The sequence below is a fragment of the Oscillospiraceae bacterium genome (assembly GCA_035353335.1).
Lineage (GTDB): Bacteria > Bacillota > Clostridia > Oscillospirales > JAKOTC01 > DAOPZJ01.
In genome coordinates, this window is the sequence record DAOPZJ010000003.1 from 1 (window position 1) to 57,671 (window position 57,671).

A 57,671-nucleotide genomic window follows, 5' to 3' on the forward strand; every position below is an offset into this window, starting at 1 on the left:
CCGAGAGTTTTTCCCGCGCGTTTACGCGGTTCCACGGGATTACCCCCACCGACGCAAGACACGGCGGAAACGTCAAATCTTTTTCGCGGCTTTCCGTAAAATTGATTTTATCGGGAGGCAACACCATGGATTACAGAATCGAAGAAAAACCGGCATTTACAATCATCTGTAAAAAGAAACAAGTCAACAAACCGCAGGGCGATACCGCCACAGTCGATATTTCGGCATTTTGGGGCGAATGCACTCAGAACGGCACCATCGACGCGCTTTGCAAGTATGCAAAATTCGATACTATGAAGGGTATCCTCGGCATCTGTTTTTCCGGAGAAATGGCGGATTCCGGCTTTCCCTATGGCATCGGCGCGGAATATAACCGCGTTCCCGTAAAAGACGCAGGTTTTGATATCATCGAAATCCCGGCATATACCTATGCGGTATTTCAGTGCAAAGGCAAAATGCCCGACGCTTTCAAAGACACCTATCAAAAAATCTGCACCGAGTTCTTCCCGCAGAGCAATTATGAATACGGCAACGGTTTGGAATTAGAGGTCTATCCGTCAGCCGATGTGCAAAGCCCGGATTTCTCCTGTGAAATCTGGATCGCAGTGAACAAAAAGAAATAGACCAGCGAAAATCATTAAAGGCATCTTTCAGAAATGGCAGATGCTTTTTTATCCCCAAGGTTAGTGTAAGAAGATGTTCAGGCCTCCGATTCAAACCGGAGGCCTGCTTTATCAATTATATGAAATGATGTTTAATAGTGGAATGAATTACGCCAGCTTACTCAGCTCTACAGCAATCTGCGCAGCAACTTTGGCATTGTTGAACACCAGTTGAATGTTAGAGTCCAGACTGGCACCTCCGGTCAGCTCTTTTACCTTGGACAGCAGGAAGGGAGTGCTCTCCTTGCCGTGAATGCCTTTCTTATCGGCTTCTTTCAATGCCATTTCAATGGCATTGTTGATCTCGGCAGGGTCCATCTCAAACTCAATGGGGATGGGATTGGCAATCACCGCGCCGCCCTTCAGGTTCAAATCCCACTTGGCTTTCAGTGCTGCGGCAAGTTCAGCCGGGGTGTCCACCCGATAGTCTACGCCGAAACCGCTTTTTGAAGTGTAAAAGGCGGGCAGCTCATCGGTGCCGAAACCCACCACCGGAACTCCGTGAGTCTCCAGATATTCCAATGTCAGACCAATGTCCAGGATGGACTTTGCTCCTGCGCAAATCACTGCCACGTCAGTGCTTGCCAGCTCCTCCAGATCGGCGGAGATATCAAAAGTCTCCTGCGCGCCCCGGTGAACGCCGCCGATGCCGCCGGTGGCGAAGATTTTAATTCCGGCCAGATTGGCGAGAATCATCGTAGAAGCCACAGTGGTCGCGCCGTCCAGTCCTTTGGCTACGATAAAAGGAATGTCTCTACGGCTGGTTTTCATTACGCCTTTAGCTTTGCCCAAATACTCGATTTCCTCCGGGGTCAAGCCCACCTTCAGCTTGCCTTTGAGAATGGCGATGGTAGCCGGAACCGCGCCGTTATCCCGAACAATCTGCTCAACCTTTAAAGCCGTTTGCACATTCTGCGGATAGGGCATGCCGTGGGAGATGATGGTAGACTCCAAAGCCACCACAGGTTTTCCTCTTTCTACTGCTTTTTTGACTTCGGGGTTTATCTCTTGGTATTTTTCTAACATAATCCGATCTCCTTCATTTTTTTCTCCACGTTTTCTTTGGATATATTGGGGTTGATGGTATCTTCATGACTCAGTGCCATTATGGCGGCGGTCATGGCAAAGCGGGCGCTTTCTTCGATTTCTTTGTCATGGAAGCGACAGAAAGCGAGTGCGGCGAGAAATGCATCCCCCGCTCCCGTGGCGTTCACCACAGAAACCTGCGGGCCGGGTATCAGTTTATGCGTTTTTGCGTCCTGAAAAAACACGCCCTTTTCACCCATCGTGATAAATACTCGCTTGACGCCTTTTTCCAAAAAGAACTCCGAAGCTTTTCTCAGGTCGTTGTCATTCTCAATTTTAATTCCGGAAAGTAACTCGGCTTCGATTTTATTGGGTTTGATGGTGTGAAAAGCGCCGATTTTGTTTTTCATTTTCCGGGCTTTGGCGGTGGAAACGGTGTCCAGAAAAAACTCGGTGTTTTTGAAATTGTCCAGCACATAGCTGATGACATCCTCGGGGATGTTGGTGTCAATCACGCAAAGCTTTGCGCGCTCGACCACCGGGCGGGTGTTTTGGATAAAGTCAACAGTGATTTCGTTTAAAATGTCCATGTGGGAAATCGCCACCTGCATATCGCCCTGTTCGTCCAGGATTGCCAGATATGTTGAGGTGGACTTTCCGGTAAACACCGGGGTGTTTTTCATATCCAGCCCGATGGAAGCGGCGTGGTCTAAAATCTTTTTACCGTATAAATCGTCGCCCAGCGCGCTGATCAGCTTGGTGGAAATCCCCAGGTGCACCATGTTTTCGGCGATATTTCGCCCCACTCCGCCCTGCGAAATTTTCACCTGTCCGGGATTGGAGTCATGGGCAATCAGCTTTTTAAAGGGAAATCCGGTGATGTCCACGTTACACCCGCCCAGCACGCAGGCATAATCCTCCTGCTTTAAGATATATCCTTTTCCGAGGATGTATCCTTTTTTCATCAGGTTGGTAACATGCACCCCAACGGAGGAACGGGTGATGCCAAGGGTATCTGCCAGTTCATTTTGAGAGATGTTCGGATTTTTCCGAATGAGTTTCAACAAGTCTTCTTCGCGGTGTGTCATAGTTCCCTCCTAAACAATTGTTTATATAATAAACATTTGCTTATTTCTATCATAACATAACGAAAAACGGAATGCAAGTGGTTATATAAAAAATACTTTGCTTTTTTCAGAGGATTTTTAAATGATATAACAAAGGACGAACGGAGGGAACAGCCGTTCGTCCTTTGTTTATATATGGAATCATCCGGGGATGGACGATCCCTTTAAAACCCGCGCCCGCGCCGTGCTTGCTCAGCTCGGACGAAGGTTTTAAGCGTAATGATGCTATCTTCTGCCGCCGGGGAACCCCCCGCCGCCCATACCGCCCGCGTTGCCGATCGTGGAAAGCCCGTTTGCGGTAAAGCTGCCGGCTGAACTTCCGCCGATACTAAGGGTATAGGTCATGCCGGTTACAAGTTTCGGGCTGGAGATCACAATATTCGCGAAATTCTTGGCCGGCGTAAACTCGATGATGATGTTTCCGCTCTTGTCGGTCACCGTGACTTTAGAGCCGGCGGAAACCGTCGAGACGGTCGCCATGATGCAGTTGACCTTGGAACTCGAATCCGGTGACTGTGCCATCCCGCTGCTGCCCGCCGCGATCAGAGTCGCTCCGCTGTTTGTGCAGGTTCCGGCAAAATCCATCGCACCGTTGCCGTCGTTGGTCGGCCCGTCGACCGTAATCGTGCCGCCGGTAAGAACCATATTGCCGTTGCTGTCCAGCCCGTCGCCGCCCGCATTGACATAGAGAGTGCCGCCGCTGATGGTGACAAGGTTATTGGGATTGGCCGCATCCATGGGCGCGCCCATACCGCCGCCGAAAGTGACGTTGCCGGTATCATCACTGCCGCCTGCGGAGTTGAGTCCGTCGTCGCTTGAAGTGACGCTCAGATTGCCGCCGCAGATATAGATGGTCATGCCTTCGAGGCCCTCATAAGATTTCGAGATTTTGATCTCACCGGCGTCGATTTCGAGCGCGGTGTCGGCGTGCATGCCGTCGTCGCCGGTCGCGATGGTGAAGGTTCCGCCCGCGATCTTGATGTCGGCGTTGGAGTGGATTGCGTCGTCATAGGTGTTTAGGGTAAACGTCCCGCCGGTGATGTTGACGCCGCTGCTGCCCTTGAGACCTTTTTTACTGTCTTCGTCGGTTGTCGCGGCTGCAGTATTATTTCCGCCGAACGGACTTCCACCTCTGGGGTTAAAGAAGTCGTTGGAACCGCCGGTAACGGTGGCGGGGCTTCCGCCGCCGGTCGTGATGTTAAACGTGCCGCCTGAGATCGTCAGAACCATGTAAGCTTGAATTCCGTCGTTGCCCGCAGTGATGTTGAAACTGCCGCCCGAGATATTAATAGAACCCTTTGTGGTGTCCTCGTCATTGTTGGACTGAAACCCGTCGGCGCCGGAATTGATCGTAAATGTGCCATCCGTGACCGTGATACTGCTACGTCCGCGGATTGCGTCGTTTACCGCCGTGATGATATAGGTGCCGCCTGCGATTACAAGGTTATCCTTGGACAGGATTCCGTTTTGATAATTCGCGTTTACGGTCAGCGTACCGGTGCCGTTGATCGTGAGGTCGTCTTTCGAAAAAACGGCGGCGTTGGGCTCGTCTGTGCCGGACTCGAGAGTGTAGGAGGAACCGTCTGAGATCGTGTTTTGAGTCCCCGCCGCCAGTGTGATGATGATTTTCTCGCTCTGCACACCGTAGATACCGCTTCCGTAGGAGCACTTGATATTGACACCGTTGAGCACCAGAATGATCTTATCTTCTTTGCCTGCGTTGACGATGATTTGCCCGTTGTTCAGCGTTCCGCTGACTGTATAAGTGCCCGCTCCGGTGATGGTGGCCGTGCTGCCGCTCACTTTGATGTTGGAGCCGGAAGCCTTAACGGAATCGCCGTTTAAGACAATCGTGTTTTCACTTGTGGGTGAAGCTGCGGTCGTGTCTTCGGCTTTAACCTTGTTTTCAACCGGTGTTACGCTGGCTTTGATGTCGCTGCTTACTTCAGCGGTCGAGGTTAATGACGAAAGGGAACCGGAGGATATCACCGCCGAAGAGCCGTTTGGCGAAACCGAGCAACCGGCTGCAAGGAGCACGACAGCGGCACACAAAATTATGAATAACTTTTTCAAATAAAGCCCTTCTCTCATAATTCCTCGCGGATCGTGCTGCCGATTTTGCCGCAGCTGACGTTGAGATTGCCGTTGCGGCAGCGCAGCGCGTCGAGGAACTTCTTTTCAATCAGATTGCCGTTTAGGACGATTCTGTATTGCAGCTCGAACATGCTGCCGAGATTGGTGGTTTTAACCCGGACCAATTCGCTTTTTTTGGTATATGTTGCAAAGATGTCATCAAACGCTCCGTTGTAATCAAGCGATTCCGGGATAGTGATTTTCAGCTCACGCTCGTCGTCACGGATATCGCCGTATTTAACCGTGAATAAGATTAAGGTCAACGCGGAAGCGGCAGCAAAAATGATGGCTGCGTAGGCGATATAGCCCATTCCGGTTGCGATGCCGACCGCAACGGCCATAAAGACCGCCGAGATTTCGCGGGCGCTGCCGGGCGCGGAGCGAAAGCGTACCAAACTGAACGCTCCGGCCACGGCTACACCGGCGCCGATATTGCCGTTGACCATCATGATGACGGCTTGAACCAATACCGGAAGGAGGGCCAGGGTCACGATGAGACCCTTTGAATAAGTGTTTTTATAAGTATGGAGGAGTCCCAGGAGAACGCCGAGGACGATCGAGGTCAGCGTGCATAACAACAGCGAACCGATGGTCAGCCCCTCCGAAGAAACAATCGTATCAAGCACAGATAATGCCTCCCTTCAAATTTCGTAACTCTGGAAATATATAATCGGTATAGCAGGTACCGTACTTGGAAAATGAAGTCGGCACAATGCCGTTTTGCTCAAAGAACCCGCAAAGCCACAGCGGAATCGCTCCGGCGGTCTTGATTTCGATCAACCGCTCGTCATTTCGTATGATCGGCGTGCCTTCGCAGCCGAGCGTCGGAGATAATCTGTTCGTGCGCATTCGGATGCCGCTGTCGACGGTCAGGCGGAGATTGGGGTCGATATTATCGTAAAAGGCCTCGCGTTCATAAGCGATAAACGCCTTCGGAAGGGGTTGATAAAACCGCATAAAGTATTCGATCTCCCGCCCGATCTGACATTCTCGCCCCTCTCCGGGCTTTCCGTCCATCCAGTCGGCGGCATTCCTGAGCGGCATCCCGATACGCCTTTTATAAACGACGCCCTTATATTTTTTCTTGAGCTCCAGAAAAACCTTGTCCTCGGACTTCGGGATACCGTAACAGCGCAGCCTTAATTTTTCTTTATAGACAGGCTTCTCAAGCGAAGCGCGGATAATCCGGTAGTCATCGGTGTCGAAGTAGACACTGCAGATCGTGCTCTTGCCGAAGGCATCCGGGTGCATCTTGTCTTCGGCAAGCCCGGAGAGCCGCGCGGCCTGATCGCGGTCGAGGATATATTTTTGTTCGTAACGTTTGAAAACCGTTGTAAAGTCTTTCATGGAGAGCACCTCTTTGCCAAGTTGAAAACAGTTCGGAATTATGTTAAAATGAATCGGAAGTTTTGCATGGGGTCTGCCCTGCAGGTATGCTTTTATTCTAAACAATTTACTGAAATTACTCTGAAAAACCGGTTTCAGGTTTTTTTCAGTTTCGCACGATAAAATAACATATATCAGATGCTCGCGCGGCGTGGGCGCCTGAAAAACGAATGATACCGAAAGGAGCTGTTTTGCTTGAGAGTACTCGTGGTGGAAGACGAAAAACGTCTTGCGGAGGCGCTTGCGCAGATATTGAGCGAGCATAAATTCGACGCCGAGACCGTTTACACCGGAACCGACGGTCTTTATTACGCCAAAAATTCCGCCTATGACGTGATTATCCTCGACGTGATGCTGCCCGGCATGACCGGCTTTGAAGTCGTTAAACAGCTGCGCGCCGAAAAAATCGCCACACCGGTATTGCTGCTCACAGCCCGTGATGAGATCAACGATAAAGTCAGAGGGCTTGACTATGGCGCCGACGATTATATGACCAAACCCTTTTCACCTGATGAGCTGATGGCCCGGGTGCGGGCGCTCTCCCGGCGGCAGGGGGAGGTGATCACCGACCAAATCGCTTTTGCCGACATTACACTCGATCTCTCTTCTTATGCGCTTAAAAAGGACGAAAAATCAGTCCATTTGGGTTATAAGGAATTCTCGGTGCTCCGGCTTCTGATGGCAAATCCCAACACGGTCGTTCAAAAAGAGTCGATCATTTTAAAAGTCTGGGGCTGCGACTCCGATGCTGAGGACAACAACATCGAGGCCTATATCTCGTTTTTGCGCAAAAAGTTCTTCTTTCTCGGCTCCAAAGTCAACATCGGCACGGTTCGAAAGGTCGGTTACCGGCTGGAGGTTCTCGAATGATCAGGAAGCTGCGCGTCAAGTTCATTCTCATCAATATGCTGTCGGTATTTCTGGTGCTTGCGGCGGTCTTCGGCGTGTTGCTTTTCTCCTCGGCGAAACGGCTTTCCGACGGCAGCAATGCCGCGCTGATGATGGCCCTTTCCCGTGAAAACGACTCAGAACAGTTTCCATGGGAAATCGGCGGTAAAAAAGATCAAACGGAACCGCTCAACCCCGGAAGCGGTCGGATAAAAGACGAATTCTCTTTTGTCCTTACTTTTACGGTAAAGGTCGATTCCGAGGATAAAATCCTCGCTACATATGGCTACGGTGCCGCGCCCGTCATCAGTGATGATGTACTGCAATCCGCCGTAGAAACCGCGCTTTCCGACCCGGACGGAAAAGGCGCAATCGCAAATCTGCACTTGCGTTATCAGGTCAAAAAGGGCCTTGACAATACCAAAATCGTTTTTGCCGACACAACCGGCGAGCGCCTTTATATGAATAACCTCATCCTCATCTCGCTGGAAGTCGGCATTCCGGCGCTTGCGGTCTTCTTTCTGCTCGCCTATCTGCTCTCGGGGCTTGCACTCAAACCGGCTAAAGCGGCATGGCAGCAGCAGCAGCGGTTTATCGCCGATGCCTCGCACGAATTAAAGACGCCACTGACGGTGATTTTGGCCAATACCGACATCCTGCTCTCACATCCCGAAGCAACGATTCAAAACCAGCAGAGATGGATCGAGAATACCAAAACCGAGGGCGAGCGGATGAAAAAACTCGCCGACAACCTGTTGTTTTTAGCCAAAACCGACGCTGCGGAACACACCGAATCTAAACCTACTCCGCATGTTCCCGTAAACCTCAGCGACATCGCATGGAGTGCGTTGCTGCCGTTTGAATCGGTGGCGTTCGAACAGGGTGTTCAATTGAACAGCGATATCAAACCCGGCGTGACGGTGTACGGAAACGCCGATCAACTCAGCCGTCTGATTGTCATCCTGCTTGACAACGCTTGCAAATACAGCGGCAAAAACGGAAGCGTGACTCTGACACTTTCAAAAGAGCAGGGCAGGGCCAAATTCTCGGTGCACAATACCGGAAGCCCGATTGACAAAGCCGATCTGCCTTATATCTTCGATCGTTTCTATCGTGCGGACAAATCCCGGGCACAGACGAGCGGGGGCCACGGGCTCGGCCTCTCAATCGCTAAATCCATTGTCGACGCCCATAACGGAAAACTTTCGGTCACAAGCAGCGCCGAACACGGCACGACCTTCACCGCCGAATTCACAGCTAAATGAAAGGAATATAAATTAAGATGATAAAAAAGAGAGGTATCGTGCTCCTGATCGACGAGATCGACGATGTCTGGATGCAATTATGCAAGCAAGCGGAGTTCAATGTTCTGGGCGTTCACGAGGTCATCATGGAGAAACCCAACAGTGTCCAGAAAGTATTAAACCGTTTGGAAGAAAAACCGGTTCGGGAACAACTTGCCCGTTTTGAAAAAGCGGGAATCGAAGTCGAATTCGAACTGCATGCCGTCGAATGGCTGCTTCCTCGTTCCCTCTTTTCGGCTCAGCCCGAATTGTTCCGTCAAAATAACGAGGGGGAACGGGTTGCCGAAAACAACTGCTGCGTATCCAACCCGGTCTCGCTCGAACTCCTCTCGGAACGGGCACGTGTACTGGCAAAACTGTTAAATCAAACCGGGCATAACCACTATTATTGGATGGACGACGCGGAAAACGCGACTTGCCGGTGCGACGAATGCCGCTGCCTCTCAGGCGCGGATCAAAACATGAAGATGATGAACGCCATCGCCGAAGGGCTGACTTCCGCTGACAAAAACGCAAAGGCGGCTTATCTGGCTTATGCGGACGCGCTGACGGTACCGAATATTAAACCGCATCCGTCGCTCTTTCTCGAATTTGCCCCGATTTTCCGAAACCATTTTGAACCGATCACATCCGGTGATCCGAAGAACACGAAATACCGCGAACTGCTGACGGCGCTTTTAAAGATCTTCAACCCGGAAAACGCCCATATCCTCGAATATTGGCTGGACAACGCTTTTTTTTCGCAGTATAAAAAGCCTCCGGTCAAGGTTCCCTTCGACCGAAAAGTCACCCAATCGGACGTTGCTTTCTACCGCTCGCTCGGCATCGATTTCATCACCTGCTTCGGCTCCTATCTCGGAGACGACTATCGGATTCAGCATGGACTGCCGCCGATTTCCGAATATGGCGAAATCTTGAAAAACCAGCGGTAATTGAACACCAAATTTCGCTTCGCCACTTGCAAAAAATCTCGGGGTGTATTAAAATAGACGGGTATTACGACTTGGAGGTCTGAAAATGTCAAAAATGAAGCATATTATTGCATTATTGCTGGTGCTTGTGATGTCCGCCGCCGCCTTATCCGCCTGCGGCCGGGATACCAAACCGATTGTCACGATCAAGGGACAGGCCTTCAGCGTCGAACAGTTCCTGATGTTCCAGCTGGACGCTTACAATACAATGGCAAATAAAATGAGCTACACCTTCAACCAGCAGAAGGACGACGGCACTTATCTGACTGTTAAAGAACAGATGGCGCTGTATAACAACATCGACGGCAACCGTGTCGACGTCTGGATCAGCGCGACGACACTCGAGGAACTGCGAAAGGTCGTCTATTATGACAAGGCGCTTGCCGACGCCGGCATCACAGTCTCGCAAGAGGAAATTGACAAGGCAAAAGAGCAGGCAAAGGCCATCTACGATTATTACGAGGCCTATTATAACGGCTACTACACCCGCAACGGCATCAACGAATCATCCGTTGAATTTTGGCTGATTAACAGTTTAAAAGAAAACAAACTGTTTAAGAGCATTTATGACACCGACGGAACCCAGGCGGTTCCCGAAGAAAGCATCAAAGCCCACTTCGGCGAGATGTATGCCAGCGCTAAGATCATGAAAGTCCCCTATTATAATGAAAAAAGCGGCGTGGTTCTGACTGACGAACAAGTTGCCAACATCGAAACCTTCTGCCAGACTGCGGTCGAAAAGCTCAATAACGGCCAAATCGACATCGATACGCTGTATTATAATTTCCTGCTCGCCAACAGTTTGATCAAAGAAGGCGATAAAGTGGATCCGATCGCGCCGGTTCTGTTCGATTTGAGCAACAATGACTATACCACCGATATGATCACCGCTTACAAAGCGCTCCAAATCGGCAAGGCGGGATATACCAAAGATACCGATAAAGGTTATTTCTTCATCTATTTGAAAGGCGACCCGCTGACCGACGATGCCTCGAATTATTCCAATTACCGCGACGCCGTTCTGCGCGACCTCAAAGACACCGAATTCCAAAATAACATCATGACCATCACCGGAGACTACGATATCGAGATGAGCAAATATCTGATGAATAAATATCTGCCGGAAAATATCCAAAAGCAGACCGAGGACTGATATTTTCCTTCCGCCGGCAAATACTAACCACGTATTTTTGCGCAGCGGAGGCAGCTATGGAGATTATCTGTACCGAAAACATCTATAAGGTTTACAACAAAGGGCGAAATGAAGTCAAAGCACTTGACGGCGTTTCGCTTTCTGTTATAAAGGGGGAATTTGTGGCGGTGATGGGCCGCTCGGGTTCCGGAAAGTCAACGCTTCTCAATATTCTCGGCTGCCTCGACGTCCCGACCGGGGGACAATATTTTCTGTTCGGAAAACTTTCCGACCGTTATGACGAAAAGGAGCTCTCGGGCATCCGCAACCACCGTATCGGTTTTGTGTTCCAAAGTTATAATCTCATTCCGTCTCTCTCTGCGGCCGAAAACGTTGAGCTCCCGCTGTTGTACCGAGGCGTCGAGCGCGGAGAACGCCGCCGCCTCGCCCTCGAAGCCCTTGAAAAAGTCGGTCTTTCCGAGCGGAGCGAACATCGGCCTTCCAAAATGTCCGGCGGGCAGCAGCAGCGGACTGCGATCGCGCGGGCAATCGCCGCAGACCCGGATATCCTGCTCGCCGACGAGCCGACCGGAAATCTCGGCCGCACCTCGGGCGAGGGCGTCATGAATTTACTGACCCTCTTGAACAAAAACGGTAAGACAGTTATAATGATTACGCACGATCCTTTGGTCGCGGCATATGCAAGCCGGGTTGTGACCATCAGCGACGGCAAAATCGCATCCGATGAGAGGAGCGCCTATGAAGCAGGTTGAAATTTTCACTGACGGCGCATGCCTCGGCAATCCGGGCCCGGGCGGTTATGGCATCATCCTGAAATATAAGGGTACCGAGAAAGAACTATCGGGCGGCGAGCCGGAAACGACCAATAACCGCATGGAACTGACCGCCGCAATTGTCGCGCTCGAGGCGCTTAAAACACCTTGCGAAATCAAACTTTTCAGCGATTCTCAGTATCTGATCAACGCCTTTGAACTCGGCTGGCTTGAAAAGTGGAAGACAAGCGGTTGGAAACGCGCCGGAAACGAAGTCGTTAAGAACGCCGACCTTTGGCAGCGGCTCTCGGAGCTCACCGCGTTACATAAAGTCGAATTTATCTGGGTACGCGGCCACGACGGCCACCCCGAAAACGAGCGCTGCGACCGTCTGGCAGCCGGTTTTGCACAAAAACTTTCTGCGGAAACAAGATCGTAATACTGTAGGGGCGACTGCGTTCGCCCGCTCAAATACATAAACTAAATTGAAAGAACGGTCTTTACATGAACAAGAAAAAAACCCTCTCGCTCCTTCTCTGTGCTGCTTTGATTACAACCCTCTTCGGCTGTGCGAAACCCTCCGTTGAAAACACCGCTGTGCGCATCGCCTTTTTCCCGAACATCACCCATGCGCAGGGGCTGATCGGCTCCGCAAAAGACAGCTCCGGTTCCAGCCGCTTTGAGCAAGCGCTCAAGGGCTGTACCGTGGAATATAAATCTTTTAATGCCGGACCCGCCGAGATTGAGGCGATATTCGCCGGCGAAGTAGACATCGGTTATATCGGGCCGGTTCCGGCCATCAACGGCTTTGTCCGTTCAGGCGGCGATGTGGTCATCATCTCGGGCGCGGCAAACGGCGGCGCGGTTTTAGTGGCACGTGCCGATGCAAATATCACTTCCGTGGCGGACCTTGCGGGCAAGAAAGTGGCGGTTCCGCAGCTCGGGAACACCCAGCATCTCTCGTTGCTGCAGCTGCTCTCGGAAAACGGCCTTGCAACGACGTCTGCGGGCGGTACGGTCGATCTTTATGCAATTGAAAACTCCGAAATCAAATCGATGATGCAGAGCGGCGGAATCGATGCGGCACTGGTTCCCGAGCCCTGGGGCACCCGCCTGATCAACGAAGTCGGCGCGAAGCTCATTTTGGATTATAATCAAATCTGGCTAAACGGCAATTATTCGACGGCGGTGGTCATTGCCAACAAAGACTTTTTGACCGCGCACCCCGATCTCGTCGAAAAATTCCTTCAGGCGCATGCCGATATCACGAAATACATCAACCAAAACTCCGCTGAAGCGATGGCAACCGCCAATGCCCGCATCCAAGAGCTGACGGGGACCGCGCTTAAACCGGAAATCCTGACCGAAGCGGTTTCGCGCCTTGTTTTCACCAACGATCCGGCGCGCGAGTCGGTAGAGGCGTTCATCGACCTGTCAATCACTCAGGGCTTTATCGATGCCTGCGACAACCGTGACGCATTGTTTTCGCTGGATATGATCAATAAAATCAATACGGAGTCCTCGAAATGAACATCACCGTCGAAGCCCTCTCCAAGGTCTTTCATAACCCCGATAAAGAGGTTTTGAAAGACATCGATCTGGAGATCGCCGAAGGCGAATTCCTTTGTCTGCTGGGCCCGTCGGGCTGCGGCAAATCGACACTGTTGAATATCATCGCGGGACTCGACAAGCCAACATCGGGCAGTGTTAAATTCGGCGGAGAACCGATTACCGCCCCGGGCCCCGACCGCGTCATGATCTTTCAGGAATCAGCTTTGTTCCCGTGGCTTTCGGTTGCAGACAATGTCAAATTCGGGATGAAACTTGCCAAAGTCCCCGATAAAGAGGCCGAGGAACGGGCGATGGCCTACTTGCAAAAAGTCAATCTGGCTTCCTTCCGCGACTATAAAATCAGCCAGCTTTCGGGCGGCATGAAACAGCGTGTCGCCATCGCAAGGGCGCTTTCGCTCGATTCCAAAGCTCTGTTGATGGACGAGCCGTTTGCCGCATTGGATAAGCAGACGAAAAACCTTTTGCGAGACGAACTCGAATGCCTTTGGCTGTCCGAGAAGCGGACCGTCGTCTATGTGACCCACAGCGTTGAGGAAGCGCTTTTCTTCGGCGACCGCGTCGTGATGATGAGCGCCGATCCGGGTGTGATCAAAAGCATTTTCAAAATCGATTTCCCGCGCCCGCGCCAAATCGACGCACCTGAGTTTGTCAAACTGCGCCATGATATTCTGGCCGATCTCAGAGTGGAGGTGGAGCGCTATGAAAAATAACACCCTGCTCAAGGCTCTGAAGCTATTCGGCCTGTTGGTATTGCTCGTCGCAGTCTGGCAGCTGCTCTATTTCATCATGGTGGAAAGAGCGGCTGTTTGGAAGCCGTATGTCTTCCCCTCGCCGCTCGGCGTTCTTTCATCTTTTTCAAAGTTGATTAAAAACGGAACATTACTCGCGGGCATCGGCCAGACCATGCGCCGTATCGGGATCGGTTACGGTATCTCGATTTTGATCGGCGTGCTGCTCGGAATGCTTTTGGCACGTTTTAAAGCGCTTTCGGAATTGTTTAAACCGCTCGTATTGGGCATTCAGACATTGCCTTCCATCTGTTGGGTCCCGTTTGCGATTTTATGGTACGGCCTCGCCGAGAGCGCAACGATTTTTATTGTGGTGATCGGCTCTGCGTTCAGTATCTGCATCGCGGTTGAGACCGGCATCCGGGATATTAATCCGATTTATATCCGTGCCGCCAAAACGATGGGCGCAAAAGGCATTGCGCTTTATACCAAAGTCATATTACCCGCCAGTGTTCCGTCGCTCGTCGGTGCGCTCAAACAGGGCTGGTCTTTCGCCTGGCGCGCGCTGATGACCGGTGAAATGATGATATCATCGCGTGGCATCGGACTGATGCTCTCTCAGGCTCGTGAGATCGGAGGCATCAACGAAGTCACCGCGGTTATGCTGGTAATCGTCTTTATCAGTATCCTCGTCGACAAACTTATTTTCGGCCTCATCGAAAAGCGTGCTCTCAAGTGGGCGGCATGATGGCGCATTCAAAGCGTCGTAAAATCGTTGACCGTTCGTTAAATGACTCACGTTTCAAGCCCTCATTCCCCTCTGTGGAGGGGTGGCCCGCAGGCCGGGGTGGTTTCGGCATAAGCCAGGACTAACACAGGTACGTCCTATATCGTAATCGGCTGTATAGCCGATTTTTCTTTTTAAATTTTTTCATTTTGCCTATTGACAAACTCATACTACTGAATATAATATAGTAGTAAACAACGGGTACTTCCTTGTTTGCAAAGGAGGATGTCTATTGAATTCCCAATACAAAAAAGGCGTACTGGAGCTGTGTGTGCTGGCACTGCTCGAAAAGGGCGACTGCTACGGCTATGACATCTCGGAGCGTCTCTCGTCGCGCATCGACATTGCCGACGGCACGGTATACCCGATTCTGCGCAAACTCAAAAGCGACGGGCTGGTCGATACCTATCTACAGGAGGAAAGCGGCGGCCCGCCCCGAAAATACTATTCATTGACCAACCTCGGGCGCGAGACCTACGAAGCCGACCGCGCCGAATACCTCAAATTCGCCGATGCAATCAAGACATTATTGGGAGGAGAAGTTTGAAAAATGAAATTTATCAAACTCCGGAGTTTGATCCATTTGCCAAAGGTCATGGACCAAACATCCTAAAATCATATGAAGAAAGGATCATTTCAATGACGCGCAATGAATATTTGACCACACTCGAAGCCGAGCTCAGGAAAAAACATATCGCCGACACCGCCGATATTGTCGAAGAATACGAACAGCACTTCGCCTTCAAACTCGCCGACGGTTTTTCGGAAGAAGAAATTGCCGCAAAACTCGGCGCACCCGAAGCCATTGCCTCTCAGTTCGAAGCCGTTAAAACTGCTGCCTCTGATAAAACAAGCAAAAAAGGCGGCGGCATTTGGGCCAAAATCGGCATGGCGACTTTAATTCCGTTTGAGTGGATCGGTTTTATCCTGCTGTTTTGCTGGACGGTTGTACTCGGTGCGCTTGGGCTCGCATCTGCTGCAATCGGCATCTGCCTGATCGCTCAAATCAGCGCTTTCATGCAGTTCGCAGCGCTGCAAATGCCCTATCTGAGCGCGCTGATTCTCGGTTTGACCCTGTTTGCGCTCGCCATCGCATTCGGCGCGGGATGCTGCTACTTTTTCGCTTTCTTAAAGCAGCTTGTCCGTGCCGATCTCCGCTGGCATAAAAATGTCGTCTCCGGCGCGGCTCTCCCGCCGCTTCCGACCGCTCCGCAATTAAAAAACAAATCCGGCAGAGCACTGCGCAGAACGTTTTTAATCTCGACTGCCGTCTTCGGAATTTTGTTCGTGCTGGGCTTCGTGATCTCTTCCGTTCAAGCGGGTCATTTCGGCTTCTGGCACGCCTGGAACTGGTTCGTAAAATAGTTTTGAACTCATTATCGCAGGAGAGGAGATAACTTTTAAAATGAAAACCGTCATCATTACCGGTGCCACTTCAGGCATCGGCTTAGAAACCGTACGCCTTTTGACCAATCGGGGCTATCGCGTGCTCGGCGTCGGACACAGCGGGAAAAACTGCTTCCGCGCAGAACAGGAGCTGCTTACCGTAAATCCAAACGCTCAAATTGCCTTTTACAGTGCCGATTTAATGCAGCAACGTCAAGTGTTGCGCGTCGTTGAGGAACTCTCAGTCGAGCTTGATAAAACCGGTGGCGAACTGCACGCACTCATCAACAATGCGGGCGCGGTGCGCAGTTGGTATACCACCACCGAGGAGGGCTACGAACAGCAGTTCGCCCTCAACCATCTCGCGGGCTTTTTGCTGACCGCAAAATTGCTGCCTTATCTGCAAAAAGGGAAGGGGAGGGTCATCATGACCGGCAGCGGTTCCCATAAGGGCATCAAAATACATTGGGACGATGTGATGCTGCGCCGCGGATATAACCCCCTGACCGCTTATAAACAATCAAAACTCTGCAACATCCTTTTCGCCAAAGGGCTCAGCGACCGAAATCTCGGAATCCATTCCTACACGGTCGATCCGGGGCTTGTTAAGACCGACATCGGCAATAAGCAGACCGGCGGTTTCGTCAATCTGATTTGGTCGATGCGCAAGCGAAGCGGTGTGACACCCGAAATCCCCGCAAAGACCTACTTATATCTCTGCGAGCAGGACCCCGCTCCGACCGGATTATATTATCATTACAAACTGTCACGGCGCCCGCCGATTTGCGAAATTCCTTACAGCAAACAGGTGACAAGCGAAAACGCCACCCGACTCTTCACCCTCAGCGAGAAGCTCTGCGGAATAGAATTTGAAACAACTTTATCCGAAAGGAAGGCCGTATCATGAACGCATTTATCACCGGAGCGGCGGGCGGGCTCGGAAGAGCCATGGCCGTCGAATGTGCCCAGCGCGGCTATCACCTGTTTTTAACCGACGTCAACCCGGCCGGATTAATTCATCTTCAGCAGGGGCTCGAACGCCGGTTCGGCGTCACGGTTGCGGTTCGCACCTGCGACCTCACCGATTCCGCCGACGTCGACAGTATGTTATCTGTCATCGATCAAAACAGCTTAAAATTCGAGCTGCTTTTAAACATCGCCGGATTGGATTTCGAGGGCGGTTTTCTGGAGCGCGAGCGCGAAAAGCTCGTCAAAATCGTTACGCTGAACAACGCCGCCACCCTCCGCATCACCCATGCGATTCTCGAACGCCGCCGCGAAAACCGACGTTTCACCGCGGTTTTCGTATCGAGTTTGGCCTCGATGTTCCCGATGCCGCTCAAGGCGACTTACGCCGCGTCCAAACGGTTTCTGCTCGATTTTGCCTGCGCGCTGCGCCAAGAACTCAAAGGCCGAAACACAAATGTGCTGGCGCTATGCCCGGGCGGGTTGGTCACCACAGAATCGGCGATGGAGGGCATTGCCGCGCAGGGTTTTTGGGGCAACGCTACCACGAATCCGATCGAGACCGTCGCCCGAAAAACCCTCGACCGCGCATTCACGGGCAAAGCTCTTTATATCCCCGGCTTACTCAACCGCACACTCTCCTTTTTCGGCAAACTCCTCCCGCGCACTGTTGTCGCCAAAGCGGTCTATTCCCGCTGGCACAAAGCGCAGAGCCAACGCGAAACGTTATAATTAAACCTTTACACTCGGAGTATAGTAAAGCCACTTAGAAATCCAATAGTATGACATGTAAGTTAAATAATACACTCCAATGTAGAGAAAGGTCTTGACCTTTCCGCCTTGAGTTATTGCTGCAAGCATAATAAATAAAAAATATCAGTGACAATTCCTGCGATTTTCCGTCGGTATTTTTACTTTACATTTTACTTTATAAACTTTACACTAATCAAAGCTCAAACAAATTTAAGTCCCGGTAAACCTCGTCCCAATCCTTATAATCAGCCGCAAGCACGGTGATTGTGCCGTCTTTTCCGCACGCCGATATCGCATTCGCATACCCCGAACCGGCAATCGGCAGCCTCATGTTGAAAAACTGCCCGAATCCGTCTTTTGCCGGCGCTGACAGCAAAACCATCGGCCCGTCAAATTGCTTTGCGGTTTCTGCTGTATCTCCCGCGCAAACGCTGTTTGAATAATTAAACGCTGGCTTCACGGCAGGAATATTTTTTATCAATTCGAAGAACTCGGCAGTCTCGGTCAAAACCGGTCGGTTCTGCGCATACACGGTAATGCCGTATTCCTGTGCTATCTCTCCAATCTGCGCAAAAGCATCGACAAAACTCTGTTTGGCCTTGTCAATGCTGAAACTGCATTCGGCGTTTCGATGCATCTGTACCAAAATCCCTTCACAGCGGTATTTTGCCGCTTTTTCGAGCACATTTTGAATATAACCCATCGACTCCGCTTTACGCTCGGGTAAATTATCTAGCAGCGAAAGCACCGGGTAGTGGTCGAGCGCCGCCGAAAAGTCCACGAGCACGCGCACGTTTTTCCGGTTCAGATACTCCGCTTCCCGCTCTGCTTCCCCGGCCTCGAGCCGATGCAGATACTCCGCCGGGATCATAATTCCTTTTAAATGATGCTGAAGCGTCGGATGATCCAGCACAAACTCTTTCACGCTGCCCGAAAATCCCGCAATCGAAAGATAGAGATTGTTTTGATTCGCTTTTGGAACGCTCTCGGCTTTGAGAGTAAGCGGTTTTTCAAACCGCACTTCAAAAATCTTGGTATCGCCGCATTTTAATAAAAATCCGTCCGTTTTTTCAACTTCTTTCCCGTCTTCGCTATTGAACGGGAAAAACTGCTGATCCCCGGGAATTCCGTCCTCAATCAACAGCTCGTGCACCGAGGAAATGCCGTATTCACTCTCAATTTGAAATTTCCGGTCGGAAAAACTGCTGTTCGAAACATAAATCATCAGAGTCTTTTCATCTTTGACGGCGGCGCAGTATTGCAGATTACGGTTGTTCGGGCGCGCTATATACAGCCGATCAAAGACATCGCCCAAATACACTTTGACAAATCCGGAGAAGTCAATCGGCCTGCAAATGTTTTTGTTCGGCTCGTTTTCCGCCGAATACCCGCCGTTGTCAATAAGCCCGTCAGACAGCGCAAATACCGTGACCGAACCGTCCCCAAATTTGTTTTTCAACACAAGCGGCATTCCATTTTTATCAGAAACGGAAACCACCGTCCCCGCAAGCGGTTTCACCTCATAAACAATGCTCTTTTCGTAATAATTACCCTTGTTATAACAAACCGTATACACTTTTTCCGCTTTTGCCCCCAATTCCTCAACCCCGAAAAATTGCGCGGCATCGGCATCGTATTGTTTTATCTTCACAATGGCGTCGTTAAGCATGTCGGCAAAAAGAATCAAATTCCCGCCGTTTTGCACATACCGCTTTAAAATGTCGTAAAACTCTAAGGTCAGTTCCGTGCCGTTTGTGACGAGCGCCGTTTGATACTGCGACAAAATCTCATATCGCACATCATTTAACAGCACATCGGCGATCTCTCCGTAGGGGGTCGGGGTCAAAAAGCCGCTCTCGTCGCGGAAAAAGCCCGCGTTTTCATAACCCGGACAGAACATCGAAAACAACCCGTGCAGCTGATAATCCCCGTTGCGGTAGGGCAGGTTGCCCCATACCTTGTAGATGTCCTTGGAATATAAATGTCTCGGCGGATTCCACCCCGCAAAAAAGTCGGAGACAATCGCCAACGGCGTATAAAGTGTGCCGGGACGCCCGTGTTTTCGCACGAATTCGCCGCAGTATTGCTGGATTTTCCCCACCGGCGTCAATGCACAGACCGATTTGTCTTTGTCCATCTGCACTTCTTCGTTCCGAATCCGTTTTTCTACGCTGTCTCCCATAATCCAGCCGTTTTCGAAGCCCAGAATCTCGCAGCCGTATAAATAATGGCTGTAAATCAATCGCCGCAATAGCGACAAACTGGTGCCGCAGTCCTCGCCCCACTCATACCCGTCTTTTCCGCTCGATTCATAGCATTTATATCCCCAACGATTCCAAATCGAGGCGTTTCCGAACATCAGCAGCCCGTATTGCTTTGCCGCGCCCCGGATAAACGAAAACCACATAGAGCTGTTAGGGAGCGCCTGCGCAGTCTCGGCCCCGAGCATAATGGTGTTGCCCTCTTTGGCAAAGTAGTGTAAAAAGGGCAGGGAGGACAACGTGACCATATGGTTTTTCATTGCGTTTCCGAGCTTTTCAAAGTGCGCTTGAAAGCTCCGGTACTGCGCTTTATGCGAATCTGCTACGGGCGACGCAAATTTCGCATAACCGCCGATATACCGTCCGTCCTGTTCTCCGTTGTCAAACCCGAGAAAATGGTCGTCCAACTTTTGCAGCGCCTCATGCGCCTTTTGGGGAACCGCATATTCGCCCCAAATCACATCCTCCTGCGGTTGGCTTCCGGGTACATACCCCCAAAAGTCGAACATATAGAGACCACGTTTTTGAACTTCATCAACAAGCACTCCGAAATTTTCAGCAAACAGCGTTTTATACACCGGCCATAAAACATTTCCGAGCAGGAAGGTCTTGGTATAAAGTTCAATCTCGCCTTTGATGTCGGTGAGCATTTTGGTTTTGTTATCTTCGGAGAACACCCGCAGGGATGTGAATTGAATCTCGTTGTTCAGCGCTTCGCGCGTGACCGCTTTTGCGTACCGTTCTTGATAATCGGGATACTTCTCCGGTTTCACCGGATACGCGTAGATTTTTTGGCTCACTTTATTCTCCTCCGTTTTTAAAGTTAACAACGATAATTAAAAAACGGCGGGATGTGGGCATCCCGCCCTACAACAGGAATTATCTTTTTCGCTCTATGTTTTCAATAACCTCTTGTGCCAACACCTTAAATTCCACCAAATCCTTTGCCGTCACCGCGCGTTTGCGAAAGGCCGCCGCGCCCTGCACGCCTTTGATATACCACGCGGCGTGCTTGCGGCAGTCCAAAATCCCGCGCTTTTCGCCCCTGCGTTCACAGGTCATCTCGCACTGCCTTATCATCGTTTCCATACGTTCTTCGACGGTGGGTTCGGGGCATCCCGAGGCGATTTCCGCAAAAATAAACGGGTTGCCCAACGCCCCTCTTGCCACCATGATGAGCTCGCATCCGGCGGCTTTTTTCATTTCTTCAGCGTCTTTTGCACTCATAATCCCGCCGTTCGCAATCACGGGAATTTTTAACCTCTCCCGAACCTGCCGAATGATCTCACGGTCGGCTTCTCCGGCATATCCTTGCGCTTTGGTCCGCCCGTGTACCGCCACCGCCGCCGCGCCGTTATCTTGTGCGATCAAAGCGATCTCAACCGCGTTAACGATGTTATTATCCCAGCCCTTACGGATTTTAACGCTGATCGGCAAGTCAACCGCCGTTGTCACAGCTTTGATAATTTCCCCCGCCAGTTCCGGACTCTTCATCAGCGCCGACCCGCAGCCGTTTCCGGCCACTTTCGGCACCGGACAGCCCATGTTGATGTCGATAAAATCCGGATCATATTCCGCCGCAAACATTGCCGCCCTTGCCATGATCTCCGGCTCGCTGCCGAATAGCTGAATCCCGCAAGGCCGTTCGCCTTCGGTGAAACTCATCAGTTCGCGGCTCTTTTTATCCTGAAAGCATAATGCTTTAGCGCTGATCATTTCGGTCACGGTAAACACCGCGCCGTAACTTCTGCAAATCTCGCGGAACGCGGAATCGGCCACGCCGGCCATCGGAGCCAGCGCAGCGCCTTTTATCTTGTTGAAATCGAAATTTGATTTGCTCATATTGTAAACTTCCGATACTCATCGAGCATCTCGTCATACTGCATCATAAAGTCCGAAAACCCCGGAAGCTCCTCTAAAATCACAAACGCCTCTTTTACCGAATGTATAAATTCCGGGTCAATATACTCTACGCCATGCAAAATCAACGGGCAAATATAGGTTGCTCTCGGATCGGGCTGAGCCACTATGGTCTCGTTTTTGAACACCGGCACAAACGGATAAATACGGCAGGCCAGCGGACGCCATTCGCGCTTGCACCGCCCCTTGCAAACCGCTGTATCAAACCCGTCTTTCTGCGAAAACGTCAGAGACCGCTGCCCGATTAAAAATTCCTTTTCGTAAGGAAATAAAATCATTCCATCTTCGTCATTGCCCTTGCAGCATCTCTTTTTACAGAGTTCTCCGCAGTCGGCTTTGATCGGCGTTAACTTGTCAAGAAGGGCGTACGCCCGCTCCCAAATCTCCGAATAATCCGTCATAGAGTTTTCTTCACGGCGATCAAAAACATCGCCTTTTTGCCCTCGGCGGCAAACATCTTCTCGTGTTCCGTTTCTATATTATTCGGGTAATCGCTGTTCGACAAATCGGTGGTCAGGTACACAATCTCAAATCCGCTCTCGGTGAAATACCCGAGCGATTCTTCAAATAGTTCCTCGTCGTCAGTTTTAAAAAACACTTTTCCCCCATCACACAGAAAATCGCAGTATTTTATCAGCTGCTTTTTATGAGTCAGGCGTTTTTTCTTATGTTTCGGGCGGTTCCACGGGTTGCAGAAGTTGATGTAAATGCGTTCAATCATATCCTCCGGGGCGAGCATCCGCTCAATCAGCCCGATCTCCTGCGACATGATCTTGACATTGTCAATCGGCCTCCCGGCTTCGGCAAACAAACGCTCGATCGTGCGTTTGGCAACGACCAGCACCTCGCTTTTAATATCTACGGCAATCAGGTTGCTTTCCGGGTTTTGCAAAGCCAGTCGGGCCGCGAATCCGCCCTTGCCGCAGCCGAGTTCGAGCCAAAGCGGCTGTTCTTTTTCAAACGCCGCTTTCCAGTTCCCACGCCAGAGCCCCGGCGCGTCAATATGATGTACCCACGCCGCAAGTTCGGGTCTGGCGTAGGGCTTTCGTCGCATGCGCACAATATATCTTCCTTTACACTATAATAATATAAAAACAACGAGAAGCACTCTGCGCATGCGTGATGCGTATCGCATGCGATTATATTCCTTTACTTGAAATTTATTTAAGCCAATAACAGGGATTTCCGCGAATTCGCTTTATACGTAATCTTATCTCTCGTGAGTATATTTAAATCCGTTTATAAAGTTCCTGATATTGCTTTGCCGACTTCCCCCATGAGTTGTCGCAGGACGCGGTGTATTTGCGCAGCTGATTCCAGTTCTTTTTATCGGCGTAGAGCTTCAGCGCGTCATCGAGCGTATTCAGCAACTCGTCTCCGTGGTACCGGCCCATCACAAAACCGTTTCCGCTGCCGAGGCGGCAGTCGGTGACGGTGTCTTTCAGTCCGCCGACCGGGTTGACAATCGGCACGCATGCATACCGCATCGCGATCATCTGTGAGAGCCCGCACGGCTCGGTTGCCGACGGCATTAAAAACAGATCTGAACCTGCGTAGATTTTTCTTGCAAGCGACCCGTTGAACCCGAAGTATACCCCGACTCTGCCCGGATATTTGACGCGCATCCGCTCAAAGAAATCGGTGTAGCTCTGTTCGCCCGACCCGAGCAGCACAAAGCGGACGTCCCGTTCCATCATCCGCTCGAAGACCTCGCAGACCACATCAAGCCCCTTGAGTCCCACGAGCCGTGTGACCATTGCTATAATCGGGGTCTCAGGTTTCTCTTCAAGGCCGAATTCGATTTCAAGCGCGGCCTTGTCATAAGTTTTCCCGCGCAGATTTTCGGCGGTGAAGTTGGATTTGATTTCAGCGTCGGTCTCGGGGTCATAAAATTCATAGTCGATGCCGTTGACGATGCCGAATAGTTTGCCCGCATTGCTGCGCATGATATTATCGAGTCCGTAAGCAAATTGCGGTGTCTGAATCTCCTCCGCATAAGTCGGGCTGACCGTGGTCAGCGCGCTGCAGCAGACGATGCCGCCCTTCATAAAGTTTAACTGCCCGTTGAATTCGAGAATCGGCAGCATGCGCTCGTCCATTCCTAACAAATCGCCGAGGTGATAGGGGTTGCATAACCCCTGATAATTGATGTTATGGATTGTGAACACAATACGCACCCGGTCAAACAGCGGAGTATCCCGGTACATAGCGTTGATGTAGACCGGGATCAGAGCGGTATGCCAGTCGTTGACGTGTATCACCTGTACCCGAAGTTCGAGGTTCAGCAGCATACAGATCACGGCTTTGGAAAAAAACGCGAACCGCTCGCCGTCATCGTCGTAGCCATAGGGCCTGTCCCGCTTAAAATAATATTCATTGTCGATAAAGTAATAATCGACTCCGTCTTTTTGCAGTAAAAAGATCCCGCAGTATTGGCTGCGCCAGGCGAGCTTGACGTTGAAGTTCATTAAAAAGGTCATCTGATCCCGCCAGGCCTGTCCGATCATGCCGTATAACGGTGAAACGACCGAGACGCTCTCACCCAATTTCACAAGTTCTTTCGGCAGTGAGCCGGCCACATCTCCGAGTCCGCCCGACTGGGAAAACGGAGCGACCTCCGAAGCGGCATAAAGTATATTCATGATGCACTCCTTTCGCACATGGATCGGTTTATCATCGTGTAGGGGTCGGCATCCCTGACGCCCCGTTAATATGCGAACTTGGGGACGGTTGCCCGCCGGGTCGTCAAGGATGCCGACCCCTACAACGCACCGTCACACAACTCCGTTCTTCGGCACAAACAGCGGATTCTCCGCGCATCCGACCAAAACGCGCCCGTCGGTGATAAAAGCGTTTTTATCGGTGATGATGCCCGTGATATCCGCGCCGTCTCCGACTGTACAGCCCTGCATCAGAATACAGTCCTTAACTTTCGCGTTTTTGCCGACCGTGACACCCCGGAACAGAATCGAATCACTGACCGAGCCCTCGATCCGGCAGCCGTCGGCGACCATCGTGTTCGAAACCTCGGCGGCGAGCCCGTAACTCGCGGGCATCTCGTCACGCACTTTGGTGTAGACGGGTTGATTGTTGAACAGTTCATCGCGCACCTGCTTTTTTAAGAGCGCCATATTCGCGTCGTAAAATTCCCTCATGGAGCCGATGCGCAGCGCGGTTCCCGGAACTTCATAAGCGTGAAGTTTGATCTCGCCGATCACTTTTTGCTGTAAAATTTCGCGCTCAAAGTGTGAGATGCCGCGCCCCTGCGTTTTGTCGATCAGCCAAATCAAAAATTTCTTGCTCATAAACATCACGTTGAGTCCGCAGTTATATTCGCCCTCTGTGTTGGGATCGAGCCTGATGCCCGTAATCCCGCCGTTTTTATCAAGATCATAGGTCACCGTATCAAACAATCCATCACCGGAAAGGTACATCTTCCGGCAGCAGCAGGTAATGTCCGCGCCGCTCTCCATATGTTTTTCCGCCAGCCTGCGAATATCCACATTGAAGACAAAATTGCAGTCGCTCAGCACAAACCAATCCACCGGCGCATGAAGAATAAAATCGCGGGCGGAAATCATGGCCTCGACCCTGCCGCGGTACATACCGGAACTCGCGAGCGCGTAAGGCGGGATGATAACAAGCCCGCTGCGTTTGCGCGAAAGGTCCCAGTCGCGGCCGCTGCGCAGGTGGTCCATCAGCGATTTATAATTGCTTTTGGTGATCACGCCGACGGCGGTGATATCTGCGTTGACCATACTGGAGAGAGGGAAATCGATCAGCCGGTATCTGCCTCCGAACGGAATTGAGCCGCAGCTTCGCATAGCGGTCAGTTCGCCGACGTTCTTTTCGTGCATATTGGAAAAAATGATGCCGCCGATGTTCGCACTCATTTGGATTCACCGTCCTTCATATCGCTGTCGACGATAACCTTCGGCGCAACCGTGCATCCGCTTCCGATTTTAATTCCCGGCCCGACAACCGAAATACCCCAGGTTTCGCGGCACTCAGTGCATTCCGGCCTCTGGCCGACGACGCTGGCCTCGCCGATCACAGCGTTTTCGCCTATAATTGCATACTGCACCCGAGCGCCCGTTTTTATTTTCGCACCGCTCATCACAATGCTGTCGTAAACCTGCGCGCCGTCCTCGATGGTCACGCCGGAAAACACGACCGAAAAGTCGAGGTCGCCCGAAATTTCACAGCCCTCGCTGACGAGTGAATTTTGTACCGCGCTGCCGGTCGAGATATAGTGCGGCGGCTTTACGGGGTTTCGGAAATAAATTTTCCACGACGGGTCGGATAAGTCAATAGGCCTTGCCGGATTCAGCAGATCCATATTGGCCTCCCACAAGCTGTCGATTGTACCGACATCCTTCCAGTAACCGATGAACGGATAGGCGAACATGCGTTCTTTCGCAGCGAGCATTTTCGGGATGATGTCCTTACCGAAATCGTTGCTGCTCTTCGAATCGGCCTCGTCTTCAATAAGGTATCTTTTCAGCTTTTCGAAATTAAAAATATAGACGCCCATGCTGGCTTTATTGGACTTGGGGTTTTTGGGTTTTTCTTCGAATTCATAAATTTTGCCGTCCGGTTCGGTGTTCATGATGCCAAATCGGCTTGCTTCGTCGATCGGCACCTCAAGCACCGCGATCGTGCAGGCGGCGGCGTTTTTCATATGTTCTGCGAGCATCCCGAAATAGTCCATTTTATAGATGTGGTCACCCGATAAGATCACGACATTTTCGGGCTGATACTCTTCAATAAACGCAAGATTCTGATAAATGGCGTTCGCCGTGCCTTTGTACCACTCGCTGCCTCTGCTGCGCTGGTACGGCGGAAGAATATGGACGCCGCCGTTCAATCGGTCGAGGTCCCAGGGCAGCCCGTTTCCGATGTAGCGGTTGAGTTCAAGCGGTTGATACTGCGTCAGGACGCCGACCGTATCAATGCCCGAGTTGACGCAGTTAGAAAGGGTAAAATCGATAATGCGGTATTTTCCCCCGAATCCGACCGCGGGCTTTGCCATATCCCGGGTCAAAACCTGCAAACGGCTTCCCTGGCCGCCGGCGAGAAGCATTGCAATCCAGTCCTTTTTACCCATCCAAATCTTCCTTTCGTTTGGCTTTAAAACGCTATATAATTCAGTCCGTTTCTCCCGGTTCGAAAAACAACGCAGAAAGCGGCGGAAGCTGCAGCGAAACGGAATTCCCGAAGCCGTGCATCGGAGTACTGTCGGCTTTAACGATGCCGTTTTGCCTGCCCGAACCGAAAAACCGCTCGTCATCGGTATTCAGTACCTCGCGGTAATAATCCGCCTTCGGGACACCGATTCGGTAGTCCTCATGCGCAACACCAGCAAAATTAAAGACGCATACCAACTGTTTTTCCTTGTCTTTTCGTATAAACGAGATTACATTATTTTGGCTGTCGTCGGCCGCGATCCATTGAAAACCCTCCCAGCCGCAGTCGTCTCTCCAGAGCGCCGAACGGCTCAGATAGAACTCGTCGAGCGCGGCTTTATAACCGTGCAGTTTCTTGTGCGACTCAAAATCGAGCATGAACCATTCTAATTCTGAGGCATAGTCCCACTCGCGAAACGGTCCGTATTCGCAGCCCATGAACATCAGCTTTTTACCCGGATGCGCCATCATATAGGCCATAAATAACCGGATATTCGCGAATTTCTGGAGATAGTCGCCGGGCATCTTGTCAAGCAGCGACTTCTTGCCGTGCACCACTTCGTCGTGCGAAACCGGCAGAATGAATCGCTCGGAAAACGCGTACATCATTGAAAAAGTCAGTTTGTTGTGGCTGCCCGAGCGGAAGTACGGGTCGGTCTCCATATAAGACAGCGTGTCGTTCATCCAGCCCATATTCCATTTGAACGAGAACCCGAGTCCGCCGTCGGCAATGTCGTGGCTGACTTTCGGAAAACTCGTGGACTCTTCGGCAATCATCATCGTGCCCGGATAAGTCCCGAGAACGTACCCGTTCATCGCGCGCAAAAGCGCCATTGCCTCGAGGTTTTCTCTGCCGCCGAAGATGTTCGGCATCCAGTCCTTACGCCCGTAATCAAGATACAGCATTGCGCTGACAGCGTCGACCCGGATCCCGTCGAAATGGTAGAGGTTGATCCAGTAATCGACGCTCGACACCAAAAAGCTGATGACTTCATTCCGCCCGTAGTCAAAATAATGCGTCCCCCATTCGGGGCTCTCGCGTTTGCGGGGATCGGCATATTCATAGCAGAAATCCCCGTCGAATTGATAAAGGCCGTAATCGTCTTTCGGAAAGTGAGCGCCGACCCAGTCCATGATCACACCGACGCCGGCTTTGTGGCAGCGGTCGACGAATTCCATCAGTTCGGGCGGCTCTCCGTAGCGTGAGGAGGGCGAAAAATAACCGGTGGTCTGATACCCCCAGGACATGTCAAGGGGATATTCAGCCAGCGGCATGAATTCGATATGGGTATACCCCATTTTTTTGACATATGGAATCAGTTCGTCAGCGAGTTTTTTGTAGGAGAAGTGGCTGCCGTCGGAGTATTGGCGCCAAGACCCCGCGTGCACCTCATAGATATTCAACGGAGAGGTAAAAATATTCCGCTTCTTATGATTTTCACGCCGCTTCATCCAGACCGAATCGCTCCATTGGTAGGTATTGTCGAGCGGATAAAATTTAGAAGCTGTGCCCGGGCGAGTCTGGGAATGGAACGCATACGGATCGGCCTTGAGCACGGCATTGCCGCTTTGAGAGGTGATCCGGTATTTATAACAATCGAATTTTTGAACGCCGTTTATGTAGCGCTCCCATACGCCGTCGCTTATTTTCTCCATTTTGTCGGCGTCGGGAGACCAGTTATTAAAATCACCGCAGACCGATACGGCTGAGGCATTGGGAACCCAGACACGAAAGACCGCACTGTCGTTCGATAGGTGCGCTCCCAAGAACTCATATGCCCGAAATTCGCAGCCGGCATGAAAATCGGTCAAACGCGCTGTCAGTTCCGCTTTCCCGTTTCCCATCGCCGTCCGCTCCTTCCTATCTCTGCAATTTATTCCAATATACCATTTAAAATGGTATTTTGCAAGAGCGGCTAAGCCGCCGGGCGTTTTGCGAGCGCCTCGGTCTCGGCAAGCATTGTATCCGCGAACAGGCCGTAACCGCGCGTCGGGTTATTGACGAACACATGCGTTACCGCGCCGATCAGCTTGCCGTTTTGCAAAATCGGGCTGCCGCTCATGCCCTGTACGATGCCGCCGGTCAATTCGAGCAGTTTTGGATCGGTGACCTCGATGATCAGATTGCGGCCCTCCGCTTTCTCACCCATGTCGATTTTTATAATGTTGATTTCAAACTGCTGCGGTCCCTTTTCGTCAACCGCAGTGATGATCGTCGCTCTGCCCGTTTCAATCTCCTGCCGCATCGCGACCTTGACCGCTTCGCCGTCAGGTCGGTCGTAGAGCTTGCCGTAGACACCGTAACTGCTGTTTTTCTCCAAAGAGCCGATGGTGTCGTTTAAAATGGTGCCGACGAGTTCGCCGGGTGTGCCCGCTTCCCCCTTTACGATGCCGGTAATTTTGGCTGAGGCGATCTCGCCGCCCGAGATCGGCAGCACTTTTCCGCTTTCAAAATCGCTGATGGCATGGCCGAGTCCCGCGTAAATGCCGTCCGCAGGGCGGTAAAAAGTCATCGTGCCGATCCCTGCGCCGCTGTCACGCACCCACATGCCCGACCGGTATTTGCCGTCCTCCGCTTTTTCCGGAACAAGTGTCATCTCCAGCGTTTTTCCGTCGCGCAGCACTTTCAGCCGCAGTTTTTTACCGCTGCAGTTTTCGATGATACGTGCAAGTTCTTTTGCGTCAGCCGGCTTTTTGCTGTCTATCTCCAATATGGAATCTCCGGGCAAAAGCCCTGATTTGGAAGCAGGGGTTTCAGCTCCGTTTTCACCGACGCTGACCACGACGACGCCCTCGGTTTTAAGGCGGATCCCGAACGCATCCCCTACCGCGACCACGGCGTCGTCATCGACGATGCGCACATCGACTGATTTAACCGGCACAATTCCGAACATCAATTCCGCTTTGTAACCCGAACCGGCTGCCAATGCAGTCACCGCAGTGTCGGTTTTGAGCGCGAGCCGCCCGTCAGAAAACGGCGAGCCGCCTGCAGTTATATAGAACACATCGGGATATGACCCCGTGCAATAGCAAATTACGCAAATCAACGCAAACACCGCCAATCCGGCCGCACCCGCTAATTTCCGAATAATTTTTTTCGCGTTCGAATTTTTCATATTAAAAATTGTCCCCTAATAAATCCCGGGGACATCCTTCCATCCCTTTATTGCGGCCGTTTCGCCTTGCGCCCGCACTCCTATTCTCGGCTGCGCCCTTCGGAATATAAGTGAAAATATTTGATAAATTTCATCCCTTTTATAGATTTTTGAATGCTGCCGTGGTATAATAACGCTTACGGTAACTTTTTGGATTTCGGGTTGAAAAAAATTTGAAAAATCACACGTTTGCAATGAATTTCAATCCGATGAGAAAGGATGTCTGCCTTCATGCCAGAGATAAAACCGGAACAGATCGCCGATGCGGTCTCGTTTACCGCGATTGATAATAATTTTTTCAAGACGGTCCGTATTTCCGTCAATTTCGTTCTCCCGCTCTCAAAGGCAACCGCCGCACCAAACGCGGTACTGCCTTTTATTTTGTGCCGCGGAAAGGATTTTACAGCTACCAAACGCCGACTGGAAAATCTTTTCGGCGCGCAGCTGAATCCGCGTGTTCAAAAAGTCGCCGACCGGCAGGTGCTGTCGATCGATCTCGAGTTGGTCAAGTCGGAATACGCAAAAAAAGACCTGCTTCCCGAGGCGGCCGAACTCCTGTGCGAACTGATCACCGATCCGCCCGCAAGCCGCGGCGCGTTTTTAAAAAAAGATACCGAAGCCGAAAAGCAGAACGTCTGCGGCTTGATTTTGGCTGAGCAAAACGACAAGCGCACGCTGGCCGTCAAACGCTGCACCGCAATCATGTTCGACGGCGAACCCTATGGGTTGGATAAATACGGAGAACTGGACCAGTTTACCGCTCTCGACGGCAAAACCCTTTATAAAGCCTGGCAAAATATGCTCAAAACAGCTGTTGTCGAGATCATCTTTATCGGCACTGCCGGCGCGGAGGAAGTCAAAAAGATCTTTGTCAAATACCTCGGCGGTAAGCGTGAACCGGTCTCTTTCGGCGCCGTTCAAAAACCCAACCCCTGCGAGGAATACGGCGAAGTCGAGGAGCGCATGAACATCACGCAGGCCAAGCTGATCATGGGCTATCGCACTACCGACATTTTGCCCGGTGATTTGAGGGCGTTCGAGGTCATGCGCTCGCTGTTCGGCGGTTCGACGACTTCCAAACTATTCTCCAACGTCCGCGAAAAACTCAGTTTGTGTTATTACTGCTCTGCTTCCTATAACAAATTCTTAGGGCTTCTGATGGTAGACAGCGGCGTTCTCGAGGAAAACGTCCGAAAAGCCCGCGAATCCATCGATGCCCAACTGAAAGCTATCGGAGACGGCGATTTTACAGATGCCGATATTGAGGGCGCGAAGCTCTATCTGCAAAATATCTACCGCTCGACCGAGGGGTCCCTGCAGCAGCTCTCGGCTTATTGGCTGTCCGAGATTCTGGCCGGTACGATGCGCTCCCCGAACGGCGCCGCCGATTCGTTCGACGCCGTGACCCGGGATCAGGTCATCGCCGCGGCAAAAAGCTGTTGGCTTGACACGGTCTATCTGCTGGCCGGCCAAAAGGAGAAGACAGAATGATCTACCAAAGTAAAATATTAAACGAGACCACCGAGATCCTCAGCCACCATAGCGGCCTGACGGTGATTTTATGCCAAAAACCGGGCGCAGTGAGTAACTATGCGGGTTTCTGCGCCAAATACGGTTCGATTGATACCCGATTCAAATTAAAAACCGATGACAGTTATACCGAGATCGTCGACGGGGTCGCGCATTTTTTGGAGCACAAGCTCTTCGAGAGTGAGCAGGGCGACGCATTTACGCTGTTCGCGAAGACCGGAGCGAGCGCCAACGCCGCGACTTCGTTTGATAAAACCAATTATTATTTCACCACGACCCGAAATTTTTACGAAGCTTTAAAGATCTTGCTCGACTTCGTCACTCACCCTTATTTCACCGATCAGACCATCGCCAAAGAACAAGGAATAATCGGCCAGGAAATCAAGATGTATGATGACATGCCGGGTTGGCGGGTCTATTTCAACTTCCTGGGCGCACTCTATCATAACAGCGCCGTTAAAATCGACATCGGCGGCAGCATCGAGAGCATTTCCAAAATAACGCCTGTTCTGCTCAATAAAATTTATTCGTCTTTTTATTCGCTGCGTAATATGGCTCTCGTCGTCGCGGGTGATTTCGAGCGTGAAAAAGTGCTCTCCCTGTGCGACGAACGTCTCTCGTACGCGCCTGAGATTGAAATTGTGAGAAACGAAAAACCCGAGCCGCCCGAACTTGTTAAAAACTTTGTCAACCAGCAGCTCGAAGTCGTCATGCCGTTGTTTCAGTGCGGCTATAAACTGCGCAAACCGACCGCCAAAGAGGAACCCGTCTATTTCGCGGCAGGCGAGTCGCTCTGCGAACTCGCCATCGGTGAGGGCTCGGCGCTCTACCGGGAGCTTTATGACTCCGGTCTGATCAATTCCAATTTCGGCGGCGGCCTCGATGACAGCCGCGGGCATTGCTGCCTGATTTTCGGGGGTGAAAGCCCTGCCCCCGAGACAGTCGCCGAAAAGATCAAAGCCGCTTTTACCGACCTTTCAAAGGGCATCTCCGACGAGGACTTTTCGCGTATCAAATCCAAGCTCTGCGGCCGGATACTCAACAGCTACAATACCCCCATCGGCGCGGGCCGAATCGCCAACGAGGCCTTTTTCTCCGGTGTCGCGCCGTTTGCGCACGCCGAAGCCTATTTCGGCTTAAAAAAGTCCGACCTCGAATCAATGCTTGCCAATGAAATCGATAATGGCTGTTTCGCGCTTTCAACCGTCACCGGCTTTGAAAAGCAATAAATTCAGCACCCTCCCCACACAAAGCTCCTATACAATACCTCACCATGAACGGCATCACATCGCAAGACCGGTCTGATGAGAAAGGATGTTCTTTTTATGTCCGAATACTGGTATTCGTTCCCGAATCTCGGAATCACCTTCAATATGAATCCGGTCGCTTTCACTCTCGGCTCCTTCGATATTAAATGGAGCTTGATTTTTGCCGTCATCGCGGTCATGATCGGATTTTATCTCTATTTTAAGGCGGTTTCAAAGCAAAAACTCGAAAAAAAACCAACCGCGTTCATCACGGCGGTAACAGTGTTCTTTGCCCTCGTCGGGGCACGGCTTGTCTTCATTATCCCGGCGAATCTCGCCGCAATGGACCAGATGTATTATGAATCGGGCAACTACCCCGACTCCGGATTTTACAATACCTTCTTTAAGATGATCGCATTTTTTGACGGAACCTACGGCGGCATGAACCTTTTCGGCGGTTTGATTTTCGGTTTGATCGCACTCGCAATCATCTGTAAAATGCTGAAAAGTCCGCTGCCGAAATATTTAGACAGCATCGTTTACGCGCTTCCTGCTTCCATTGCGGTTTACTCTCTCGGCTACATAACCGATCAGACCTCTTTCGGCAGGCACACCAATTCCTTGCTTGCCGTCAACAGCGCAGTTATAGAAAAATGGGTTGATGTCATGCGCCTGAACGATATTGCACGCGGCGGCGCTGCCATCGGGCCGAACGTCAAGTGGATTGTCGGAAATCCGGTCGCGCCTACCCCGGTCTATGAGATTTTGGGCTGTATAGCGGTCATCCTCATCGTATATTTGATTTCGAAATACATGTTGTTTATCGGAGAAAAATTCCTTTGGTCACTTGGCCTTTATTCGCTCGTACGCGCTTTCACAGAAAACACACGCATTGATGCCGCACTTTTTTGGAATATGCGCATCAACGTAATGTTTTCCGTGATAGCGGTTTTGGTTTGTGCCATCCTGATCACGGTCATCCGCTGGCAGGTCAGAGAAGGCAAACTGAACCATATCTCACTTTACGTTGATCCCCGTAAAAACAACGGCTTTGAAAACGACACTTTTGTCCAAAAAGTCTATAAGCATGAAGTTGATGCCGCCCCTGATGAAACCGTCGCCGAAGGCCCCGGCGAGGCAGATACAGTCTCCGGTGATACCGGTAATTCGACTCTCGGCGAAGCCGATTCCTTATCCCGACAACCATCTCCCGAACCCGAGACCCCGGAGGGCAAGGGGCAGGTCTGGACGGCGGATGACCCGGGCGGAAATGACGAAAAAAGCGAAACCGACAGCAAATAAACTATCAACGGAGGAAAACGATGGCGATTCTCATTGACGGAAAAGCGCTTGCCGCAAAAGTGAAAGACGAAGTAGCCGAAGATGCGGCTCTGCTGCGGGAAAGAGGGATTGTCCCCTGCCTGACAGTAATTTTAGTCGGCGAGGACTCCGGCTCTCAAATTTATGTGCGCAACAAAAAGAAGGCCTGCGAAGAAAACGGCATCGCTTCGCGATCTTTCGAGCTTCCCGAAAACACTTCCGAAAGCCGGATCTTGGAACTCGTCTCCGAACTGAACGCCGACCCGACGGTCGACGGCATTTTGATCCAGCAGCCGCTTCCGAAACACCTCGACCCGGTCAGGTTGATGGAATCGGTAGATCCGAAAAAAGATGTCGATTGCCTGACCTATGACAGCTGCGGGCGGCTAATGTCGGGCAGGCCGTATTTTCTGCCCTGTACGCCTGCAGGCATCATGCGGATGCTGCTCGAATATAACATCTCGGTCTCAGGGAAGAATTGCGTCGTCGTCGGAAGAAGCGGAATCGTCGGCCGACCGATGGCGATGATGCTGCTCTGGCAAAACGGCACGGTGACGGTGTGCCATTCCAAAACCAAAGATCTCGCCGCCGAGTGCCGCCGCGCCGATATTTTAATTGTGGCCACCGGCAAACGCGATCTCGTCACCGCAGATATGGTCAAAGACGGCTGCGTCGTCATCGACGTCGGAATGAACCGCGACGAAAACGGCAAACTGCACGGCGACGTAGACTTTGTAAATGTCGAGAAAAAGGCTTATGCAATCACGCCCGTACCCGGAGGCGTCGGCCCGATGACTATCGCGATGCTCTTGAAAAACACGATCTCCGCCGCCAAAATGCGTTCGGAACAGAAAAAACAATAAAAAGAGAGGGTGCCTTTGAAGATGAAAAAAACAAGGGTTGTTTTTGCGCTTTTTTTAACGCTTCTGATACTTGCCGGCTGCGCGGCTCCTTCGATTTCCCCGTCCTCCTCGGCTTCAATGCCTGCGGCACCGATCCCAGCGGTCGCAGATAACCCCGCATCGATCACCATCACCAATCAGAAATTTTTCGACGGCGCCGACAGCACGCAAAAAGCTGAATGGCTGACGACGCTCGGTCAAAGTGCCCCTGCTCTGAACATCGGTTCTCTCACACTGGGTGAAAGCGCCTATATCGAAACAATTGTGGATAAAGCGAAAAATAAATCCCTCAGCGGCTTTGTCTATGTTGACAACTATTCCGACCTGTGGAAACTGGTCGACGCGGGCGTGGTCGTCCCGCTCGGCCAATATGTCAAAGACAGCGAAATCTGGGCAGCTCTGCCGGAAAACTTTAAAGCCGCGCTGACTGCCAACGGCTCGGTTTGGGGCATTCCCGCCGACGGCGAATATGTGTTGCCCTGGGTGCGCAGTTACCGCGCCGAATGGCTCGCAGAACTCGATCGCGCCATCCCGGAGAACACCGACGATTTGAAATCTCTGCTGGCTCTGCTCGCAGAGCATGAGGAGGCCGGGATTTACTCCGTCAACGCTGCCGGACTCGCGGACATCTTTGCGGCTTTCGACGCGCCGCTTTCCTACGGCGGTCCGATCGGGTACAACGAGGCCTATTCCGGCATCGTCGACTCCATGCTGACTGACGGCGCAAAAAGCGCTCTTTCCTACCTGCGCGACCTGTACCGGATGGGCGCGATCAACAGCGATTTTCTCACGACAAACTATGACGAACTTGCCAAGGTCATGACCAAGGGTACCGCCGCAAGTACATATTATCCGCTCGGCGGCGCAAAATTGAATTTCGGAGCCACGCTGTCCAAGGAGACGCCTTATCAGGTCTATACCGAATCCGCCGGTGGTCTTAATGGGAAAGGCACTCCGATTACCGTCAAGGGAGGGGCATATTGCCTGCTCACAAACAGCGCCCAACCGCTCGAGACCACCCGGTATTTGCTCAAAATGCTGTGGGGCAGCGAGAGTAATTGGCTTGCCTGCAGCGTCGGCATCACGGGCTATACCAAGACCGAGAGCGGCTTGGTCCTCGATTACGCCGACAGCAAATACACCCTGATCCCGCGCCCGAATCTCTGCGGAACACTGCCCGGCATGTTCGAAGCCAAGACCTATCTGCGGTTTTATACCGATACTCCCGCGGCTGATAAAGAACTCGCGCAGGTAGCTTCCCAGCATTATTACACGATGATCACCGAGGGACTTGCGAACGGTGATTTCTATTTCCGCCATCCGCTTCTCACCGGCATTACATCGGCGACTTATTCCGAAAAGGCGGACGCGTTCAGCACGGCATTTGTCCAATTGCTGAAATCGGCCGTCACAGACCCGAATACCACGGTTGAAAATGCGCTGAGCATTTATAAACAAACCGTAGGAGCATTGGGCGGCGATAAGGTTCTGACCGAAGCCAACGCCGCGCTCGGCGTTTACCCGGCTCAAACCTATATTCCCACAGCAGCTTCCTCCGCATCCTCCGGTACATCCAAAGCTGCGTCATCCGCTTTATCATCATCCGTAACTTCAACCGCTGCCTCTTCGGCAACCTCCGCCGCCTCTCCCGCTGCTTCTTCGAGACCCTAAAGACATAATTAAAAAATAAAGGAACGGACAAAATGAGGGAACTTGGTTTCGACAACAATGCCTATATCAAAATTCAGACCGAGCAGATTTTAAAGCGCATCTCGGAGTTTGACAACAAACTCTATCTGGAGTTCGGCGGAAAGCTCTTCGACGACTATCACGCGTCGCGGGTCCTTCCGGGATTCGAAATCGACAGTAAAATCCGGATTTTGCAAGGCCTGCGCGACCGCTGTGAGATCATCATCGTCATCAACGCGGGCGACATCGAAAAGACCAAAACCCGCTCCGACATCGGCATCACCTATGATATGGACGTTTTGCGTCTCATCGACAACCTGCGGCGGCTGGAGTTGCCTGTGACTGCCGTCGTCATCGCACAGTACTGCGGGCAGCCATCTGCGGATATCTTCCGCAATAAGCTCGAACAGCGCGGAGAGCGCACCGTTATCCACCGTCCCATCCAGGGTTATCCGACCGATGTGGATCTCGTCGTCAGCGACTCCGGCTACGGCGCAAACCCCTATATCGAGACAACGATGCCTTTGGTGGTCGTGACCGCTCCCGGGCCCGGGAGCGGAAAAATGGCGACATGTCTGTCCCAGCTTTATCATGAGCACTGCTGCAATGTCCGCGCGGGTTATGCGAAATACGAGACCTTTCCGATCTGGAACCTGCCGCTTAAACACCCCATCAATTTGGCTTATGAAGCCGCAACCGCCGACCTTAACGACGTCAATATGATCGACCCGTTCCATTTGGAGGCCTACGGCAAAACTGCGGTAAACTATAACCGGGATATCGAGATTTTCCCTATTGTAAAAACGATTTTAAACCGCATCATGGGCCGGGATCTGTATAAATCCCCGACCGACATGGGCGTGAACATGGCGGGATTTTGCATCAGCGACGACAAAGTCTGCCGCGAAGCCGCCAAACAGGAGGTCATCCGCCGCTATTTCAAGAGCAGCTGCGACTGCAAACAGGGCCGCATCGATGAATCCGCCGTCCAAAAAAACGAACTCATCATGAAAGAACTCGACCTGAGGGTCGAGGACCGTCCCGTCGTCGCCTGCGCGCTCGAGCGGAAAGACACGTGCGGCCACATGGCCTCTGCGATCTGCCTGCCTGACGGAACCCTGCTCACAGGGAAAACCACCCCGCTGATGTCTTCCCCCTGCGCGATGATTTTAAATGCCGTCAAACAGCTGGCCGGAATTGCGGACGATATGCTGTTGCTTTCGCCGCTTGTTTTGGAACCGATGCAGAAAATGAAACGCGAGATTTACGGTGAAAAGGCCTCTGCCCTGACGCTTGACGAGGTTGTAATCGCGCTCTCCATCTCCGCCGCGACAAATCCGATGGTTGATTATGCCTATAAAAAACTCACGGAATTAAGGGGCTGCGAAGCGCATTCCACATTCATCGTATCTGCAAATGACGAACGGGTTTTGAGAGGACTCGGCATCAACCATACCTGCGAACCCGTATACCGCAATAAAAACCTGTATTACACCTGATACCGACCTCTTGAAAGGTAGCGATCAATATGATGACAAGCCGTGAGATCATGCTGGCCACGCTGAATTTTGAAAAGCCCGAACGCGTGGCGCTGAACCTGTGGAATAACGGCAACCACACCTACGACGACACCTGCTGGATTCCGGTATTGCCCGATAAACAATACGACGGCAGCTGGAAAAAGCCCGAGGAATATTTTTCGAAATATCCGGGTTTAAAAAGTTTTCGGGGTGAGGTTCGTCTTGACGAATACGGCTCCTTATGGGGCCGCCTTCCGGGGGATTTCGGCTGCGGCGAAGTGCTTTACGGCGCAATCACTGATTGGGAACAGTTGAAAGATTATCAGATTCCCCATGTTTCCGATAAAGCGCGTTTTGCCGATGCGAAAGAAGGATTTATCAAAGATAAATTTTCGATGGGCGGAATTCCCGGTTTTCCGTTTGCCATCATGCGCTATATCCGCAAGATGGAGTATTTCCTCGAAGATCTGATCTTGGAGCGGGAAAATGTCATGACGCTCAACGAGATGGTCATGAAAGAACTGCTCGGCATGATCGACAACTACGGCGAACTCGGCGTCGATGCCATTTTTACCTGTGAGGACTGGGGTACTCAAGACCGTCTTCTCATCAGTCCGGCATTATGGCGCGAGGTATTCAAGCCGTCGCTCAAACGGATTTTCGACCGCATCCACGAACACGGCATGTATGCGATTATGCACTCCTGCGGCTATATTTGGGAAATATTGCCCGACCTCGTCGAAATCGGCGTGGACTGCATGCAGTTTGACGCACCGACTTTGATGGGCATGAAACGCGTCAGCGACTTGTTCGGCAAAAAGGTCACGATGTTTTCTCCGGTCGATATTCAAAAAATTCTGCCGATTCCCGACCCCGAAGTCACGCGCAGGAGCGTGAGAGAAATGATCGATCTGTTCTGCCCCAAAGGCGGCGGATTGATTTTAAAAGATTACGGAGATTATAAAACCATCCAAATCCCACCCGAGAACGTCGAAGCCATGCACGACGAATTTATTACCTACGGAGCGAATCTGGCGCGTTATTATAAATAATGCAGGGGCGGATATCATCCGCTCGCATAGATAACCGCTACTTCTCCACCGGATATCTTCTTCAATTTCAAAGGGCGGATGATATCCGCTCCTACAACAGGAGGTCTATTCATGGACAAAATCAATGTCGCCGTCATCGGACTCGGACGCAGCGGCCGCAACATTCACATCAAACAGCTGCTCACCGACAACCGCTACCAAATCGTCGCTGCCTGCGACTTGCTTGCCGACCGCAGGGAACGGGCCAAAGCCGAAGTAAACTGTGACGTTTACGCCGATTATCACGACCTGCTCAAACGCAATGATATCGACTTATACGTCAACGCCACACACAGCGACACCCATTATTCAATTACCAAGGAACTGCTTTCAGCGGGCAAGTCGGTCATCTCTGAAAAACCGGCCGCAAAAACGCCCGAGGAAGTTGAAGACCTGATTCAAACAGCCGAAAAGAGCGGGAGCAAGTTCTTCGCTTTTTATCAGCAGAGCCGCAACGCGCCTTATTTCGTCAAAGCCAAGGAGGTTGCCGACAGCGGTGTGCTCGGCCGCATTGTCTTTGTGCGCGTGGCGTTCGACGGATTCAGCCGCCGATGGGACTGGCAGACGGTACAGCGCAAAGTCGCGGGAAATCTTTATAACACCGGACCTCACCCGGTTGATCAGGCGCTCCGGTTTTTAAATTATGACGGAATGCCGCAGGTATTTTGCCATATGGACCGCGCCAACAGCTACGGCGATGCCGAGGACTTTGTCAAAATTCTGCTCAAAGCTCCGGAACACCCGCTTGTGGAAGTCGAAATATCTTCCTGCTCTGCCTACCCCGATGCCACCTATTCGATACAAGGAACCTGCGGCTCACTCAAGGGCACGATGAGCCACATCGACTGGAAGTATTTTGACCCAAGGACCGCACCCGGGCACGAACTCGTCATCACCCCGATGGTCGATGCGGACAATATGCCCGCTTACCCTGCCGAGACCCTCGACTGGATCGAAAAAAGCTGGGATGTCCCTGCGGAAGACGCAGATCTGTTTAACGCCATCAATTCGCGTTATTATAATCTGGTCTACGCCGCACTGACCGACGGCGCCGACTTTCCGATCAAGCCCGAACAGGCCATTCAACAATTGAAAATCATTCGGGAGTGCCACCGTCAAAACCCGTTCCCGGTCAAGTTTTAATATTTCCCCGACACGAAAGGATTTCATATGGAAAAACTGCCATTTAAAATCAATCTCAAAAATAAAATCGCGGTCGTGACCGGCGCAGGCGGTGTGCTCTGCTCCGGCTTTGCCAAAACGCTGGCCGCCTGCGGCGCAAAAGTCGCGGTGCTTGACCTTCGGCTCGAAGCGGCACAAAAAGTCGCCGACGAGATCACCGCGGACGGCGGAATTGCAATTGCGGTCTCTGCAAACGTGCTTGAAAAAGACTCGCTCGAAACCGCACGCAAAGATGTCACCGAAAAACTCGGCGTCTGCGACATTCTCATCAACGGCGCGGGCGGCAACAACCCCAAGGGCACGACCGACAACGAGACGCTCTCGCTTGCCGATCTCGACAATCCCAACATTCGCACTTTTTTTGACCTCGACCCGGACGGCGTTTCGTTTGTCTTCAATCTCAACTTCATCGGCACCCTGCTTCCGACGCAGGCGTTTGCCAAAGATATGGCCAAAAAGGGCGGCGGCATTATCCTGAACGTCTCTTCAATGAACGCTTTCCGGCCGTTAACCAAAATTCCGGCTTACAGCGCGGCAAAAGCGGCGGTTTCGAACTTCACGGCATGGCTCGCGGTGCATTTCGCGCCGGTCGGCATCCGTGTCAACGCCATCGCCCCGGGTTTCTTTGTCACGAACCAGAACTATAATCTCCTGTTCGATGCCGAGGGCAACCCCACGGCGCGTTCCAAAAAGATTCTGGCTCATACTCCGATGAACCGCTTCGGCGAACAGGAAGACCTTACCGGTACCTTGCTGTGGCTGTGCGATGATGCCGCTTCCGGCTTTGTCAACGGCATTGTCGTCCCGGTCGACGGCGGCTTTTCTGCCTACAGCGGAGTATAAAAAGCCTCGCTTCGCGATGCCCAATCCCAAAAACCCCCGGCGATTCGCTCGGGAAAAATCCCTTACATTATATTTTCCGGATTCTGCTGACGCGAATCTCGGATGCCATTTGCCTTAAGGTCCGTGCAGCGGCTCGCCAATCAGACAGGAGAATGATTTTGAGCATAAAACAAGATCAGGCAGCTGAATTTTTCAGCGGCGGTTTTAACTGTTCCCAATCCGTGTTGGCGGCTTTCTGCGAAAAGTACGGATTAGACCAAAAAACCGCTCTCAAAGCCGCCTGCGGACTGGGCGGCGGGTGCCGTTCCGGAGAAATCTGCGGAGCGGTTTCCGGCGCGGTAATCACAATCGGCTTGAAATACGGTCATTGTCAGCCCGGAGATGCGGAGTCAAAAGCCAATTGCTACGCAAAGACCGCAGAATTTCTGAATGCCTTTAAAGCCCAAAACGGGAGTATTATCTGCCGGGAAATTCTGGGCTGCGATATTTCGACCGCAGGGGGCATGGAGCAGGCTAAAAGCAAAAATCTTTTTAAAACAACCTGCGTCGGTATGGTCAGGAGCGCCGCATCCATCCTCGATGAACTGAGTTATTAACAATGCCGGTGAAATTATAAAAACCAAGAGGGTTCTCTTTTTGAGAGCCCTCTTCCCGTTTAACTTAACTATTGATATTTATTCGATTAATAAACTATATATCTTATGTAAATACTCTTTCCCCCGGAACACAAAAACCGTCGTCTTACCGGTAAACCGAAACCCATGCCGTTCTGCCAATTTGACTGATCCGAGGTTGTCGGGGTAGATACCGGCATCAATCCGCTTTAGGTTCATCCCGGTTTTGGCGAAAGATAAAATCACCTTCATTGCCTCCGACATATAGCCCTTTCCCCAAAACTCCGGCTGCAAATCATAACCGACTTCAGCACAGCTGTTTTCCCGGTTCCAGTTGTGAAATCCGCAGGTGCCGATTTTTTCACCGCTTTCCTTTAAGACCAAAATCCAGCGGTGCAGGGTCCGGGGCTCGGGCTGCGTGAAATAACCGATCAATTCGTCCGCTTCCTGCAAATTTTTATACGGTTCAGCGTCATAAAGATATTCGTTCACAGCGTCGGTGGAAAACTGTTTCAATATAAAATCCCTGTCTCCGGCACTGATATTTTTTAAACACAGACGCTCAGTCTCCAGTTCACGAAAAAGCACGGATTTTCGTCTCCCCCGCTTCGTTTAATTTATTTTTGCTCATCCCGAATAGCCAGACGCTTCCTCACCCACGGCAGCATCAGCCGCTCGCGCGGCATCTGGGGCGGCTCTTTCCAGTTTTCCGGGTTAATTCTCGGCAGCAGCACGAAAACCAACAAACCGACGCCGATTTCCAGAATAAACGTCAGGAATAACAGCATCTGGACACTGTTAAGCACTAAGCCGAAAATGTTCAACGTGGCGTCTCCGAGTATTTTGACAAATCCGGTTCCGAACAGCATGCTCAGCAGCGCCGACGAATGCACCGCAATCACATAAAACGACATATATGCCGTCCGGTCGGTCTCGGGAAGGTTGATATACGGGAAGTTCGAATAAGTCAGCGTGATAAACAATCCTGTCACGTGCTGCAGCAGACGGACGGTGATAAAAAGCCAGTTTGTGGCGCCGTCGGCGTTATGTACAAAAGTATATAACAGGAAGGTGGGTGCCTGGACAAGCACCCAGATCGCATAGGTCTTGAACCACGACCATCGGGCGATCTGACGTTTGGCGATATTTCCGAACAGAATAAATACGATGAAATAGGCCGCGTTGATGCCGTTGATCAGTGAATAGCTGACCTTAACATTCTCGATCAGATGTACGTTGATAAACGGAGTTGAAACGTTCGCCGCAAACGTGTAGGCGAACATCACGAGCATCGTCAATATGAATTTTTTATTTTTAAACGGAAGCGTCAGAACCTTCGCGGGACTGATAGATTTAGTCTCGCTGCGCGGATAGGGATATTCTTTGGGCAATGCAAGCATCAGCACATCGAGGAATGCGATGCCGTAAGCGACAAAGCGCAGAATTACGATAATACGCAGCTGTTCGGGACCTCCCGCAGGCAGTGCGTCGGTGATGGCCGAGGAGGTGATCAATATCCCGCCGGTGATGATGTTGTTGATGATATTGGACTGGTTAAAATAATCCGCGCGGATATCTTCGGGCAAAAAGTTGAGGTGCCACACCGAATAACCCTGTGAAAAAATGTTGTTGACGGCGTTTGCGAAAAAAATAATCAGGGCAAAACCCCAGATGCGGGCACCCGGGTCCTGCACCAGTTTGGGCAGCAGCGTCAGCCCGAGGATGTTGATGGTATAATACAGCACACGCCCTCCGGCAAGCACCCACCGGCGTTTCGGAAAACGTTCCAAAACGAGCGGAGAGAGCAGGCAAAATAACGACGCCATATAAGGAACAAACGACAAAATCCCGATATTAACGAGGTTGATTCCGTATCCGACGAGGAATCCGGAATAAAATACACCACCTGAAAGGTTCGCGGCAATACTCGCAATTACCGCTGAAGCGATCATGGCAGTGCGGCCGCGCGCTTTTTCCTCATGCAGATTGAACACGCGGAAAAAGGCCGCGTTTTTTATGACGATTTTCATATTTCTCATGTTGTAAAATCCTTTTAAAAAAGCGAACGCAGTTTTTCCGTTCGCTACCCCTATTTTACATAAATAAACGCCGCTGTCAACAAATTTGTAAAAATTCGTGATATGGGCTGTTTTAAATTGCCTTTTCGGGCCTTTTTTGTTATAATTTCTTACAGAATGCCGAAAAATACGGACTTTCTGCATTGAATCCACACATATAAGCCCATCAATAAAGAAAGAGAAAACATCATGAAACTATATCTTGCCTCGGGCTCCCCGAGAAGACGCGAACTGCTGACTTTGGCGGGCATCCCCTTTGAAGTGCGCCCTTGCAATGACCCGGAGGAGACAGCCGCAGAATCTCCGGTTCATACCGTACTGGACTTATCTTCGCATAAAGCCCGGGCCGTCTTTGAAGACATCAAGTACGGTTCCGAAGAAAGTGGCTTCGCTGTTCTGGGTGCGGACACCATCGTTGTCATTGACGACGAAATCATCGGAAAACCCAAAGACGATGAAGATGCACGGAAGATTTTAAAAAAGCTCTCGGGCCGTACGCATGAGGTTTACACCGGTGTCTGTTTACTGGCACGTAAAAAAGATAAGACCCGCGAAATGGCCTTTTGCGAGCGCACCGCTGTCACGATGTATGAAATCACCGACGCAGAACTTGACGCGTATCTTGCCAGTGGGGAACACATGGATAAAGCCGGTGCATATGCGATACAGGGACTCGCGGTCAAATTCGTACGCAAGGTCACCGGCGATTACAGCAATATCGTCGGCCTTCCCGTCGCCCGGGTTTACCACGAACTCATAAAATTGCGCGTCCTGTAATTCCCGGCGATTCATGCCACGTCGGCAGTTGATTTTATGCGGCTTGAAAAATTCTGCCGTTTATGCTATCCTGTAAAAGGCGCTTTATAGCTTCAGGGAGCGTAAAAGTTTAAAAACGAATTTGCATACCTGAATGCGAAAGGATGGTCATAAAATATGCAAAAGATTTTGACCTTCTGCTCCGGCAAGGGTGGGGTGGGCAAATCAACCGCCGCTGCCTGTGTAGCCGCTTCCATCGTCTGCCGCGGAAAGCGCGTACTTTTGGTCGACGCCGATCAGGGCATTGCCAGCCTGGACATTCTGCTCGGCATGGAAAAGCCGGCTCTGTTTGACATCTGCGATGCCGTCGCCAAACGCTGCGATATTTCGGACGCGGTAATCCCGTGTTCGGGACTCGCGGGCCTCTGCATCGCATCGGCTGCCTTATCTCCTGAGAAATTTTGCTCCGGCGCGGATATCACCCGATTTTGCCGCATTATGGCGGGTCAGTTCGACTTTATCATCATCGACGCCCCCGCCGGTCTCGGCCGCGAATTTGACAGTGCGGTTACGGCGGCAGACGAAGTTGTGATTGTCTCAACACCCGATGACCCGGCGCTTCGTGCGGCGACAAAAACCGGCGCTCTGATTGCAAAAATGGGCAAAAAGAGCCGCTTGCTGCTCAATAAATACGACAGACGGCTCGTTCGGAAAAAAATCGCGCCCTCAATCGATGACTTTGTCGACGCCGTCGGGAGCCAATTGCTCGGTGTGATTCCGTTCGATCAGGAGTTTGCCAAGCTCTCCCGCAAAGGGGTCCTCATGCTGCCGAAATCGGCTGTATCCGTACAGTCATTTTATAACATCGCCGCACGCATCTGCGGGAAATACATACCGCTTACGCGCCTGTAAAAAGGCAGAAAGGAATGTCATGAACATCGCGCTCATTGCCGATAACGATAAAAAAGAGCTTTTAGTGCAATTTTGCACCGCTTACAAGGGGATCCTGACAAAACACGACCTGTGCGCCACAGCCGCAACGGCGAAATTAGTCTCCGAAGGCGCAGGGCTGAAAATCCTTTCATTGATGTCCGGTTCGCAGGGTGGACTTGAGCAAATCGCCGCGCTGGTCAGCTGTGACCGCATCGATATGTTGATTTTTTTCCGCACCCCGAATGAGCAGCGCATGAGCGGTGCCGAATTCAATCTGATGCGGCTCTGTGACGCGCATACGGTGCCGATGGCCACCAACATCGCGACCGCCGAGGTACTCATACACGGCCTTTCGAACGGATGGCTCGACTGGCGCGATATCGTCAATCCTAAGAACTAAAACCATATCATAAAAGTGCACCCTTTTAGTTTTTGAGGTGCCGCCGGGTCGCAAAGACGCCGACCCCTACAGATTTTATAAAAAGGGAAGAACTAAAATGCCTTTAAAATTCCAAAGACCGCGCGGCACGGCGGATTCGCTGCCCGAACAGTCCGCTGTCTACAGCCAAATTGAAGAGATATTTTCAATCGAAGCCAAACTCGCCGGCTTCGGCCGGATTCGCGTTCCGACTTTTGAAAAGACCACTCTGTTTGCGCGCAGTTCCGGCGAGACCTCGGACGTGGTCAGCAAAGAGATGTATACCTTTCAGGACCGCGGCGGCGAGGATTTGACCTTGGCCCCCGAGGGCACGGCCGGCGTTGTACGCGCTTATTTGGAAGACGGCCTTGCCGGGGAGGCATTGCCGCAAAAATTATTCTATTTTACATCATGTTTTCGTTATAACCGCCCGCAGGCTGGCCGTCTGCGTGAATTCCACCAGGTCGGTTTCGAGATTTTCGGCGCGGATTCCTATCTTGCCGAGGCCGAGCTGATTGCGATGATCAGCCGCGCGTTCAAAAAGATCGGCATCGCGGACGCGGTGACGACGAAACTCAATTCCATCGGCTGCAAGGCGTGCAGGGGTGAATATAAAAAAGCGCTGGTCGCTTATTTCGAACAGTACAAAACCACTCTCTGCGAGACCTGCAACGAGCGGCTCTATAAAAACCCGATGCGTATTTTGGACTGCAAATCGCCCGAATGCAAAGCGATTGCAAAAGGCGCGCCTGTCATCACCGATTATCTCTGCGCCGACTGTAAAAAGCACTTCGATGCGCTCTGCGCGTTACTCACCGATCTCGGCGTCAAATACGAGCTCGACACCGGCATCGTGCGCGGCCTCGACTATTATAACGGCCCGGTCTTTGAGTTTGTCACCGACCGACTCGGCGCGCAGGATGCCGTCGGAGGCGGCGGACGCTACGACGGCCTTGTTGAGGAACTCGGCGGTCAGCCGACCCCGGCACTCGGCCTTGCGATGGGCATTGAGCGCATGACTTTGCTCGCTGAAAAATGCGGCTGCGTATTTGATAAACCCTCGGCGGGCAGATTATTGATTATTCCGATCGGAGATGAGACCAGGCCGCGCGCAGCGCGGCTGGCCGACGCGGTCAAGGCCGCCGGAATTTCGTGCCAGACGGAACTCTGCACCCGCAGCCTAAAATCCTCGATGCGTTTTGCCAACAAGGCGGGCTTCGAATTTGCACTGATTTTGGGTGAAGACGAAATGAAAACCGGCAATTTTGTTTTGAAAGATATGAAAAACGATCGCGAGCGATCTGTCGGAAGTGAAGCCGAACTGATTGCGGCGCTGAAAGAATAATTGAATAACGAAAGAGGAATCTCTATGATAAAACGCACCAAATACGCCACCGAAGTCACTAAAGCCGACCTCGGCAAAATCGTTTCGGTCTGCGGTTGGGTGGCAAGACAGCGCAACCTCGGCGGATTGATTTTTGTCGATCTGCGCGACCGCACGGGCATCATTCAGCTGGCTTTCGACGAGGCTACAGACCGTAAAATCTTCGATCTGGCATTTACGCTTCGCAGCGAATTTGTCATCGGCGCAACCGGAACGGTACGCGAGCGCGAGAGCAAAAATTACGACATCCCGACCGGCGAACTCGAGCTTTTTGTGACCGACCTTCAGCTCTTCACCAAAAGCGAAACCCCGCCGTTTGAGATCATCGACAACTGCAACGCCAACGAAGAACTGCGCCTGCGCTACCGTTATCTCGACCTGCGCCGTTCTCCGCTGCAAAAGAACATTCTGACCCGCCACGAACTTGCGCGTGTCACCCGCGAATATTTTTATGAAAACGGCTTTATCGAGATCGAGACCCCGATGATGATCAAATCCACTCCGGAGGGCGCGCGCGACTACATCGTCCCTTCCCGTATTCACCCGGGTAATTTCTATGCGCTTCCCCAGTCCCCGCAGCTTTATAAACAGCTTTTGATGCTCGCCGGTTTCGACCGCTATATTCAGCTGGCCCGCTGTTTCCGCGACGAGGATTTGCGCGCCGACCGCCAACCCGAATTCACTCAGATCGATATCGAGATGTCGTTTGTCGATGTCGACGACATTCTCAAAATGATTGAGGGCTTTATCGAACGGGTCTTTGACCGAATGCTGAACCGCAAAGTGGAGCTTCCGATCCGACGGCTGACTTTTGCCGATGCCATGAACCGTTTCGGCTCGGATAAACCCGACCTGCGCTTCGGCATGGAGATTCAGGATGTCAGCGAACTGGTCAAAAACTGCGGTTTCCCGGTCTTCTCGGATGCGGTAAAAAACGGCGGCAGCGTCCGCTGCATCGCCGCAAAGAACAGCACTTCTGTGCTTACCCGAAAAGAGATCGACAAGCTCACCGAAACCGTGCGCGGCATCGGCGCAAAAGGGCTTGCGTATGTGCGTTGGAGCGAAGATGAACCGACTTGTTCCTTTTCAAAATTCCTTGCCGAGGGTGAGCTTGCGAAACTGCTCTCGGCCGTCGGCTGTGAAAAAGGCGACACCGTTTTATTTGTCGCCGACAAAAACAAAGTGGTTTTGCCGGTGCTGGGCGCACTCCGCAACATCGTGGCAAGACAGCTCAATATCATCCCGAAAGACAGATACGAGCTCCTTTGGGTAGTCGAGATGCCGTTTTTCGAGTTCGATGAGGACAGCGGCGAGTGGGTCGCGATGCACCACCCCTTCACGATGCCGCTTGAGGAATGCATGCCGTATCTCGAGAGCGATCCCGGGAAAGTGCGCGCGAAGTCATATGATCTTGTTCTCAACGGCGTCGAACTGCTCTCCGGCTCGATCCGAATCAACGACCCGGCACTTCAAAAGCGCATGTTCGGGCTGCTCGGTCTGACTCCCGAACAGATCCAGTCCAAATTCGGCTTTTTGGTGGATGCCTACCGCTTCGGCGCACCGCCGCACGGCGGAGTCGGCCTCGGCCTTGACCGGCTTGCGATGCTCATCTGCGGCGCGGATTCGCTGCGCGACGTCCTTGCGTTCCCGAAAGTTCAGAATGCCTCGGAGCTCATGAGCGGCTGTCCGTCCCCGGTCGATCAAAAGCAGTTGGATGAATTGAAAATTAATCTGAATGAATAAATACCCGGCGCACCGCCGGCGGCGCGTCGCCGGTGGCAATACACGAACGAAGCTTGCTGTTTTAGGTGAAAAATTACCCCGTGGCCGGATTCGGGTATGCTATCACCAAAACTCCCGTGCGAAAGGGTGATCTGTAATTGAGCAAGATCGGCGGTTCGATATCCGAATTCGTCAAAAAAGTGGATATGGCGCTGATTTTGCTGTGCGTCGGTTTTTCGGCTTTCGGCGTTGCGGTGATTTACAGCGCGACCCACAATATTTCCACCCGTCATGCAGTGGTTCAGTGCCTCGGCATTCTGATTGGAATTGCGGCGATGATTTTGGTGTCGGTGATCGATTATGAAGCGCTTTTAAAGCTCTGGAAGGTCTATGTCCCGATTTGCGTGCTGCTGATGGTCTTGACCTATATCTGGGGCTACGCGCCTTCCGGCACCAACAACAAGGCCTGGCTGGAACTGCCCGGCGGCCTGCTGCTTCAGCCCTCCGAACTGCTTAAACTTGCGTTCATCTATACGCTTTCATTGCATATTCAGACCCTGGGCGACAAGATCAAGACGGTCAAAGGCGTGCTCAGCCTTGCCGTACATGCCGCCGTCCCGATCGGACTGGTCCTTTTACAGCGCGACTGGGGCTCGATGATGATATTCGTTTTCATTTTCCTGTTCATCACCTTTTCGGCGGGCGTTCAGCTGCGTTATTTTGCGATCGCGCTCGGTGCGGCAGCGGTATCGCTTCCGCTGCTTTGGAATTTTGTACTCAAAACCTATCAGAAGAAACGGATATTGGCGGTCTACTTCCCCGAACTCGACCCTGATTACGACTATATCTACCAGCAGGTCATGGGCAAGCTCTCAATCGGCTCCGGGGGCTTTTTCGGCACCGGCTGGCTCAAAGGCCCGCGCACGCAGGCCTCGCTGGTCCCCGAGCAGCGCAACGATTTCATCATGGCTGCGCTCGGTGAGGAGTTCGGATTTTTCGGCTGCTTAATCGTAATGATCATTCTGTTTGCGATTCTCATGCGGATTCTGAACGCCGCAAAAACATCCCGTGACATCTCCGGAAAGTGTATCTGCGTCGGCGTGTTCGCGATCATTCTGACGCAGACCGTCATCAACGTCGGAATGACGCTCTCGCTCGTCCCGGTCATCGGCGTGACTTTGCCGTTCTTCTCTTCGGGCGGGACCTCAGTCATGGTCAGCTTCATCTCCGTCGGAATGGTGCTCGGCGTCTACAACCGGCGAGAGCGTTATGTATTCTTTGACAAAGTCATTCGATGAACATTCCTTCGATATTTTAGCGACAATACATTTTTCATCAGGAGGAGGGTTATACCATGCGCAAAGACGCTGCCGATAAACTCAACGACGGCATCCGGGAACGGCAGGGCATTGCCCCCGGCGGCATCATCGACTTCGAGGGCATCCAAATTTTAATCTGCTATCTGCTCAAAAACATTCCCGAACCGCTCACCAAGACACAGCTCGACGAGATTCTGCCGGGCAGTGAGCTGGTAAACTACTTTGACTATTCCCAGGCGCTTGACCTGCTTCAGAAAAACGGAAACGTCACCCGCGCAGAAGACGGAAGTTTTTCGATCACCCCGCGCGGCGCAAAGAGCTGCGATATTTTACAGGATTCGCTGCCGGTCTCGATCCGCGACCGGATTCTGGGGCGCGGCATGCGCGTGGTGCACAAGACCGATATGCTCGCCGAGAATGAATTCTCAATCGAGACAGTCGGTGACAACGTCTGTCTCGTCTGCAATATTAAAGACCGCGGCGGCCTGCTGATGTCGGTACACGCGGCAGTCGGCAGCGGCGAACTGGCGGCTTCGCTCGGCCGCCAATTTCTCAAGAACCCCGAATTGCTTTACAACGCGGTCTTCGCGGTTCTCTCCGCCGACCACGGCCAGCTTTCGGCGTTGGCTGAGAAAATGAAATAATTCCTCTTTACGGAGGGGTGCCCCCGTAGGGGGCGGGGTGGTCTAATCAAAATAAAAGCGCCTTTACGGGCGCTTTTTTATATCTTAAATCTCCGTGTATGTCACTGTTCACTGTTAACTGTAAACTGTTAACTTATAATAAAACATTGCGTTTTTCACTTCACCAATTGTCCCACATCGGCCGCCGCCTCGGTACCCTCGGGGAAGAAATAAGCATCGAAAATGGCCTTGGCCACATTGGCGGCCTCGCCGCCATGCCAGCCATGTTCAACCACAATGGCGACTGCGATCTGCGGGTTATCGTAAGGTGCAAAGGCGAGGAACACCGCGTTCGGGGAACCGCTTGCGACTTCGGCGGAACCGGTTTTGCCGCCGACTTTGATCTTATAATCTCCGAAAACACCGGCGCCCGTACCATCGAGGGTCACGCTCAGCATGCCTTGTCTGACATAATTGATATTTTTAGGGTCCAGTTCCACCGTCCCTGCCACTATCGGCTCGTCAGCCAACAGCGTCCGGGTTCCGTCTTTGGAGACCACTTGTTTGACGATACGCGGCTGATAACGGATGCCGCCGGTGCAGATGGTCGCGATGTAGTTGGCCAATTGAAGCGGCGTAAACAGGTTGTCGCTCTGTCCGATGGCGGCCTGCAGTGTATCGCCGGGCACCCATTTCTGGCCGATGGAAGAGCGGTAAGTGACGCCCGCTACGATGCCGGCGCTCTCGGGGAGGCCGATGCCGGTCTTCTCGCCGAGCCCGAACGATTTGGCATAATTCTCGATGACCTGAATCGTGGTCCTGCGGCCCACTTCAAAGAAATAAAAGTTGCAGGAAACCGCGAGCGCATGTTCCAGCGAAATCCACCCGTGTGTCCCCAGGCATTTGGGCTGATAATCTTCGTAGTAGGTGTAAATATGGGTGCAGTCGATCTGGGTGCCCGGCGTGATGGTGCCGGTCTCAAGCGCCGCAAGCGACACCAGCGGCTTGTAGGTCGAGCCGGGCGGATAAACGCCCTGAAAGGCGCGGTTAAAAAGCGGCTGATTAACCGTATTCAAAACCGCATCATAATCTTTGAGCAGGTCATTGATGCTGTAGGTCGGATAGTTGGCCGCAGCCAACACATCTCCGGTGCCGATCTCGATCACGACCGCAGCACCCGCGTCGGCGTCGGCGCCCTGATTGTCGCCGTAATTCCCCTTTTCGGCAATCTTCTTGATGGTCTCAGCCAGCGAGTCCTGCGCCGCCTTCTGCAGATTACTGTCGATGGTCAGGACCACGGTTGCCCCGGGAATGGGGGCCCTGGCTTTTGTCACTGCCGTCTCCGGGTCGTCGGAGTTGGTGACGGTTGTTCCGTTCGTTCCTCGCAGATAGCTCTCCGTCATTTTCTCCACGCCGCTCTTTCCGACCTGGTCGTCGAGTGAATAACCCTGTGTTTTAAGCTCACTGTATTCCTCGGCATAGATCGGGCCGGTATAGCCGATGACATGGGCGGCGATATCGGGCATGTAATAAGTGCGTTCGGGTACCGCGGCGATATAAATTCCCGGCAATAATTCATTCTGCTCCTTGACTGCCGTAATCGTCGCCATCGAAACATTTTTCGCAATCGAAATCTGCTTATAAGAGGAAAACCCGCCGATCTCCATCTCATAACGAACACCCATGACCGTGCGCGCATCGGCTGCGGAGAGTCCGGTCAGATCATATCGCCCGGCCAGCGCGTCAAAACAGTTCTGCGCCGTGGCGTAGGGCTGTTTGTTTAAAAATTCCTTTAATTTGGCGACATCGTCGTCCCGGTCGGGCATAAACTGCGGATTCGCAAAATCCCCGTTCAGGGGCAAGCTCTCGGAAAGTATTTCGTTGTTGTCCGCAAGGAGTTTACAAAGCCGAAGAATGACTTCGATGCGCTTTTCTCCGTCGCTGCCCGACGGAAAACTCCCGCGCCGGATGATTACCGAATAGCTCATGCTGTTTCCGGCGATGATCCTGCCGTAACGGTCGGTGATCTCGCCGCGCGCGGCTTCGACGCTGATGGTTTTTTCCTCGCTCTGTTTGGCTTGCGCCGCGATGACGTCGGTCTCGATGATCTGGAACTGCGCAAACCGCCCCGCAAGGACCGCGAAAAGCACCACCGTGACGGTGATGATCGCGATCATGCGTATGTTTGCGGTTTTTTTGCCCATATAGAAACCTCATCCCGATCCGGATGTTTTATCCGGTTCTGCAAAGCTGAATTTGTGCCCTTCTGCCGACACGAAAAGAATAAAAACCCCGTCCGGGAGATAAAATACTTCCCGATTTAATCGCTCAGCCGGTCATAACGGGTTTTGATCCAGACGACCAGCCAATAAAGCGGTGCGATAAACAAAACAGTGTATAAAATTGAGGGGAGAGTGCGCGACCAAAGCGAAAACGCGGTTCTGTCGATTCCGGCAAGCCAAACAAACAGCACCCATTCGAAAAATTTGATTAAAACTGTTGCTGCGGTCCCCAATAAAAGCGCGGTCGCAAGATTGTTTCGCATTACGGTTCGAATCAGAACACCGGTAAAAAAACAAAAAATGACCATCGCGAGCGGAAAATATCCGGCCGTTCCCATATGGATGATATCGAAAAAAATTCCGCACCCGAGTCCGAAATAGGCGCCTTTGAACGGCCCTTCGCAGATAGCGGCCAACAGCGCCCAAACGAGCAGAAAATTCGGCCTTGCGCCGTATATCGCGGGCAAAAACCCCGCGCTTTGAATCAAAAAGAACAAAAATCCGAGTCCGCAGTACCAGAGCCACTTGAATAATCCGGTGCGCGTCGAAAACCCCTGTTCCATCGCAATTACCTCGAAGCCGTGCCGGAGGAGGTTTGTCCCGGAGACGTTTGTCCGGAGACCGGATTTTGTGAGGCTGTTACGGAGGAATTCGTCGGCCCGGCTTCGGGATTGAAGCCGACGACGACAAGAACGTCCTTCAGTTTCGAAAAATCGGCCGACGGCGTCAATACTGCATCCATGGCAAGCCCCTGATCGTCCGCGACGACCCGCTGCACGACTCCCGCGACAAAACCCTGCGGAAAGATACCGCCGAGTCCGGAGGTTACAACGATATTGCCGACCGCAATCAAACTGCCTTTCGGTAAGTACGCGAGCTTAAACAACCCCTGCGCTGCGAGTGCGCTGTCGCCGGTCAGAACGCCGAAATCGCCTGAGACGATGTCGTATCCGCCGATATTGCAATCGGGTGAGAGCAGGGTGGTAACCTTGCTGTGGTTATAGGAGACCTCGCTGACATACCCGACGACGCCCGCCGTCGTGACGACGGCGTCTTTTTCCTTGATGCCGTCTTTGCTGCCTTTATTGATGGTAAACGTCCCGTAATATTCTCCGCCGTCGCCGCTGATGACGGTTGCGCCGGTCATCTTCAACTCCGGCCGCTGTTCGGTGATGCCCACGATCTGTCGCAGTTGATCGTTTTCACGCTTCAGTTCATCATAATCGGCAAGCTGCTGCTGCAATTGCGCAACCTGCGCTTTTAATGCCTCGTTTTCTGCCGCGGTTGCGGTTTTATCGGAGAAATAGACGCCGAGTCCGGAGAATCCGCCTTTGAGTGCCGAGGCGAAACTTTGAAACGGAGATGTCAGGTTTCCGAGCCAGTCGGACGGCAAAGGAAGATTGCGGCCGCTCGCGGCGCTCCCGATCAAAAGACCGGCAATCACCACGACGATCGCAACCAGAATTTTAAACGCTCTTCCCTTGAAAAACTCCTTCATCCTCGGCTCTCCAATCCGGCTGGGACAGGTCGTTTAACGCAGCCGCGAACTGCGGGTGTCGGAAATATGCTCGTAATATTCCAGCGCTTTCCCCGCGCCCTCCGCCACACAGTCGAGCGGGTGCTCTGCGATATGAACCGGAATTCCGGTGTCCATGTTGATAAACTTGTCGATGCCGCGCAGCAAAGCGCCGCCCCCGGTCAGCATCATGCCGCTGTCGATGATGTCCGAAGCGAGTTCCGGCGGGGTGACTTCAAGGGTCGACCGGATCGTCTCGAGGACGGCAGCCAGCGGTTCGGAAAGCGCCTCGCGCACTTCCACCGCGGTGATCGTAATATTCTTGGGCAGCCCGTCCAACAGGTTGCGCCCTTTGATATCCATGCTTCCGCTCTCCTCTACCGGAAATGCGGAGCCGATTTTGATCTTGATGTCTTCGGCGGTACGCTCACCGATCAGAAGGTTGTATTTTTTCTTGATATACGACACGATCGCGTCATCGAACGCGTCTCCTGCGATCCGGACCGATTTGGCGGTGACGATGCCGTTCAGGGAGATCACGGCAACCTCGGTCGTGCCGCCGCCGATGTCGACAACCATGCTTCCGACCGGCTCGTCGATGGGAAGGCCTGCTCCGATAGCAGCTGCCATCGGCTCTTCGATGACCTTGGCTTCTTTTGCGCCCGCCTTCAGCGTCGCTTCATGCACACTGCGCCATTCGACCTCGGTCACGCCGGAAGGTACGCAGACCATCACGCGCGGACGGCTCCAGAAACCGCTGCCCGAGACTGCGCGGATAAAGTGCTGAAGCATGCTCGCGGTCACGTCGAAGTCCGCGATGACGCCGCCCTTGAGCGGGCGGATCGCCTCGATGGAGCCGGGCGTTCTTCCGATCATCTCTTTTGCCGCGGTACCGACTGCTTTCACCTCATCGGTGCGCACGTCGAGCGCGATGACCGACGGCTCACGCAGCACGATTCCCTTGCCCCGGACGTGTACCAGCGTGTTTGCGGTGCCGAGATCGATGCCGATATCCTTTGTAAACATTGTTTTCTCTCCCTTTATTGATCAAAAAATCGGAAATAGAATATTCCTGATATATTATAGTACATTCGACTTGTTTTAACAAGAGTTTTGCCCGGTGCCTGCATACTGAACCCGGGTTAATTCTGACTGACTTTCATTTTCAAATACGCGGTGATGAATCCGTCGAGCTCGCCGTCCATGACCGCGTTGATGTTGCCCATCTCGAAATCGGTGCGGTGATCTTTGACCATCGTGTAGGGCATGAAGACGTAGGAGCGGATCTGGCTGCCCCAGGCGATTTCCTTCTGAACCCCCTTGATGTCGGCGATGTTTTCAAGGTGCTGTTTTTCTGCGATGTCCACGAGCTTGGAACGCAGCATTTTCATGGCCGTGTCGCGGTTTTGGTATTGACTGCGTTCGGTCTGGCAGGAGACGACGATTCCGGTCGGAATGTGGGTGATGCGAATCGCCGACTCGGTTTTGTTGACGTGCTGACCGCCCGCGCCGCTGCTTCGGTAGGTATCGACCTTTAAGTCCTCGTCTCGAATTTCCACGTCGAGATCATCCGAAATTTCGGGCACAACCTCAATCGCTGCGAAGGAAGTATGTCTTCTTCCGGAGGCGTCAAACGGCGAGCAGCGTACCAGCCGGTGCACGCCGGATTCGGACTTGAGATATCCGAATACGTTTTCGCCGGTGATCAGAATCGAGGCGCTCTTGATTCCGGCTTCTTCTCCGTCCTGATAATCGAGAATCTGATATTTATAACCGTGCCGCTCGGTCCAGCGGGTGTACATGCGGTAGAGCATCTGCGCCCAGTCGTTGGACTCGGTGCCGCCCGCGCCGGGGTGGAAGGTCAGAATCGCGTTGCTGTTGTCGTATTTACCCGAGAGAAGCAGCGTGAGTTTTTTCTCTTCCAATTTCTTTTCATACGCCTCGACAGCGGCCTTGACCTCATCGAGCATAGACAGATCCTCGGTCTCATTGCAGATCTGCGCCAGCGCGACGCAGTCTTCGTAATCGTTTTTGAGCTTGTCACAGGAAGCAAGTTTTGATTTTATCCCGCCGATTTTTTTCATCAGTACCTGAAGACCGGCGACATCGCTCCAGTATTTTTCGTCATGAGTCTGCTGTTCCAATTCGGCCAGTTCCGCCTTGAGCTTTTCATAACGGACCGCTTCAAGGTATTCGGTCAATTCCGGCTTTTTGTTTCGTAACAGAAGTAAAATTTCTTCATATTGCAGCATTTGTTTCAATCCTTTCGGTATTGCGATTTCTATTTTTGTTGTTTTAAATATTGTTTCTGCGTGCGTTTTTGTCTCATTCATGTTAAATATTATACCGCTTTGCCTCTGGACATCCGCTTATCGCCCATGATATAATGAAGGCAATTAAGGGGGCATCATCATGGAAAAGGGCCGTTTTTTCGCACTTTTATCCCGTATGAAATACATCGGCCGCTGGGGTCTGATGCGAGGAACGCGAACCGAAAACCTCTGCGAGCACTCGCTTGAGACCGTGTACATCGCTCACGCGCTGGCCGAGATTCATAATACGCTGGGCGAAAATCCGGTTGACGTG

General features: G+C 52.1%; 53 protein-coding genes (1 of these 53 running past the window's edge). 32 read left to right on the forward strand and 21 right to left on the reverse strand.

All coding sequences use genetic code 11. The annotated features are described in order from the left end of the window. A partial coding sequence (locus PKH29_01160) for a GyrI-like domain-containing protein (GenBank protein HNX13445.1) occupies positions 1-623 on the forward strand: 623 nt, incomplete at its 5' end. A 147-nt stretch (positions 624-770) separates the two neighbouring features. On the opposite strand, the gene PKH29_01165 is transcribed toward PKH29_01160, so the two are convergent. The 5 genes from PKH29_01165 to PKH29_01185 all read right to left on the reverse strand — a co-directional run bounded on the left by PKH29_01165 (position 771) and on the right by PKH29_01185 (position 6,295). Continuing rightward, the gene (locus tag PKH29_01165) at positions 771-1,688 is read right to left on the reverse strand and encodes a pseudouridine-5'-phosphate glycosidase (GenBank protein ID HNX13446.1); all 918 of its coding nucleotides are present in this window, start codon (positions 1,686-1,688) and stop codon (positions 771-773) included. Next, a complete protein-coding gene (locus PKH29_01170; GenBank protein ID HNX13447.1) occupies positions 1,682-2,776 on the reverse strand; it encodes a PfkB family carbohydrate kinase in 1,095 nt (364 codons plus the stop codon). Before PKH29_01170 ends, PKH29_01165 begins: the two co-directional genes overlap by 7 nt. A 264-nt stretch (positions 2,777-3,040) precedes the next feature. After that, positions 3,041-4,888, reverse strand: a complete 1,848-nt coding sequence (locus PKH29_01175; protein ID HNX13448.1) for a carbohydrate-binding domain-containing protein — start codon at positions 4,886-4,888, stop codon at positions 3,041-3,043. Between the two features lie 14 nt (positions 4,889-4,902). Further along, complete coding sequence (locus tag PKH29_01180; GenBank protein HNX13449.1) at positions 4,903-5,574, reverse strand: DUF4956 domain-containing protein; 672 nt, start codon at positions 5,572-5,574, stop codon at positions 4,903-4,905. Then, positions 5,567-6,295: a polyphosphate polymerase domain-containing protein gene (locus PKH29_01185; protein ID HNX13450.1), complete on the reverse strand. Its 729-nt coding sequence runs from the start codon at positions 6,293-6,295 to the stop codon at positions 5,567-5,569. Before PKH29_01185 ends, PKH29_01180 begins: the two co-directional genes overlap by 8 nt. Positions 6,296-6,529: 234 nt before the next feature. On the opposite strand from PKH29_01185, the gene PKH29_01190 reads away from it, so the two are divergent. From PKH29_01190 to PKH29_01250, 13 genes are all read left to right on the forward strand, one after another. Next, entirely contained in the window at positions 6,530-7,204 is a 675-nt protein-coding gene (locus PKH29_01190; protein ID HNX13451.1) for a response regulator transcription factor, read from the forward strand. Further along, positions 7,201-8,487 (forward strand): HAMP domain-containing sensor histidine kinase, encoded by a 1,287-nt coding sequence (locus tag PKH29_01195; protein HNX13452.1) that lies wholly within the window; start codon positions 7,201-7,203, stop codon positions 8,485-8,487. The genes PKH29_01190 and PKH29_01195 overlap by 4 nt, the downstream gene beginning before the upstream one ends. Positions 8,488-8,504: 17 nt before the next feature. Next, the gene (locus PKH29_01200) at positions 8,505-9,458 is read left to right on the forward strand and encodes a DUF4838 domain-containing protein (GenBank protein ID HNX13453.1); all 954 of its coding nucleotides are present in this window, start codon (positions 8,505-8,507) and stop codon (positions 9,456-9,458) included. Positions 9,459-9,543: 85 nt separating this feature from the next. Continuing rightward, positions 9,544-10,650: a hypothetical protein gene (locus tag PKH29_01205; protein ID HNX13454.1), complete on the forward strand. Its 1,107-nt coding sequence runs from the start codon at positions 9,544-9,546 to the stop codon at positions 10,648-10,650. A gap of 56 nt (positions 10,651-10,706) precedes the next feature. Next, positions 10,707-11,402 (forward strand): ABC transporter ATP-binding protein, encoded by a 696-nt coding sequence (locus PKH29_01210; protein HNX13455.1) that lies wholly within the window; start codon positions 10,707-10,709, stop codon positions 11,400-11,402. Then, complete coding sequence (gene rnhA, locus PKH29_01215) at positions 11,389-11,841, forward strand: ribonuclease HI (protein HNX13456.1); 453 nt, start codon at positions 11,389-11,391, stop codon at positions 11,839-11,841. The genes PKH29_01210 and rnhA overlap by 14 nt, the downstream gene beginning before the upstream one ends. 65 nt (positions 11,842-11,906) lie before the next feature. After that, complete coding sequence (locus PKH29_01220) at positions 11,907-12,932, forward strand: aliphatic sulfonate ABC transporter substrate-binding protein (GenBank protein HNX13457.1); 1,026 nt, start codon at positions 11,907-11,909, stop codon at positions 12,930-12,932. Further along, a complete protein-coding gene (locus PKH29_01225) occupies positions 12,929-13,684 on the forward strand; it encodes an ABC transporter ATP-binding protein (GenBank protein HNX13458.1) in 756 nt (251 codons plus the stop codon). The genes PKH29_01220 and PKH29_01225 overlap by 4 nt, the downstream gene beginning before the upstream one ends. Beyond that, positions 13,674-14,450, forward strand: a complete 777-nt coding sequence (locus tag PKH29_01230) for an ABC transporter permease (protein HNX13459.1) — start codon at positions 13,674-13,676, stop codon at positions 14,448-14,450. The genes PKH29_01225 and PKH29_01230 overlap by 11 nt, the downstream gene beginning before the upstream one ends. A 271-nt stretch (positions 14,451-14,721) precedes the next feature. Beyond that, positions 14,722-15,036 carry a PadR family transcriptional regulator gene (locus tag PKH29_01235; protein ID HNX13460.1) on the forward strand — a complete coding sequence of 105 codons (315 nt, stop codon included), beginning with the start codon at positions 14,722-14,724 and terminating at the stop codon, positions 15,034-15,036. Between the two features lie 92 nt (positions 15,037-15,128). Beyond that, positions 15,129-15,854 carry a DUF1700 domain-containing protein gene (locus PKH29_01240; GenBank protein ID HNX13461.1) on the forward strand — a complete coding sequence of 242 codons (726 nt, stop codon included), beginning with the start codon at positions 15,129-15,131 and terminating at the stop codon, positions 15,852-15,854. A 40-nt stretch (positions 15,855-15,894) separates the two neighbouring features. Beyond that, on the forward strand, positions 15,895-16,782 hold the full coding sequence (locus PKH29_01245) for an SDR family NAD(P)-dependent oxidoreductase (protein HNX13462.1): 888 nt from the start codon (positions 15,895-15,897) through the stop codon (positions 16,780-16,782). Continuing rightward, the gene (locus tag PKH29_01250) at positions 16,779-17,573 is read left to right on the forward strand and encodes an SDR family NAD(P)-dependent oxidoreductase (GenBank protein ID HNX13463.1); all 795 of its coding nucleotides are present in this window, start codon (positions 16,779-16,781) and stop codon (positions 17,571-17,573) included. The genes PKH29_01245 and PKH29_01250 overlap by 4 nt, the downstream gene beginning before the upstream one ends. Before the next feature lie 214 nt (positions 17,574-17,787). Here PKH29_01250 and PKH29_01255 read toward each other — a convergent pair whose 3' ends face one another. From PKH29_01255 to spoIVB, 9 genes are all read right to left on the reverse strand, one after another. Beyond that, positions 17,788-20,655, reverse strand: coding sequence for a hypothetical protein (locus PKH29_01255; protein HNX13464.1), 2,868 nt, complete (start codon positions 20,653-20,655; stop codon positions 17,788-17,790). Positions 20,656-20,734: 79 nt separating this feature from the next. Next, entirely contained in the window at positions 20,735-21,697 is a 963-nt protein-coding gene (gene dusB / locus PKH29_01260) for a tRNA dihydrouridine synthase DusB (GenBank protein HNX13465.1), read from the reverse strand. After that, complete coding sequence (locus PKH29_01265) at positions 21,694-22,176, reverse strand: hypothetical protein (protein ID HNX13466.1); 483 nt, start codon at positions 22,174-22,176, stop codon at positions 21,694-21,696. Before PKH29_01265 ends, dusB begins: the two co-directional genes overlap by 4 nt. Then, entirely contained in the window at positions 22,173-22,835 is a 663-nt protein-coding gene (trmB, locus tag PKH29_01270) for a tRNA (guanosine(46)-N7)-methyltransferase TrmB (protein HNX13467.1), read from the reverse strand. Before trmB ends, PKH29_01265 begins: the two co-directional genes overlap by 4 nt. A 169-nt stretch (positions 22,836-23,004) precedes the next feature. After that, on the reverse strand, positions 23,005-24,417 hold the full coding sequence (gene glgA / locus PKH29_01275) for a glycogen synthase GlgA (GenBank protein ID HNX13468.1): 1,413 nt from the start codon (positions 24,415-24,417) through the stop codon (positions 23,005-23,007). A gap of 132 nt (positions 24,418-24,549) precedes the next feature. Beyond that, positions 24,550-25,668 carry a glucose-1-phosphate adenylyltransferase subunit GlgD gene (glgD, locus tag PKH29_01280; GenBank protein HNX13469.1) on the reverse strand — a complete coding sequence of 373 codons (1,119 nt, stop codon included), beginning with the start codon at positions 25,666-25,668 and terminating at the stop codon, positions 24,550-24,552. After that, positions 25,665-26,882 (reverse strand): glucose-1-phosphate adenylyltransferase, encoded by a 1,218-nt coding sequence (locus tag PKH29_01285; protein HNX13470.1) that lies wholly within the window; start codon positions 26,880-26,882, stop codon positions 25,665-25,667. The genes glgD and PKH29_01285 overlap by 4 nt, the downstream gene beginning before the upstream one ends. A 40-nt stretch (positions 26,883-26,922) precedes the next feature. Then, complete coding sequence (glgB, locus tag PKH29_01290; protein ID HNX13471.1) at positions 26,923-28,806, reverse strand: 1,4-alpha-glucan branching protein GlgB; 1,884 nt, start codon at positions 28,804-28,806, stop codon at positions 26,923-26,925. A gap of 71 nt (positions 28,807-28,877) precedes the next feature. After that, entirely contained in the window at positions 28,878-30,077 is a 1,200-nt protein-coding gene (gene spoIVB, locus PKH29_01295; GenBank protein ID HNX13472.1) for a SpoIVB peptidase, read from the reverse strand. Positions 30,078-30,347: 270 nt separating this feature from the next. On the opposite strand from spoIVB, the gene PKH29_01300 reads away from it, so the two are divergent. From PKH29_01300 to PKH29_01345, 10 genes are all read left to right on the forward strand, one after another. Next, positions 30,348-31,607 carry an insulinase family protein gene (locus PKH29_01300; GenBank protein HNX13473.1) on the forward strand — a complete coding sequence of 420 codons (1,260 nt, stop codon included), beginning with the start codon at positions 30,348-30,350 and terminating at the stop codon, positions 31,605-31,607. Continuing rightward, positions 31,604-32,875: a pitrilysin family protein gene (locus PKH29_01305; protein ID HNX13474.1), complete on the forward strand. Its 1,272-nt coding sequence runs from the start codon at positions 31,604-31,606 to the stop codon at positions 32,873-32,875. The genes PKH29_01300 and PKH29_01305 overlap by 4 nt, the downstream gene beginning before the upstream one ends. Positions 32,876-32,971: 96 nt before the next feature. Continuing rightward, positions 32,972-34,195 carry a prolipoprotein diacylglyceryl transferase gene (locus tag PKH29_01310; protein ID HNX13475.1) on the forward strand — a complete coding sequence of 408 codons (1,224 nt, stop codon included), beginning with the start codon at positions 32,972-32,974 and terminating at the stop codon, positions 34,193-34,195. Between the two features lie 20 nt (positions 34,196-34,215). After that, entirely contained in the window at positions 34,216-35,076 is an 861-nt protein-coding gene (gene folD, locus PKH29_01315) for a bifunctional methylenetetrahydrofolate dehydrogenase/methenyltetrahydrofolate cyclohydrolase FolD (protein HNX13476.1), read from the forward strand. A 21-nt stretch (positions 35,077-35,097) separates the two neighbouring features. Next, positions 35,098-36,786 carry a hypothetical protein gene (locus PKH29_01320; GenBank protein HNX13477.1) on the forward strand — a complete coding sequence of 563 codons (1,689 nt, stop codon included), beginning with the start codon at positions 35,098-35,100 and terminating at the stop codon, positions 36,784-36,786. 32 nt (positions 36,787-36,818) lie between these two features. Further along, positions 36,819-38,303 (forward strand): DUF1846 domain-containing protein, encoded by a 1,485-nt coding sequence (locus PKH29_01325; protein ID HNX13478.1) that lies wholly within the window; start codon positions 36,819-36,821, stop codon positions 38,301-38,303. A 29-nt stretch (positions 38,304-38,332) separates the two neighbouring features. Next, positions 38,333-39,376: a uroporphyrinogen decarboxylase family protein gene (locus PKH29_01330; protein HNX13479.1), complete on the forward strand. Its 1,044-nt coding sequence runs from the start codon at positions 38,333-38,335 to the stop codon at positions 39,374-39,376. Between the two features lie 111 nt (positions 39,377-39,487). Then, entirely contained in the window at positions 39,488-40,558 is a 1,071-nt protein-coding gene (locus tag PKH29_01335; protein ID HNX13480.1) for a Gfo/Idh/MocA family oxidoreductase, read from the forward strand. 27 nt (positions 40,559-40,585) lie between these two features. Continuing rightward, the gene (locus PKH29_01340; protein HNX13481.1) at positions 40,586-41,440 is read left to right on the forward strand and encodes an SDR family oxidoreductase; all 855 of its coding nucleotides are present in this window, start codon (positions 40,586-40,588) and stop codon (positions 41,438-41,440) included. A gap of 158 nt (positions 41,441-41,598) precedes the next feature. Next, positions 41,599-42,036 (forward strand): C-GCAxxG-C-C family protein, encoded by a 438-nt coding sequence (locus PKH29_01345; GenBank protein ID HNX13482.1) that lies wholly within the window; start codon positions 41,599-41,601, stop codon positions 42,034-42,036. A gap of 78 nt (positions 42,037-42,114) precedes the next feature. Here the strand turns inward: PKH29_01345 and PKH29_01350 are convergent, their stop codons facing one another. Further along, complete coding sequence (locus PKH29_01350; protein ID HNX13483.1) at positions 42,115-42,642, reverse strand: GNAT family N-acetyltransferase; 528 nt, start codon at positions 42,640-42,642, stop codon at positions 42,115-42,117. A gap of 29 nt (positions 42,643-42,671) precedes the next feature. Next, positions 42,672-44,093: an MFS transporter gene (locus PKH29_01355; GenBank protein ID HNX13484.1), complete on the reverse strand. Its 1,422-nt coding sequence runs from the start codon at positions 44,091-44,093 to the stop codon at positions 42,672-42,674. A 228-nt stretch (positions 44,094-44,321) separates the two neighbouring features. Between PKH29_01355 and PKH29_01360 the strand changes: the two genes are divergently transcribed. The 7 genes from PKH29_01360 (at position 44,322) to PKH29_01390 (ending at position 51,308) form a co-directional block, all read left to right on the forward strand. Continuing rightward, entirely contained in the window at positions 44,322-44,909 is a 588-nt protein-coding gene (locus tag PKH29_01360) for a Maf family protein (protein HNX13485.1), read from the forward strand. A gap of 156 nt (positions 44,910-45,065) precedes the next feature. Then, positions 45,066-45,800 carry a P-loop NTPase gene (locus tag PKH29_01365; GenBank protein ID HNX13486.1) on the forward strand — a complete coding sequence of 245 codons (735 nt, stop codon included), beginning with the start codon at positions 45,066-45,068 and terminating at the stop codon, positions 45,798-45,800. Between the two features lie 19 nt (positions 45,801-45,819). Continuing rightward, positions 45,820-46,221, forward strand: coding sequence for a methylglyoxal synthase (locus tag PKH29_01370; GenBank protein HNX13487.1), 402 nt, complete (start codon positions 45,820-45,822; stop codon positions 46,219-46,221). A gap of 97 nt (positions 46,222-46,318) precedes the next feature. Beyond that, positions 46,319-47,584: a histidine--tRNA ligase gene (hisS, locus tag PKH29_01375; GenBank protein ID HNX13488.1), complete on the forward strand. Its 1,266-nt coding sequence runs from the start codon at positions 46,319-46,321 to the stop codon at positions 47,582-47,584. 24 nt (positions 47,585-47,608) lie between these two features. Then, positions 47,609-49,366 (forward strand): aspartate--tRNA ligase, encoded by a 1,758-nt coding sequence (aspS, locus tag PKH29_01380; GenBank protein ID HNX13489.1) that lies wholly within the window; start codon positions 47,609-47,611, stop codon positions 49,364-49,366. A gap of 137 nt (positions 49,367-49,503) precedes the next feature. Next, positions 49,504-50,643, forward strand: a complete 1,140-nt coding sequence (locus tag PKH29_01385) for an FtsW/RodA/SpoVE family cell cycle protein (protein ID HNX13490.1) — start codon at positions 49,504-49,506, stop codon at positions 50,641-50,643. Positions 50,644-50,699: 56 nt separating this feature from the next. Continuing rightward, a complete protein-coding gene (locus PKH29_01390; protein HNX13491.1) occupies positions 50,700-51,308 on the forward strand; it encodes a DUF4364 family protein in 609 nt (202 codons plus the stop codon). Positions 51,309-51,463: 155 nt separating this feature from the next. Here the strand turns inward: PKH29_01390 and PKH29_01395 are convergent, their stop codons facing one another. The 5 genes from PKH29_01395 to prfB form a co-directional block, all read right to left on the reverse strand. Further along, positions 51,464-53,491, reverse strand: a complete 2,028-nt coding sequence (locus tag PKH29_01395; GenBank protein HNX13492.1) for a penicillin-binding transpeptidase domain-containing protein — start codon at positions 53,489-53,491, stop codon at positions 51,464-51,466. Between the two features lie 116 nt (positions 53,492-53,607). Next, positions 53,608-54,132, reverse strand: coding sequence for a rod shape-determining protein MreD (gene mreD / locus PKH29_01400; protein HNX13493.1), 525 nt, complete (start codon positions 54,130-54,132; stop codon positions 53,608-53,610). Between the two features lie 5 nt (positions 54,133-54,137). Further along, positions 54,138-55,067 (reverse strand): rod shape-determining protein MreC, encoded by a 930-nt coding sequence (mreC, locus tag PKH29_01405; protein HNX13494.1) that lies wholly within the window; start codon positions 55,065-55,067, stop codon positions 54,138-54,140. A gap of 33 nt (positions 55,068-55,100) precedes the next feature. Beyond that, a complete protein-coding gene (locus PKH29_01410) occupies positions 55,101-56,111 on the reverse strand; it encodes a rod shape-determining protein (protein HNX13495.1) in 1,011 nt (336 codons plus the stop codon). 116 nt (positions 56,112-56,227) lie between these two features. Then, complete coding sequence (prfB, locus tag PKH29_01415; protein HNX13496.1) at positions 56,228-57,337, reverse strand: peptide chain release factor 2; 1,110 nt, start codon at positions 57,335-57,337, stop codon at positions 56,228-56,230. Positions 57,338-57,497: 160 nt separating this feature from the next. Between prfB and yfbR the strand changes: the two genes are divergently transcribed. After that, positions 57,498-57,671, forward strand: the 5' portion of a protein-coding gene (gene yfbR / locus PKH29_01420; GenBank protein HNX13497.1) for a 5'-deoxynucleotidase. 414 nt of this gene lie beyond the right edge of the window; 174 of the gene's 588 nt are visible here — the first part of the coding sequence; it begins with the start codon at positions 57,498-57,500; its stop codon lies beyond the right edge, outside the window.

Bases quoted from the DNA above. Each gene is read 5' to 3' on its own strand.
- PKH29_01165 (HNX13446.1), bottom strand. From the start codon at position 1,688: ATGTTAGAAAAATACCAAGAGATAAACCCCGAAGTCAAAAAAGCAGTA.
- PKH29_01170 (HNX13447.1), bottom strand. From the start codon at position 2,776: ATGACACACCGCGAAGAAGACTTGTTGAAACTCATTCGGAAAAATCCG.
- PKH29_01185 (HNX13450.1), bottom strand. From the start codon at position 6,295: ATGAAAGACTTTACAACGGTTTTCAAACGTTACGAACAAAAATATATC.
- PKH29_01195 (HNX13452.1), top strand. From the start codon at position 7,201: ATGATCAGGAAGCTGCGCGTCAAGTTCATTCTCATCAATATGCTGTCG.
- PKH29_01200 (HNX13453.1), top strand. From the start codon at position 8,505: ATGATAAAAAAGAGAGGTATCGTGCTCCTGATCGACGAGATCGACGAT.
- PKH29_01205 (HNX13454.1), top strand. From the start codon at position 9,544: ATGTCAAAAATGAAGCATATTATTGCATTATTGCTGGTGCTTGTGATG.
- PKH29_01210 (HNX13455.1), top strand. From the start codon at position 10,707: ATGGAGATTATCTGTACCGAAAACATCTATAAGGTTTACAACAAAGGG.
- rnhA (HNX13456.1), top strand. From the start codon at position 11,389: ATGAAGCAGGTTGAAATTTTCACTGACGGCGCATGCCTCGGCAATCCG.
- PKH29_01220 (HNX13457.1), top strand. From the start codon at position 11,907: ATGAACAAGAAAAAAACCCTCTCGCTCCTTCTCTGTGCTGCTTTGATT.
- PKH29_01225 (HNX13458.1), top strand. From the start codon at position 12,929: ATGAACATCACCGTCGAAGCCCTCTCCAAGGTCTTTCATAACCCCGAT.
- PKH29_01230 (HNX13459.1), top strand. From the start codon at position 13,674: ATGAAAAATAACACCCTGCTCAAGGCTCTGAAGCTATTCGGCCTGTTG.
- PKH29_01240 (HNX13461.1), top strand. From the start codon at position 15,129: ATGACGCGCAATGAATATTTGACCACACTCGAAGCCGAGCTCAGGAAA.
- PKH29_01245 (HNX13462.1), top strand. From the start codon at position 15,895: ATGAAAACCGTCATCATTACCGGTGCCACTTCAGGCATCGGCTTAGAA.
- PKH29_01250 (HNX13463.1), top strand. From the start codon at position 16,779: ATGAACGCATTTATCACCGGAGCGGCGGGCGGGCTCGGAAGAGCCATG.
- dusB (HNX13465.1), bottom strand. From the start codon at position 21,697: ATGAGCAAATCAAATTTCGATTTCAACAAGATAAAAGGCGCTGCGCTG.
- PKH29_01265 (HNX13466.1), bottom strand. From the start codon at position 22,176: ATGACGGATTATTCGGAGATTTGGGAGCGGGCGTACGCCCTTCTTGAC.
- glgA (HNX13468.1), bottom strand. From the start codon at position 24,417: ATGAATATACTTTATGCCGCTTCGGAGGTCGCTCCGTTTTCCCAGTCG.
- glgD (HNX13469.1), bottom strand. From the start codon at position 25,668: ATGAGTGCGAACATCGGCGGCATCATTTTTTCCAATATGCACGAAAAG.
- PKH29_01285 (HNX13470.1), bottom strand. From the start codon at position 26,882: ATGGGTAAAAAGGACTGGATTGCAATGCTTCTCGCCGGCGGCCAGGGA.
- glgB (HNX13471.1), bottom strand. From the start codon at position 28,806: ATGGGAAACGGGAAAGCGGAACTGACAGCGCGTTTGACCGATTTTCAT.
- spoIVB (HNX13472.1), bottom strand. From the start codon at position 30,077: ATGAAAAATTCGAACGCGAAAAAAATTATTCGGAAATTAGCGGGTGCG.
- PKH29_01300 (HNX13473.1), top strand. From the start codon at position 30,348: ATGCCAGAGATAAAACCGGAACAGATCGCCGATGCGGTCTCGTTTACC.
- PKH29_01305 (HNX13474.1), top strand. From the start codon at position 31,604: ATGATCTACCAAAGTAAAATATTAAACGAGACCACCGAGATCCTCAGC.
- PKH29_01310 (HNX13475.1), top strand. From the start codon at position 32,972: ATGTCCGAATACTGGTATTCGTTCCCGAATCTCGGAATCACCTTCAAT.
- folD (HNX13476.1), top strand. From the start codon at position 34,216: ATGGCGATTCTCATTGACGGAAAAGCGCTTGCCGCAAAAGTGAAAGAC.
- PKH29_01320 (HNX13477.1), top strand. From the start codon at position 35,098: ATGAAAAAAACAAGGGTTGTTTTTGCGCTTTTTTTAACGCTTCTGATA.
- PKH29_01325 (HNX13478.1), top strand. From the start codon at position 36,819: ATGAGGGAACTTGGTTTCGACAACAATGCCTATATCAAAATTCAGACC.
- PKH29_01330 (HNX13479.1), top strand. From the start codon at position 38,333: ATGATGACAAGCCGTGAGATCATGCTGGCCACGCTGAATTTTGAAAAG.
- PKH29_01335 (HNX13480.1), top strand. From the start codon at position 39,488: ATGGACAAAATCAATGTCGCCGTCATCGGACTCGGACGCAGCGGCCGC.
- PKH29_01340 (HNX13481.1), top strand. From the start codon at position 40,586: ATGGAAAAACTGCCATTTAAAATCAATCTCAAAAATAAAATCGCGGTC.
- PKH29_01355 (HNX13484.1), bottom strand. From the start codon at position 44,093: ATGAGAAATATGAAAATCGTCATAAAAAACGCGGCCTTTTTCCGCGTG.
- PKH29_01360 (HNX13485.1), top strand. From the start codon at position 44,322: ATGAAACTATATCTTGCCTCGGGCTCCCCGAGAAGACGCGAACTGCTG.
- PKH29_01365 (HNX13486.1), top strand. From the start codon at position 45,066: ATGCAAAAGATTTTGACCTTCTGCTCCGGCAAGGGTGGGGTGGGCAAA.
- PKH29_01370 (HNX13487.1), top strand. From the start codon at position 45,820: ATGAACATCGCGCTCATTGCCGATAACGATAAAAAAGAGCTTTTAGTG.
- hisS (HNX13488.1), top strand. From the start codon at position 46,319: ATGCCTTTAAAATTCCAAAGACCGCGCGGCACGGCGGATTCGCTGCCC.
- aspS (HNX13489.1), top strand. From the start codon at position 47,609: ATGATAAAACGCACCAAATACGCCACCGAAGTCACTAAAGCCGACCTC.
- PKH29_01390 (HNX13491.1), top strand. From the start codon at position 50,700: ATGCGCAAAGACGCTGCCGATAAACTCAACGACGGCATCCGGGAACGG.
- PKH29_01395 (HNX13492.1), bottom strand. From the start codon at position 53,491: ATGGGCAAAAAAACCGCAAACATACGCATGATCGCGATCATCACCGTC.
- mreD (HNX13493.1), bottom strand. From the start codon at position 54,132: ATGGAACAGGGGTTTTCGACGCGCACCGGATTATTCAAGTGGCTCTGG.
- mreC (HNX13494.1), bottom strand. From the start codon at position 55,067: ATGAAGGAGTTTTTCAAGGGAAGAGCGTTTAAAATTCTGGTTGCGATC.
- PKH29_01410 (HNX13495.1), bottom strand. From the start codon at position 56,111: ATGTTTACAAAGGATATCGGCATCGATCTCGGCACCGCAAACACGCTG.
- prfB (HNX13496.1), bottom strand. From the start codon at position 57,337: ATGCTGCAATATGAAGAAATTTTACTTCTGTTACGAAACAAAAAGCCG.